The organism is Streptomyces sp. NPDC048258 (assembly GCF_043201995.1).
GTDB lineage: Bacteria > Actinomycetota > Actinomycetes > Streptomycetales > Streptomycetaceae > Streptomyces.
In genome coordinates this window covers 55,589-109,854 of sequence record NZ_JBICZH010000016.1, presented here as the reverse complement: position 1 = coordinate 109,854, position 54,266 = coordinate 55,589, and the positions used below count along the sequence as shown (strand labels likewise).

The window sequence follows — 54,266 nt, the reverse complement described above, 5'->3', positions numbered from 1 at the left end:
CGGCGGTGAGCGGCGGGCCGTCGGCGTACGCCCACAGCGCGAGCGCGCCCGACGCTGCCCCGGCCAGGCCGGCGGCGGTCCGCAGCACCGAACGGTGGGCGAACCGGGCGACGGCCCCGGCCACGACGGGCGCCAGCGCCACGGCGGGCACCGTGCAGACCGCCATGAACACCCCGGAGGCCAGGCCGGGGGCGTCGCGCACGGCGTAGGCGACGATCCACCAGGACACGCCGACCTGGAACATGCGTACGGCGGCCTGGGTGAGGACCTGGCCGAGCCACACGGCGCCGAAGGCGCGGTTGCGCAGGATCAGCGGAGAGCGCCGGCCGTCGGTTCCGGCGTCGGCGCAGGCCTCGGTCTCACTGACGGCCACGGGTGAGGCGGTCATGCGGTCGGCCTCTCGTCGAGGACGCGGACGAGCTTGCCCGAGCGCGGGTTGACGGCGAGGTCGCGGTGGCGTGCCCACTCCACGGACAGCGGGTGCACGAACCCGGCCCGCACGCTGTCCGGATACAGCGGCCGTACGGTCTCCAGCTCCGTGACGACGGCCTCGGCCAGCGCCTCACGGCCACCCGTGAGGTCGCCGGAGGCGTCGTCACCGGGGGCCGTCGCCAGCCGCAGGACGAGCCCGTCGCGGCCGTCCCAGCGGCGGACGACGAGCTGCATGCCGACCACCTGCCCTGCGGTGTCCGCCGCGGCCACGGCGTCCTGGGCGTCCTGGGTGTAGAGGGAGACGGGGCCCACCCGTACGCCTTCCTCGGCGCGGCCGAGGATGCGGAAGTGTCCGGGCCCGGTGCCGGTCCACTCGGCCCGGTCACCGGCGGGGTAGCGGATGATCGGCATGAGGCGGCGGAAGAGGCTGGTCACGACGACCCGGCCGGGCCGGCCCGGTTCGGTGATGGGCTCATCGGTGGAGTCGTCGAGGATCTCGACGACCGAGTACGGGGTGAAGGCCCGGTGCACCCGGGCGTCGGAGCCGGGTACGGGGCGGCCGAGCAGGCCGGCGTCGACGCTGGCGTATCCGACGGAACGGACCTCGGCGCGGGGGAACGCGGTGGCCAGCAGGCGCCGCTGGTCGTCGAAGAGAGCCTCGCCGCCGAAGAGGAGCAGCTCCACCGAGTCGAGCCGGACTCCGGAGGAGACGGCCTGGTCGGCGAGCCGGCACAGGGTGGTGGGCGTGCCGGCCAGTACCTGGGCGGCGAGATCGCGCAGCGTGGGGATCGTCGACTCCAGCGGCGCGCCGCCGCCGATGGGCAGGCGGACGTTGTCCACGGGCGCGTGGGCGAGCGAGTCGAGGACGAAGAGGAAGCTGGCGTAGAGCTCCCCGGCATAGAAGAGGTCGGCGACGCGGTGTCCCGGGCGCAGACCCGTGTCCACGAGTCCCTGGCCGAAGGAGGTGACGAAGGTGCGCCACTCGTCGCGGGTGTAGACGGAGAACTTGGGGGACCCGGTGGTGCCGCCGGTCTTGTAGACCGTGGCCTCGCTGAGCGGGCCGGTCAGCACGCGGCTGTCGTGAAGGGTGTTGGCCGCCCAGAACTCCAGCTGGTCGACCACCGGCAGGTCGGTGAGGCGGTCGGCGTGCGGCGGCAGGGACGCGTAAAGGTCCCGGTAGAAGGGTGAGTTGTGACGGGCGAAACGTATGAGGTCCGAGAGTTGCTGGGCGGACATGGGCCTTTGCCTAGGTGACGGAATGGGACGGGAGCCACGGCGGGGCGCGGCGAGAGCAAGAACTCGCCTGCGGGAATCGACCGGTGTGAACGGGGGACCCCCCGGCGCCCCCGCCTCCTCGACGCGCGTTGAAAGGTGACGCGCAGTCACAATGATGAAACATCAGTGCGCCTGTCACCAAATTGGCCCAGGACTTTCGGCCAACAGGGCCGTATTCAACAATATTTATGCTCCTTGCACTCAAGCTCCGCTCCGCCTTGCTCGGGGCGGCATCGCTCGGTCCCTCTGGGATGCTGATGCGCGATCAGGAGGCGGTGAAGGGGTCGCCACGGGAGGGGAGAGGGATATGCCGGTGGTCGGAAGCACAGGCGTGGCCGGTCGGGGGACCAACAGGGTGGTCGAGCTGTGCGACGTCCTCGGCCCCGAGGCCGGAGTGCTGGTGGAGCAACTGGCGGCCACCAGCGACTGGGGAACCCGGTTCGACCTGCTGGACCTCGGGTTGTCGGCCCGGCTCGAGCGCGGCCCGCATCCCGCGCCCGAGGTGAGCCACACCTGGCGACTGCTGTCCCGCGCCGGCGGGGCGATCCCGGTCGGCCGGATCGCGGCCGAAGTGGGCTGGAGCCAGGGCCATCTGGTCCGCAGGTTCACCGAACAGATCGGCCTGACGCCCAAGATGCCCGCCCGGGTGCTGCGCTTCCATCGGGCCGTGAGACAGCTCACTCGCGAGGGTGCGCATCTCACGGAAGTGACCGCTGCCCGTGGCTTTTACGACCAGGCTCACCTCAACCGCGAGTTCCGTGCCCTGGCCGGAACCACCCCCGGCCAGATGGCGGCCGCCCGCATGGCGGAGGGAGCCCTCGCCCTGCCGACGCAGCCGCAGGCGTCGAGAGGGCCGCGACACGAACGGCCGCTGACGTTCCGCTCACGACCGGGCGGTCGGGCCGTCCGTGAGCGCCGCGGAGTACCAGCGGCGGTGCACGAGCGGCTCGACGCACAACACCGCGACGCCCGCGACCGTACCCACGAGGAGCGCGGGCACACCACCCCCACGGGCGAAGGCGCCGACGCAGGCGGCGGCCACGACGAGCGGCCGCAGCAGGGTCAGGGGGCCGAGCCCTGCCACCATGGCCAGGGTGGCCGCACGGAACGGCAGCACGAAGTACGCGGCGAGCGAGAGCAGTACCGCCAGGGCGTAGCAGGCGAGGGGGCCCAGGTAGCCGATGCCGCCCTCGGTGAGGGCCGCGTACGTGCGGGCGCGGTCGGCTGCGGCCAGCAGGACGCCGCCGGCCGTGAGCACGGGGGCGAGCAGCAGGGCGCCGCCCACGGCCAGGCCGCGCAGGGCCGCCCGGACGACGGCACGGTGCTTGCGGATCCGGGCGTCCCGTCCGGCGTAGGCGCGGAAGCCGCTGAAGGCCGAGTCCACCAGGCCCAGCGCGGTGAGCGTCAAGGACAGGGCGGGAGCCGCGTCCGGCGGGGTCATCGCGGCGTCCCGCCGAGCTGCTCGGGGCCCACGAGCCGGCGGGAGGCGCGGCCCAGCGCCCGGCGCAGCGGCGCCTCCAGCTGAGGACGGACGCCGATGACCGGTCGCAGGGTGGTGCAGAACGGGTTCGCCAGCCCCCGGGGCTCGTACAGCAGGGGCCGGATGCCCGGAGCGGCCGCCGCGTGCAGCAGCGTTTCGTCGGTGTGGGCGCGGCGGGCCGAGGCGACTCCGTCGTGGCGGCCGAGCGGATGGCGCATCCGCGCCCGGTGGAAGACCCAGGCCCCGACGGGCGCGAGCCGGGTGGCAGCGATGTCGAAGTGGCAGAAGGCGAGCGCGGGCGAGGCGGCCTGCGCCCGGAAGAACTCCGCGAGGTCGGGCCCCCGGAAATGGTGCAGCACTCCGGTGGACACGTACACGGTGGCGGCTTCCGGCAGGTCGAAAGCGTTCCCGTGGACGAAGCGGCAGTCCAGGCCCTCTGCGCGGGCCAGCCGGTCGGCCTCGCCGACGAGCGCGGCGTCCAGGTCCACCCCGACGAGCTCGACGTCCGGGCCGAGTGCGCCGTGGGCGGCGAGCCAGCGGACGACGTATCCGAGCCCCGACCCGATATCCACGAGCCGAAGCGGCCCCGCACCACCCGCGGGTCCCGCCGTCGTGCGGATGGCGTCGAACAGCGGGCCGAGCACGTGGACGAGTCGCTCGCCCATGCGCAGCTCCTCGCTGAGCCGCTGCAGCTCGGTGTGTACGCCGATCATCAGGCGATCCACGGCCAGCGGGTCGAGCACGTCCTGCCGGCGACGGGCAGCGCCGCGACGATGCGGGCAGCGCGCCGGTCACCGGCCTCGTGGAGCCGGCGGATCACGTCGGCCCGGCGCACGGGCAGGCGCGCGCCGCCGTGCGGGTCCGTGACGGTGATCAGGTCGGATATCTCGAGGTGGGGCACGGTGGAGAACCCTAGCCGCTCCCCGGACGGCCCCTGGCCCGGTCAGACCGGCCGGTGGCCCGCAGCCGCGCCGCCGGGGGCGCGAGCGGTGTCGGGGGTACGGCGCGGCACGCGGTGGCCGTGCCGGACCAGGCCGATCCCGTCGGCCGTCGCGCGCAGCGCGCGTACGGATTGGACGGTCGGCACGGCGCCGACCAGCGTCGGCATGGCGGTGTCGGTCTCGTGCCGGTCGCCGGCCCGGGCCTGAGCCCGTGCCGGTCTCGCGGCGGACAGCACACGGGCCGAGGCGGTCACCGGCGCGGTCACCGGCACCCTCGCCCGGGCGCAGTTCCTCTCCTCGGCCGCCACGACTACCGAGGCCGGCTGCGTGCCATCGGCCGGACGGTCCCGCCGCGCCCGGATACGGAGCGACAGGTCGGCGAGCACCTGGCCGCGGCCGAACCCGCGCACTCGTGGACGGGATGCGGTTCGCCTGGGCCTAAGGGCTGTCCCGTAATCCCCGGCGGGCGCACGACGCCAGCTACGGCACCTCGCTGCGTTGTCGGAACGCCCGAATACACCCAGTATGGGGGCGCCCCTCCGCCTTGCGATGCACCGCATCTGACGCCGTGCGCTGATCCACCGGGGATTACAGGACAGCCCTTAGGCCCGGGCCTTGGCCTGGTCGCGGCCGCACCGCCCGACGGGCCGGACTGACCCTGGGGGACCGTCAGCCGGTGCAGCCCGGGACCGCGCCGACCGGGCTGCAGTTGTTCGGTCGGTTGTCGCGGATGACGTCGCCGTTCAGGGTGAGGACGCCGGAGGCCTTGAAGATGCCGCCGCCGTCGCCCGCCCGGTTGCGGCTGATGGTGTTGCCCTCCAGCGTGGTGGTGCCCAGCCCCGTGGTTCCCCCGCCGTGGTAGAGGCCGCCGCCCTGCGCGGTGCCGTCCTTCGCGATGACCGTGTTCCGGAGGACCTGGTTGCGCCTGGCTGTCAGGGTGCCGCCGTCGGGGTTGTCGAGGCCGCCGCCCTGAGCCGTACCGTTCGGTGCGTCGACGACGTTGCCGGTGATGTGGCTGTCGGTCAGGTCGAGCGTGCCGAAGGGGCCCACGCGGACACCGCCACCGCGCGCCGTGCCGTCCTTGGCGACAGCCCGGTTGCCGCTGATCTTCACCTTGCTCACGGTCATCAGGGCGTTGTTCGCGATGGCGCCGCCCTGGGCGAAACCGTGAGGAGCGTCCGATGTGTTGTCCGTGATGGCGCCGCCGGTCACGGTCATCCTGCCGGGCTCCGGAATGCCGTTGGAGACGGCGCCACGCGCGAATCCCCCGGGGGCGAAGGAACGGTTCTTGCTGACGACCGTGTCCTCGACGGTCGTCGGGGCAAAGCTGATGATGCCGGCCCCGAAGGCAAAGCTCTGGGTGTTCTCGGTGACCGTCGCGGTGTTCCAGGTCAGCCTGGAACGGGTGACCGTCAGCGGACCGTCGTTCACGATGGCAGCGCCGGCGGCGCCACCACCGATGGCGCTCCCGTTGTAGATGACGTGGTTCCCGGCCATCTCGGTCTCGCTCACGCTTCCGGTGCCGGGACTGTCGATACCGCCGCCCTGGGCGAACACGCCGGACTCGGACGTGTTGCCGATGAACTTGCTGCGGGTCACCCTCATCGTTCCGGTGTTGGAGATGCCGCCGCCGCAGACGATGCCCGGGAGGTCGTCCTCGAAGAAGGGGCAGTCGACGGCGAAGCCGCCTTTGATCGTGGTGTGGCGGAGCGTCAGATTGCCCGTCCCGGTGACAAAGAGGATGCGGAACTTCGGAGCCGTCTTGTCGCGCGCGATCGTCGAGCCACGGCCGTCGATGGTGATCTCGCTGCGGATCTCCGGCAGCCCGTTGCCGGGACTGACCGGGTCGGGTGCTGCCAGCCGGTACGTGCACTTGCGCGCCAGCTGGAGCGTGTCCGGTCCCGGTGAGCTGTTCGCGGCGTTGATCGCCGCGACGAGATCCGGGACCGAACAGGGAACCGTCACCGTGGCGGCGTGCGCGGCCGGGGCCGGCACCGCCACCAGTGCGCCCGTCACGAGGCCGAGGACGGCCGGAATATGACGACGAGACATGAGGACTCCTCCTTCTGTGGTGTACGGCCGGCCGTCAGGGGACCGCAACCAGCCGAGCCCAGCCGATCACGCGCAACCGCCGTCGGCTTCCCGGCGTGATCCGTACGGGGCGGGCGCGCGGCGCGTACGGGCGAGCGATGACCCGGACGGCGCACATACGGGCGAGGGGGCCGGCTCGTCGACGGCCCGGCCGGGCGGCCGTACCGCCCTCCAGGCGCCCCCTTCTCCGTGACGCGGCCCGCCGTACGGCCGCCTCCGTCGCTACGCCCCGTCGACCTCGCTCCACGCCTCCGGTGAGAGCGGATGAGCGCGAGCGCGATCGGTGCGGCGCGGGCGAACAATGCGCCGCGAACAATGCGCCCAGACCCGACGCCGGACGACTGTGGCATCAGGTGGTCCCCATCAGGTGGAATGGTCCCAGTCCGCAGCACCGTTCGACCGAAGTACGCAGTCCTGGGGGAACCCGTGTACCAGCCACTCCGTCCAGCGCACTCCTTACGCGCCGAGACCGCGTTCCGCGCCCATCTCCTCGCCGTCGGCGCGCAGTTCCTCGAACCGGCCTGGCTCGGAAACGGCACCCCGCACCGGGTCCGCTGCGCAGCCGGCCACCTGTGCAGTCCGCGCCCCTCGAACGTCCAGCAGGGACAAGGAGTGTGCCGCACGTGCGCGCGTAAGGACCCGGCCGCTGCCTCAGCCGCCTTCCGGGAACGCCTCACCGCCGAGGGTGCCGTCCTCCTCGAACCTGTCTGGCTCGGCGTTCACACCCCGCACCGCATCCGGTGTGCGCACGGTCATGAGAGCCACCGCCGGCCGTCCGCGGTCCGGCGGAGCGGGCGCGTGTGCCGACGCTGCCGGCGTTTGCCCACTCGCGCCCGAGTCGAACAACACGTCGCGGCCGGCTGAGCGGGCCACCCCGTTCGGGCGCCCGTCTGGCAGCGCCGGCGACCAGCCGGGTGACAGATCAGATGTCCGCCGGCACCTTCTCCTCCGTCGTTTCGGGAGTCGGGACGGCCTCGACCGCCGGCTCGGCCGTCGCGGGCTGGGGGGCGGTGTACATCACCGAGCCCTGCTTGTGCTGTTTCTCGACGGACCCCTTCTTGGCCAGGGCTTCGAGGGTGTTGCGCACCACCTGAGTGGAGGCCGGCCGCGCGGGGTGGGCCTGGGCCAGTTCTGTGGCGACTTCGCTGACCATGCGGGGCTCACGGGCGCTGACCAGGAGGGCCAGGACGAGTTCACGCAGCGGCGGTTCCGAGGCCTTGCTCGCCTTGTGCTCGGTGGTCTTGCGGGTCGCTGCCGTGGCGGGCTTGCGCGCGGTGCTTTTGGCCTTCACATGAGCCGAGGCGTCGTCGGAAGGCTTCTCCGCCTGCGTCGCCTTCCTGCCACGCGCCGCCCCGTCGGTCGCCTTCCTCGCCCGGCGCGGCTTGGGAACGGTCCCGGCCACGGCGGCCTCCGCGGACGCGGGTGGCACGGCGGCGGTGTCCTCGGCGGGGGACTGGGCCGCGGTGGCGTCCGCGACCACCGGAGGCAGCGCGCCCTGGACCCCGCAAAGCCAGCTCTCGTCCTCCTTCAGCTGCTTCAGGCGTACCTCGAGTTCCGCGATCTGCGAGGAGACGTCTTCCTGCTCCTTGCGGTTGGTCTCGAGATCGGCGGCGAACCGCTGCGCGTACAGGTTTTGGATGGGCGTGGTGTCGGGCTCGTCGGCCATCGCGGCTCACTCTCCTCGTACCTCACGGTGTTGCTGTTGGATGCTACTCACCAGCAGACGGCTGTGGTTCCGCTTCCGGCAGGTTCCCCGCCATTGGGTTCTCCCGCTGCCCGAGATCCCATGCCCGGGAAACCGGCCCTGACGGCGAGGGCCAGTTGCTCGATAGCTTTGGCCGCGCGTCGGTGCCATCGCTCGCCTTGTCCTTCTTCTGCGTCATGAAGTGCCCGTACCGCGGCCAGGAGGGCCCGGCACCTGCAACCACCTGTAGGTACGAATGCGGCGAGGGCGCCCGCGGCTGGTTGGTACCGCGTGGACCGGGCGGGGTGTTCCGTCATCCGGAATCGGCTGTTGCCGGGGCTCCTCCCTACGGGCAGCAACACCATCCCCGTCACGACCGCTCGGCGTGTCTGCGGCGTTCCGTTCCGGTCGGGCGGTACGGGTGGCAGGCCGGGTCGGCGGGGCTCGTGCCGGAGAGACGAGTGTGGGAGTCGTTGTGACGATGGTCGGGCTGTTCTGGGTCACTCCGGACGCGGTGTACGTGGGGTCGCCGCCGACCGCCATCGGGGGCTGCGTCCGGTTGACCGCCGACGGGCTGGAAGCCGTGGACCCCGACGGTTCCCGGACGTGGACGTGGGAGGGGCTGCGTTCCGCGGTCGTCGAGGACGTGCCCGCCGAGAGTCCGTCGGGCCGTGCGCCGAAGTTCCTCGGGTCGATGATCTCGGCCGCGTTCGGCGCCTTCCTCGGTGAGGGACCACCCGAGATGACGCTCCGGCTGGAGACGGAGTACGGGCCGGAGGCGGTGACGGTGTACTCGGCGGCGGCCGGAGGATACGGCGCCGAGGAGGCAGCGCTCTCTCAGGAGCTGCTCGCCCGCTTCGTGGCGGGAACCGCGGACCCGCGGGTCCTCGCGGCGTGGGGTCGTGAGCACGCCCTGGAGGGCACACCGAAGCCGCGCGTGCGGGAGGCCGTGCTGCGAACGTGGGCGGAGGCGTGAGCCGGCCCGGCAGCGGGACGAACGCGAGCGCCGGCCGCCGGTGGTGCGGACGCCCCGCCTGCTTCGAACGCGCATCCCGGCCAGGCGACTCGCACATCCGTATACCGGGCATTTCGCATTGCTCTTCGTCACCCTGGGCGTGGCTGATGCCACCGGAAGCTCGCTGCCCACCGCACCTCAGTGGATGGCTTCCAGACGGGTCTGGCCGAGCGTTCCGTTCGGTTCGGCTGACCATCCCCCCCTCTTGCCCGGTCTTTCACTCGCCCCGACAGAAAGCGCCACGATGTCCACGACGCAATTCTCCGCTCTTCCCCGCACCGCGACCGTCAGTACCACCCCCTATGACGTCGGCCTGCCCGTGCTGCGCCTGGTGCTCGGCTTGATCATGGCCGTCCATGGAACCCAGAAGCTGTTCCAGTGGTTCGACGGCCCGGGCATCAAGGGCACGGGCATGTTCTTCGGCAAGGCCGGCTACCCGGCGGGCGAGGCGATGGCGACGATCGCGGGCCTGTCCGAAACACTGGGCGGTCTGGGCCTGATCCTCGGCCTGTTCACCCCGCTGGCCGCCGCCGCCGTCGTCGGCGTCATGATCAACGCCATCTCCGTCAAGTGGGCCGGCGCCGTGCTCGGCCGGGAGGGCGTCGAGTTCGAGTCCCTGATCATTGCCGCGGCCGTCACCATCGCCCTCACCGGCCCGGGCCGCTTCGCCCTGGACCGCTTCGTGCCGGTGCTCCGCAACCACCGGCTGGCATACGGCTTTCTCGCCCTCACCTCGGCGGTCGTGCTGGCGGGCCTGGTGCTGCTGTTGCGGGACTGATCCGGAAGCCCGGTGCAAGGTGCTCATCAAGGCCTGGGCGTCCTGACCGACGCTGCCGGCCCGGGCGCGCAGGATCCGAGCACCTCCGTTGTCCGTCCCGCGCGCCGGGGCCCGGGCCTGGGCCGTCGGCGGTCACGGCACCGGCCCCGTCACGTCCTGCATACGCTCGGCGAACGCCCGTGCGGCGGCCAGGTCCCCGATGTTCGGCCGCTGCTTGTTGATGCCGCCGACGAGCTTGAAGGGCGCCCAGGTGTCGAACGCCCGGCACGAGAAACTGCCGTCCACCTCGAAGCCCTTGCTTTCGAGGAGCTGGACCAGGGGGCGGGTGAAAGGCGCCGGCGGAATCTCGGGGAGCCCGCTGGTGGCGAATACGAACGCCCGGCCCCGCCCGGCGGGAAGTGCCTTGACGAAGTCGGTCAGGCGGGGGTGGAGCCTGCTGTAGAAGACGCCCGAGCCGAATCCCGCGAGGTCGGCGCCGGCCAGCTCCGCCAGATCGGCCTCTTCGGGGGCGACGACCTTCGCGCCCAGTACCTGGGCCATGGTGTCGGCGACGCGACGTGTATTGCCGTGCGACACGGAGGCGCACACGATGACGGCCTTCATCCTGACGATCCCTTCTCTCGCTTCCGTAGTGAGGACAACGCAGCCGCACCGGATGTGACACCACCCGGATGTGACGGAGGCCACACCCGCACCGGAACAGCGACAGCCCCCGGCGCCCACACGCTGCGGCCGACTGTGGCCGGGGCTTCGGCAATGCGTTGGACGTGGCATGACCCTGCTCAAGAGAATCGGCCCATGAGTCTTCTCGTGCACACGTTTGTCTACGACGCCGACGGCGGTCACGACTTCCTGGAGGACCCCGAGTACGGCGATGCCTTGGCCGGTTTCGAGAGCACCCGGACCCGACTGTGGGGCTCCGAGGCGATCCGGGCCTTGGGTTCCCGGTTCTTCCCGCGACTCGACGGCGACAACCTCTACGTGGAGCGGGAGGAGATCGACGACTTCCTCGCCGAGTGTGAGGCAATCCGTCCGCACCTCGGCCACCTTGCCGGGCGCGGCGGTTACGACGCCGACTACGTCACCGAGCGCTTCGACAACATCGTTGCCGCCGCGCTGAGAGCCAGGGCCGAGGGCGGTGGGATCGTCGTCTGGTAACAGCGATCAATCTTCGATGGCACGTGGTCGACGAACACCGCCCACAGGACAGTGACTCAGTGACTCGGCGGTTCAGCTGACGGCAGTGCCGAACCACTGGGGCAGTCGGCCGAGCAGATCCTGCTGGTCGTCACCGACCCACGCCACGTGGCCGTCCGGCCGCAGCAGCACCGCGGGCACGTCCAGTTCCTCGCTGACGTCGACGACGTGGTCGACCCGGTCCGCCCAGCCCTCCACCGAGAGCCGGCCGGTCTGGTCGAGCAGCAGGCCGCGGCCGCCGTGCATCAGCTCGTAGAGGCGACCCTGCTTCAGCTGCACGTCCCGCATCCGCCGGCCGAGCAGTTCGTGGCCCTCGCCGAAGTCGTAGCGGACCCCGACCGCGGTGATCATCTCGGTCACGTACCGGTTCACCTCCTCGAAGTCCATCAGCTTCGAGAGCAGTTCCCGCAGCGCGGTGGCACCCGGATCGGTCCCCAGCAGAGTGATCTGCGCCCGGGTGTTGTCCAGCACGCGGGTGCCCACCGGGTGCCGTTCGGCGTGGTAGCTGTCCAGCAGCCCTTCCGGAGCCCAGCCGTTGACCTCGGCGGCCAGTTTCCAGCCGAGGTTGAAGGCGTCCTGCACGCCGAGGTTGAGGCCCTGCCCGCCGGTCGGCGGGTGGATGTGCGCCGCGTCGCCGGCCAGCAGCACCCGGCCGACCCGGTAGCGGTCGGCCTGTCGGGTCGCATCGCCGAACCGGGACAGCCAGCGCGGCGAGTGCACGCCGAAGTCGGTACCCGCGAAGGCCCGCAGCTGCTGCTTGAACTCCTCGAGGGTCGGCGCGGTCGCACGGTCCTCGGCCACCCCGTCGGCGGGCACGACGACGCGGTACGTCCCGTCCCCGTTGGGGATGGTGCCGAAGCGCAATTGGGTCTTGCGGACTTCCGCGACGACGGCGGCAACCGTCGCCGGATCCGCCGTCATCTCCATGTCGCCCAGCAACGTCTCGACCTTGGCGGGCTCACCGGGGAATCCGACGCCGAGCCGCTTGCGCACCACGCTGCGGGCGCCGTCGCACCCGACGAGGTAGCGCGAGCGCAGGTGCGTGCCGTCCGCCAGCTCGAAACTCACGCCGTCCTCGTCCTGGGTCAGCCCGACCACTTCGCAGCCGCGCCGGATCTCGGCACCGAGTTCGAGGGCACGCTCGTTGAGCAGCCGCTCGGTGACCGGCTGCAGAGTGGAAAGGCCGTACGGGTGAGCCGTGTCCAGCCGGTCCGGCCACGGCTTGTGGATACCGCCGAAGAAACCGCCGACCTGGAACTTCTCACTGACCGCGAGGAACCGGTCCAGCAGGCCGCGTTGGTCCATCATCTCGACGCTGCGCGTGTGCAGGCCGCGTCCGCGGGACTGCTGGGTCGGCTCGGTCAACTTCTCCAGCACGACCACGTGCACGCCGTGCAGCCGCAATTCGCCGGCCAGCATCAAGCCGGTCGGTCCGCCGCCGACCACGATCACGTCAATCATCAGCACACCCATTCAACGAGATTGGATTTCGGCCAGCGGCCAGCGGCCCGCGCAGTTCGCGGATCAGTTATTTCCGCAGGTCCTGGCCTTGGCCGGCCATTCTGTGGCACGCCCCGGGCCTTGCCGCAAGCCCCCCAGTGCGCTATACGTTGAGAGTGGCAAGGAGTGGGAACTCCTTGCCTTTTGTCGTCCGTGGGGACGGACGCGCTCCTCCCGAAGCGGTGACGACGAACCACCGATTCGTTTCGGCGTCCTCGGTGCGTGATCGCCGCCATGCCGGGCCAACCTGTCGCTCAGCGGGGCGTCGAGCCCCATGCTCTCCTCCGGGAGAATCCGGACGCACTCCGACTGCTGAGTCGACGGGATGCAGCCATGTCTGACGATCTCTTGCTGGTTCGCATCCGGGAGCTGCGGGTGGCGCGGCGGGTGCGCCTTTGCCGGGGAGGGATCGCTCGTGGACGGTTGTGGTAACGGGGTGTATCGGCTGGGTGGCGGGGTGTCACAGTCCCAGGGAGATGGCGATTCGGGTCATCTCGGCGGTGGTGTGGACGTTGAGCTTGGCGCGGATGCGGCGGAGGTAGACGTCGACGGTGTGCTTGGAGAGTCCCATGTGGTGGGCGGTCTGCAGGTAGGTGCGGCCTGCGGCGATGTGGCGCAGTGCTTCCTGCTCGCGCGGGGCCAGTGTGGCTGCGGGGGCCTGGGTGTGCGGCTTGGTGAGGGTGAGGCTCATGGGATTTCCTCCGCCTGATCGGCTAGGTCATCACTGCTCACGTCCGCGGAAGCAGCGGGCTAAATGCCCGTTTTGTCTCTTGTTAAGAGACTGGCCGAGCACCTTCGCGAGAGTGTCCGCCGACTGTCACAGGCGTGTGACAAGGCACGCCTGCACGCGCGAGACGGCGCGGTCGCCGAGCGGCTCGGGTACGCCGTGGGGCAGGGCACCAACCGGCACGTCGCGCAGGCCGCGCGGCCGTGCCGGTTCAGGGGCGAAAGCGCAGCGGGTGGTCCGCCGGTACCTCCACGACGGCGATGCGCACCCCGTCGGGGTCGGCGATCCACATCTCGATCAGGCCCCAGGGCTCGCGCTGCGGAGGCCGCAGCACCTCGGCGCCCCGGCCGCGCAGCTCCTCGTACGCCGCCCGCACGTCCGCGACCTGGAGCCACAGCCGCAGGCCAGGACCGGGCGGCTCGTCGGCGCGCCCCGACACCTCCAGGAACCCGCCGCCGAGGAAGTAGACCGTGCCGCGCTCGGGACCGGTACCGAACTCGCGGTGGACCGCGAGGCCGAGCGTGTCGCCGTAGAAGGCGCGGGAGCGCTCGGGGTCCGTAGGACGCAGCAGGATCCTGCTGCCCAGTACATGCACCATGCCCCCACCCTCGCTCAGACGGCGACCTGCCGGGTGCTCACACGGCCGATTCGTCACGCGGGAACCGCTGCGTGGTCTGACCAGGCCCCGGAGGGCCGGGTCAGGCGGGCCAGGTGCCGGTGAGTCGCTTGGTGGCCACTGCGCCGCTGCGGTCGATCAGGGCCTTGACAGCGGCGAAGACGGCACCCTGCAAGGCCGCGGCGATGAGAATCTCCCGCCACGACCGGTCCTCGTCGGTGGCGTCCGGCGCGTCGTCCTCGTGACCGAGCCGCTTCCAGATCTGCTTGAACGCGGCGCCGGCCAGCATGCCCCCAATGGCGCCGAGGGCCAGTCCCACGGGCTTGTAAGCAATCTTTGCGGCTTTCATCGGTGCCTCCGTGCGGCGACCTGCCGCGCCACCAGCCATACCAGGCATGCCGCGCCCGCGGTCAGCAGCCACCGGTCGCGGCGTACCGTCCGGGACGCCGTCCGGCCCACGTGGTGGGTGGCGGCCACGGCCTTCTCGCGCGCTTGGTGGGTGGCCGCCGCGGCCTTCTCGCGCGCCTGGCCCTTGATGTCCGCCTTGGCGGCCAGTGCCTGCACGGTCCTGCCCAACTCGGCCCGGTCGTCCTCCACTTGCTCACGCAGGCGCTCGTTGGCCGGCTGGGATCCGGATTCCCGGGACGTCCTGCTCATCGGTGCACCCTTTCCTTGATCTCGGCGATATCAGCCCGCACGCTCTCGATGGCCTGCGCGGGTACTGGCGGACCGGCCTGGCGCACCTTCCTCCTGCCGACGCTGCCCAGCGCGGCAGCGAGCAACAGCAGCGCTCCAGCCGCGATCAGCGCGGCGCCCCAGACCGGCACGACCAGAGCCAGGGCCGCGATCGCCGCGGCCACCAGCGATTGCGCCGCCAGCAGGGCCACGACTCCCGCGCCACCCAGCAGGCCCCCGCCGAGGCCGAAGCGTCTGCCCTTCTGTGTCATCTCCGCCTGCGCGAGGCGCAACTCGTCACGGACCAGCTGCGAAAGCTGCTGGGACGCCTTCGAGACGAGCTCGGCCACTGATTCCTCTCCGCCTCCGGAGCGGCCGGAGTGGGTAAGGGGGTCCATCACCTTCACTTGCCTTCACCTGCTTCGCCTGTCCTTGTCGGTGCCGCAGATAGGCAGCGCGCGCCGACACCGAGGGCCTTCGTCCTCTCGGCCGCTGGGGCAGTGGCCATCAACTGTGCCTGTGCCTCCCTTGTGGCTCCCGCGTTCGCTTCGTCCCCCGGCGCCTGCCCGGTCGCGTGCGCGGCTAACGCATGGACCCCACCCAGTACGAGCCCCTGTCCCGGCCGGGGCCACATGTACTCGTGTGTCCATGGTGAGGAGGACGAAGAACTGCTGTTCGGCGCGGACTGCTCGCCGGCGGGCGGGCCCCTCGTTCGGCGCGGGCGAGATGCGGGGTGGTCGTGGTCGCCTCACCATGACCGTGACATCACAGCATCGATGAAGGGACGCGACATGCCGCGAGGTTCCAGCCCGAAGCGTGAGCGCCAATACGAGCACATCAAGGAGTCCGGCGAGAAGCGCGGCATGTCGGAGGGCCGTGCGAAGGAGATGGCATCCCGCACGGTGAACAAGGAACTTGCCCGTTCGGGGGAGAGCAAGACGGCCAGTCGCAGCTCCACTCAGGGAAAGTCCGCCTCGCAGCGTGGTGGTGAGAAGTCCGGGGGAGGTGGCAGCTCGTCCGAGCGGACCAAGGACGACCTGTACCGGGAGGCGAAGAAGCGGGGCATCGAGGGCCGCTCGACCATGACCAAGCAGCAGCTCAAGAACGCCCTCGGTCACTGATCGCACGCAGCCCGTGTTGTCCCGCCCGCCGAGGGACGGCCGGGCGGGACGTACGGGGTGTGGGGCCAAACCTGCCTTGGCCTGCAATGCCGATCCGGCCCCCGAGCCGCAGGGTTACCGGGATCGATCCGCAGGACCCGCAGGACCCGCCCGGCAGGCGAAGCGGCGGCTGACGCGCGGCCCAGGTGTCGTCGGCGCTCGGTCGGTCCCATGTCGTGGGCAGGGCGTCGGCAGGCGGATGAATCCGGACCGTCGAGCCCGTCGACTCTGTCTTTGTCGGTCTCGCAGGCTGGTCAGAAGAGGCCGGGCCCGGCCGGGCCGACGATGCCGAACAGTGCGCCTTCGGGGTCCCGCAGGGTGATCTCGTGGGGGAGGGGACCGAAGTCCGTCACGGAGAGAGTGCTGCCGCCCAGTCCGATAGCCGCCTTCACAGCGGTTTCGAGGTCGGGGACTCGGAAGTGGACGTGCCAGCGTGGCCGGAGGTGCGGGTCCGGGGACTCGGTGAGAGTCCCGCCGTGCAGGCGGGCCACCGTCCGGCCCGCGTGGCGGAGCAGGATGCGATTGTTGTCCTCCACGTAGGCGACTTCGCAGCACCCGGCGTCACAAGCCCACTCCAGGACTTCGCCGTAGAAGATGGCAGCGTCGAAGGCGTCCCTGGTGCGCAGTTCGAGCCAGGCCGGAGCGGCGTCGCCGCCCATACCCCAGTCGGGGATGGCATCCCCCTGCCAGATCCCGAACAGCGCCCCGTCGCGATCGGCGGCGAGCGCCGCCCGTCCGGTGCCGAAGGACAACGGGCCGACGGCGACGGTTCCGCTGCGTTCGAGGATGCGTGCGGCCGTGACGTCGGCGTCGTCCACGGAGAAGTACGGGGTCCAGGCGACGGGGACCGTGACACTGGGGGGCAGAGCCCCGAGACCGGCCACCGGGACCCCGTCGCTGAAGCCGACGGAGAACCCCTCTCCGAGACGGACGGGCCCGAATTCCCAGCCGAGAACCGCACCGTAGAACTCCTGCGCCGAGTCGAGGTCGCGGGCCATCAGACTGACCCAGCAGGGTGCGCCGAATGTTTCGTGGCTCGATGTCGACACGACTCTCAACCCCGTCCGCTGGTGCACCCCAGGGAGCCCCTACCACGGTACTCGTGGGGCGCTCCCGGAGACGGCTTGTAGGTCAGTGGACGCAGTCCGTCACGTACGCAGGAGACTGTTGGAGCCGTCGAGTGCGTCGGCGCCCTCGTCGTTGAACCAGTAGTCGCCCGCCGCCAGGTAGCGGAAGGCGTGCGTGCTTTCCCCGGGCAGGGCGACAGTGACCGCTCGCGTGCCGTCCTTGCGTGGCCGCAGCTCGTGCGTGCCCGGCTGCCAGTCGTTGAAGTCGCCCACGACGCTGACAGGTCCGGGCGGGGTGTCCGCGGGCAGGACGAAGGTGATCTCCGTGTGGTCCTTGCTGCCTTTGCGGCGCTTGCGTTCGAGCACGGGAAGCTCCTGCCGAGTCGGGAAACGTCGGCCACATCCTCGTCCCGAGGCCGGGCCGGTTCCAGGACGACACGTCGGACGGGCACCCGGCTGGCGGAGCGTGGACGGGGCCCGAGGCACGTGGAACGACGGAGATTCGGCCGGACGGAAGCGGTTCAGGCCCACCGGCCGCGCCCCGGGTCCGGTGCGATCGCCCAGGCACACGGCGTGTTCATTCGGCGAGTGGGCCACCGCGGCGAACGGCCTCTGCCCGCCCGGTGGCCCTTCCGCGAGGCCTACTGGCACGCCGACGTTCAGCCGCCCTCGGGACCCTTCCATTCGACCCGGTGCTTGCGTGGGTCATCCGGATCCTGCGGCTGGACATGCGGCCGGTCGAGACGGCTTGCCTCGTCCGTGTCCGCGGCCCGGGTACCTTCGGGCTTCGGGTGGGACTCGGTCCGCTCCGCGTGCGGCTTACGGCGCCGGGTCTCTTCGTTGCCCTCGTCGTTCAACGGCACGCCTCCCGCGCCACCTTGGTCGTCCATGACAACCTCCTCCGCGCTCTGAGCCGGACTGCCTCCCTCGCCCAGCCCGTGCCCCGAGGACCCGCACGCAAACCGCCCCGGACGTGGGCGCCTGCGGTGCCCGCCGCGGCCTCGTCTGCCCCGGCTGGTGGGGAGCCTCAGGAGCTGCCGGGGCGGGGAGTCAGCTGTGGTCGTGGCCCGCAGTACGGCGTGTGGCGTCTCAGGTGTGCAGGAGGCTGTTGCGGCCGTCGTGGCCGTCGGCTTCCTCCTCGTCGAGCCAGTGGCCGCCGTCGGCGAGGTACCGGAAGCCGTGCCGCTCGTTCGCCGGGAAGGCGACGGTGACCGCTCGGGTCCCGTCCGGGCGCTCGGCCAGGGGATGGGCGCCGGGCTGCCAGTCGTTGAAGTCGCCGACCACGCTGACCTCACCCGCGGGATGGCCGGCGGGCAGGACGAACGTGATCTCGGTGCGCTTCTTGCGCCGGGTGCGCTCGAGCACGGGACATCAGCTCCTCACCTGCAGGGGGAATGGCCTCGCTATTCCTGCCCGCTTCAGCAGCTTGTGCAGCGCGGGAGTACGCCCCCGCCACACAGTTGTCACCCCAACGGCCCCACGGCTGCTACGCGCGGCGCGGTACGCGCCGCTTGGGCAGGCAACAAGATCGGATGATCCAAGGAAAGCCCCAGCTGTCGCGGAGACGGAGCAGTTTCGCGACCGGCTCACTGCCGTCACCCTGAGTTGTCACGAGCGAGGCGGAGGGCCAGGTCCTGGAGAATCACCTCGGTATCCGGCTCCAAGCCCGTCTCGTCGTACGCGTCGGCGACCGCTTCGAAGGCCGCGATGAAGCCGCTGACCAGGGCGCTCAGCGGCGCGGCCAGCTGGTCCAGCATGGCACCGCCGACCTCTTCCGGAGGGGCCCCGGCCGGCACAAAGAACTGCTCGGGGATCACCTCCCCGAGCAGGTCGGAGACGAGGCCCTCGTCGACACCTCCGCGCAGAGCGGTCAGCGCCGCAATCGCCTTGAGCTTGATCTCGTTCTCGGTCACAGATCGAGCCTACGAGCGGGAGCGGCCTCAGTACGTGTGGTCCCGCGCCGCTGGGCTTCGGGCAACGTCATCCTCGTCGGCAGGTCCGGGGGAGTGAGCGGGGTGGCATGGACCCGCCGCATCCTGGGAGCCGTCACCCGCGTGCCCGGAAGGCTCGGCCAAGTGCCCTTCCCGCGGCGCCGCCGTCCGGATGCGGCAGCCGGGGGAGCAGGGGCATCCTGGCTGTGTGACCGGGAGAGAGGCGTGACCCGAGGGACCGAGCGGTCCGGGGGCGTGGCCGCCCGTGCGTGCTCGGCCTCACGGAAGGTCACGGATGACGCCGCCGGCCCGCCCGACGGCGTCCACGCGCCGCGTATGGCGGGTGGCCTGCGCAGTGGGGGGAGGCGTCATGGACGGGGTCCCGGACCTCGGTGAACCGCATGGCCCTCTTGATGTGTCCAGGGCAGCCATGGCGGTCCTCGACGGCGAGGACCGGGTGGTGGGATGGAGCCCGGCAGCCGCGAACCTGCTGGGGTACGCGGCGTCCGAAGTGCTCGGCCGGGCATTCGCCGACCTCGTGACCGGCCCCGGAGGGAACGAACTCCTGTCGGACCTGCGGCGCCCGCTGCGACTGCGCCACCGGAACGGGCAGCGCGTGCGGACCGTGATCGCCGTGCTCCCCCTGTCGCCCGGCGGCGAGGAACCCGGTGACGACGGCAGTGACCTGGGCGGCGGCGCCGGGACGCGGCCCGCGCGCCTCCTCGCCATGGCCGACGCCGACGAGACCGAGCAGTGGAGCGCCCTGCAGTCGATGCTGCGCGGGCTGGCCACCCAGTCGCCCGTCGGCCTGGCCATTTACGACACCCTGCTGCGCGTCGTATGGACGAACGCCGCGCTCTACAAGGAGATGGGTCCGGCGGATTACGCCGGCGTCGGCCCGGACGACATGGTCTCGCACGGCGTGATCCTCTCTCCCGGCCCCGACACGCTGGAAGAGGTCATGAGCGGGGTGCTCGCCACCGGCGATCCCGTCGTGGAACTGCACTACCGGGGCCGCCCGCCCTCCGTCCCCGATCGTGACCACGTCTGGTCATGCTCGTACTACCGGCTGGAGGACCCCGCCGGATCACCGCTGGGCGTGTGCGAGGAGACGGTGGACATCACCGAGCGCTACCTCGCCCAGCAGCGCCTGGACCTCCTGGTGCAAGCCGCCAGGAGCGTGGGCACGACGCTCGACATGAGCCGCACCGCCCGCGAGTTCGCAGCCGTTGCGACCGCGTGGTTCGCCGATGCGGTCACGGTGGACCTGCTGGAGACGGCGCTCAACGGTGACCGCTCGCACCCCGGCGCCGGGCCCGACACCCGGATGGCCCGGGTATGGCCACCACCGCCCGAGGAAAGCCCCGCCGCACCCTTCGCCGTCTCAGCCGAGGACGGCGCACCGGCCGTCATACGGCCCGTTCGCGAGCCGGGCCGGCTGGCCATCCCGCTCCGAGCCGAGGGGACCGACCTGGGCATCGTGTCCTTCACGTGGGAACACCGCACCGTCCCCTTCGACGACGGTGAACTGGCCGTGGCCGACGAACTCGTGGCGCGGCTCGCCGTGTGCGTCGACAACGCCCGTCGCTACGCGCGCGAGCACGCCGCGGCCCTCCTCCTGCAGCGCAGCCTGCTGCCCCGGCTGCTGCCGCAACTGTCCGCCGTGGAGCTCGCGTACCGCTACCTTCCTGCCGACAGCCGGGCCGGCGTGGGCGGCGACTGGTTCGACGTCATCGCCCTGTCCGGAACCCGGGTGGGACTGGTCGTGGGGGACGTGGTCGGGCACGGCCTGGGGGCCGCCGCCACCATGGGCCGCCTGCGCACCAGCGTGCGCGTGCTCGCCCGGATGGACCTCGCCCCTGAAGAACTCCTCGCCCGTCTCGACGACCTCGTCACGCAAGGCGCCGACGAAAGAGCCGCGGCACGCATCGCGGGCGAGGAACTGCCTGAGGACGAGGCCATGGGCGTCACCTGCCTCTACGCCGTCTATGACCCGGTGTCCGGAACGTGCACGATGGCGCGGGCCGGGCATCCGCCGCCCGCCGTCGTCGACCCGGACGACGGTACGGTGACCTTCCCCGAGCTGCCTTCGGGCCCGCCGCTGGGGGTGGGCGCCCTGCCTTTCGAATCCGCGGAAATGACCCTTCCCCCAGGCAGCTTGCTCGCCTTGTTCACCGACGGCCTCGTGCAAGGCCGTGACCGCGACTCCGAGGAGCAGCTGGACGTGCTGACCGGGATCCTCAGTCGCTCCACCCGGCCCCTGGACGACCTGTGCGACGAGGCGGTCGGAGCTCTGCTGCCGGGCCCGGCCGACGACGACGCGGCGCTGTTGCTGGTTCGCACCCGGGTCCTCGGCGAGCACAAGGTGGCCGTGTGGGACCTGACCGCCGACCCTCAGGACGTCGCCCGGGCGCGGGCTGCGGCGTCTGCCCAGGTCCGCGCCTGGGGGCTCGATGACGACCTGATCTTCACCACCGAACTCGTGGTGAGCGAACTGGTCACCAACGCGATCCGGTATGCCGGAGCCGGCCCCATCCAGCTGCGCCTGATCCGAGACCAGACGCTCATCTGCGAGGTGTCCGACAGCGGCTACACGTCGCCGCACTTGCGGCAGGCCGCCGGCGACGACGAGGGTGGCCGGGGCCTGTTCATCGTGGCGCAGACAACCCAGCACTGGGGTGCCCGCTACACGGCCACGGGCAAGATCATCTGGGCTGAGCAGGCAATACCTCCGGTGAAGCACCCGCACGGGCGACCCGGCGGGGTCGCCGAGGCGCAGTCGCCCTGACCGCCGGGGTGCTGTTCCCCGCCGGAACCGGGCCGCGGCGCCGCGCCGTCGGGGCATGGGTGGTGCCTGGGCCGACGGGGAACCACCCCATGACGCCCGGCGGGTCAGGCGTCCAGCGGCCGCCAAGCCGGGCCGTCTCCCTCCTGCCGGACGTGTCCGAACACCACGTCGGCGAAGTGCACGCCGAAGCCGATCGTGCCGGGCTCTGCCAGCTCGGCGACGAGGCGGCGGCGGTGCTCGGCGGTCCGCGCGAGGTCGTGGTCGAAGCCCGAGGACCAGTCGGGGTGGTCGATCTGGATCGGCGAGTGCACGGCGTCGCCGAAGGCGATCAGGCGCCTACCGCCCCCGGTGATGACGTACTCGGCGTGCCCGACGGTGTGGCCGGGGGTGATCCGCGCGCGTACGCCGGGGAAGATCTCCTGCCCGTCCGTGATCGTGCGGACGTGCGGTGCGAGGGCCGCGACCTGCTCGGTCATGCCCTGGGCCTCCAGGAGGTCGCGCCGGTCCCACTCCGGCTCGGAGACCAGGTACTCGGCATGGGCGAACACGGGCCGGTCACCGCCGGGGGCGGACTGACAGGCCCAGCCGAGGTGGTCGGCGTGGAGGTGGGTGAAGGCCACCGCTTCGATGTCCTCGGGGCTGCGACCGAGTTCGGCCAGGCTGCGGAGGAGCGCGCCTCCCTGGATCGTGGCGAGGGGGCCGTCCGGCGCCTCGTGCGTCTGCGGGCCGAAGCCCGCGTCGATCAGCAGCGCGCGGCCGCCGTGCTCCACCAGCAGACTGCCGACGCTCCCCACGAGGTGGCCCGTTTCGTCCAGGTACTGCGGGTGTGCGGCCCACACCTCGTCGGTGGTGTCCTGGAGCAGTTGCAGCGGCCGGAGCCGCACATCGCCGTCCGGTACGTACGACACCTTCGTGTCGCCCAGCCGTATGGAGCGGATTCCCGCCGGCCGGCGCAGGCGTTCGTACTGATCCACCGTCAAGTCAGCCATGGGTTCTCCCCTGTGAGTCGTCATCAGGTCGACGCGGGGTTTCCCGCGGCGACGACGCCAACCATAAGCATCAAGTTCGAATCATTCAAGCTAGAAATGTTTCGCCTTGACGGACTTGCTAGGGTGATGGCATGACGACGTCCCCCGAGCAGCAGGCCATCGCCGAGCGACAGCTGTGCGGCCTGGTGAACGGACTGGCCCAGCGGATCGCCGAGCATGTACGGGAGCGCGCCGCCACTCTGGGCCTCACCGCGTCCCAGGCGACCGCGCTGCGGGAGATGAGCGGGCCGATGACCATGCGGGAGCTCGCCGAGCGCATGAGCTGCGAGCCCTCCAACACCACCTTCGTCGTCGACAAGCTGGAGAAGCAGAGCCTGGTCGAGCGCCATCCGCACCCCACCGACCGCCGCGCCAAGCACCTCGTCCTCACTGCCGAGGGCACCGCACTGCGGACACGTCTCCTCGCACTCCTCGCCGTGGACTCCCCGCTGTCCGGCCTCACCCCGCAGCAGCAGCGCGTCCTTCACGGCCTGCTGGAACAGGCCATCACCTCTCCGTGAGTCGGCGTCGGCGCGGCAACCGGAGGTGATCATCACCGGCCGTGCGAGCGGGACCATCCCATCGCTCTGCCCCAGGCCCCTGACATTCGTCACTTCTCGTTCCGCCGGACCCGCGCGAGCCTGGGAGTAGCAACGGCGGAACGAGGGGGTAGGGGGTGTCGGTGACAGCGACGGAGCGGCCGATGGGGGGCGTGACGGCCAGGCCGGCCAAAGCCGGGATCGCGCGGGTGTGGGCCGGTTCGCTGGCGGCCGTACTGGTGCGGCGCCGGCCGGTGCCGGGGCTGCGGCACTCGGTTGAGCTGCGGCAGGTGGTGCTGGTCCTGGTGGCGATGGAAGTCGTGGTGGCCTTCCTGCTCTCCTCGATGCTGCCGCCCGCGGTCCGGCCGGTGCACGCGGCGCTGGAACTGCTCTTGGTGCTGGCCGGGCTGGGCCTGGTGGCCGCGGTCGTCCGGCATCCGCACGAGGTGGACGCGGAGCGGGTGGTCCTGCGGACCGGGTTCCTCGGGGATGTGACGCTGCCGCGCTCGGCGGTCCGTTCCGTGGCGCCGGTGGTCCGCACCGTCCCGGGCCGGGGCCCGCGGCCGGTGCCGGGGGAACCGGAGGCGGTGGCCTGTTCGGCGAACAGCTCACTGAACGTGGCCGTGCGTCTGGACCCGCGGGTCCGCCTCGACCTGGGCCCGGCCGGGACGGTGGACGCGGCGACGGTGTACACCTCGACGGACTCCCTGCCCGCCCTCTCGGCAGCCCTCCGTGCGACCCCGCACCCAGCGCTCGACCGATGACGGGACGGCCGACGTCCCGCGTGACGCGAACGTCTCCGTGGTCGGGCCGCCCACCCGGTGAGTGGGCGGTCGTCGCCGGGGGACACCCCGGCCGTGCCGTCAGCTGAGGCCCACCACCACCGGGCCGCCTGCCCGGTCGACCCGGGCCGTCCACCCCGGCGGCAGCCGCAGCGACCGCGACGGTGACACCGGGCCCGGGAACCACCGGCGCCACAGCAGCCGCCCGTCCTGGCCGACTGTCACCACCGGACCGTTCAGCGGCTCCCCGGACCGCAGCAGCAACGGCCGCACCGCGACGCCCGTGACCCGGTCCGGCGTCACCCACACCAGCGGAGCCCGCACGACCAGTGGCGGGCCGGGATCCGGCCACGGGGCGCCCGACAGGTGGGCCAGCACCGCGGCTGCGGCGGCGGCGCCCTCCGCGGCCGCGGTGGCGGCGCGTTCGACGCCGTGGAGGGCGTTGCCGACCGCGAAGACACCCGGCACCGACGTACGGAAGGACGCGTCCACGGAGGGTCCGCGGGTGGCCTCGGCCAGGGTGACGCCGCCGCGCCGGGCCAGTTCGTGGTCGGGGATCCAGTCACCGGTGAAGACCACCGTGTCGCAGGCGAGAACGCCCGACCGGCCGTCCTCGTGGCGCACGGCCACGCCCGACAGGCGGCCCCGGCCCCGCAGTTCGTCCACGGTCGTGGCCGTGAGCAGCGGGACCCCCGGCACGGCGGTGCCGCGCGAGCGCTCGGTGACCATCGCCACCACGTCCGCACCCGCCCGGCGCAGCGTACGTACCGCGTGACGGGCCACCGGCTCGGCGCCCACCACCACGGCCCGCCGTCCGACGGGCTGCCCGTACAGATGGACCGACTGCTGCAGCTCCCCGGTGGTCAGCACACCCGCCGGACGGGAGCCCGGCACCAGACGGGCGCTGCGGGGGCGCTCCCGGGCACCCGTGGCGAGGACGACGGCCCGGGCCGTGATCCGCTCCAGGCCCGCCGGGCTCGTGGTCTCCAGGGACAGGGGGCCGGCCCAGCCGGTGGCGGTGACTCCGGTACGGACCGCGGCCCCCGCCCCGACCGCCGCCTCTACCGACCGCCGTGCGTAAGCCGGGCCCCGGAGCCAGGGGAGCGGCGGCCACCCGAACCCGCCGTGGTGGCAGTGGCGTGGCACGCCTCCCGCGTCCTGCTCGCGTTCCAGGACCTCGACCCGCCCCGCGCCCCCGCCCGCGAGGCGGGCGGCGAGGGCCAGACCGGCGGGGCCGGCGCCGACGACCAGTACGTCGACCAGTACGTCCGTACGGTTCACCGGCGGGCCTCCTCGAACAGTGCGCGGACGGCGGCGCCGCAGTGGAAGCCCTGGCAGCGGCCACCCCGCGCGCGCGTGCGCCGCCGCAGGCCGTCCAGCGAGCCGGGCGGGACGGTCCCCGCGAGCGCGTCGCGGATCTCGCCGCGGGTCACCCGCTCGCAGTGGCAGACGATCCTGCCGTACTCCGGGTCCGCAGCGATCAGCTCCGCGTCGCGGTACGGCCGGGGGAACGCCTCGCCCAGGTTCGGCATCCGCACCGGCTCCAGCTCCCGTGCGCCCGTCACCGGCAGACCGCCGTCGGCGAGCAGCTCCACCACATGGGCGGCGATCGCCATCGAGGCGGTCAGGCCCGTCGAGCGGATCCCGCCCACGGTGACGTACCGCTGCGCGGGGTGGGCCCGGATCGCGTAATCCTCGGACCCGGTGGCGGCCCGCAGTCCGGCGTACACGGCGGTGACCTCCTCGTCCAGGAGCGCCGGCAGGATCCGCCGGCCCTTCTCCCGCAGCATTGCGAGCCCTTCGGCGGTCGATCCGGTGGCCATCTTGTCCTCCAGGTCCTCGGCGGTCGGTCCGAGCATCACGTTCCCGTACACCGTCGGCGACACCAGCACCCCCTTCCCGAGCGCGCCCGGTACCGGCAGCAGGATGTGCCGCACCAGCCCCCGGGCGAGTTCGTCGAAGACGATCAGCTGGCCCCGCCGGGGCGTCACGGTGAAGTCCGCATGGCCGAGGAGCCGGTCGATCTCGTCGGCGTACAGGCCCGCCGCGTTCACCAGGTGGCGGGTGCGCAGCGGTCCCCGACTGGTCGCCAGGACGTGCGGGTCGCCAGAAATAGCCGACTCCACACGGCAGTTGAGGTGGAGGTCGGTGCCGGCGCGGACGGCCTGCGTCGCATAGGCGAGCGTGGTCGTCCAGGGGCAGATCACGGACTCGCCCGGTACATCGAGTGCCCCCAGCACCCCGGGGCCGAGTTCCGGTTCGCGGGCCCGCACCTCCTCGGCCGGAACGATCCGGGCCGAGCGGTAGCCGTTGCGTACGGCCTTGTCGGCGAGGCCCGGCAGCGCGGCACGCTGTTCCTCGTCCCAGGCCACCAGGAGTGCCCCGAGCGGTTCCACCGGGATGCCGCTGTCGGCGGCGTACGCGGCGAGCCGGCGCTGTCCCTCCCGGACGAGCCTGGACTCCAGGGAGCCGGGCACGGCGTCGAAACCGGTGTGCAGGATGGCGGTGTTGGCCTTGGAGGTGCCGTCGCCGACATCGTCGGATGCGTCGACCAGGGCGATCCGCAGGGGGAGCCGGGCCAGTTCGCGGGCGATCGCCGAGCCCACCACCCCGGCGCCGACGACCGTCACGTCGTACGCTCCGCAGGGCAGGGCGCCGCCGGTGGTGACGGTCATGCCGGGCCGTCGAGCAGCGCCGACACCGCCGTCCGGAACCGCGCGCGGCGCTCCGCGGCCTGCCCGGCGCCGGCCCTCGGCTCGTAGACGGCGGACGGCTTCCACCGCGGGACGGCTTCCTGGAGGGTGAGCGCGGGATCGAGCCCGAGCCGGGCGACCGCGCCGACGCCGAGCGCGGTGGCGTCCGGCAGCGCCGACACCTCGACGGGGATCTGGAGCAGATCGGCCTGGGCCTGCATGAGCAGCGCGGACCGGGTCAGGCCGCCGTCGACGCGCAGGGCGGTGAGCGGGGTGCCCAGATCGGCGGCGACCGCGTCCGCGAGCTCCGCCACCTGGGCGGCGATGCCGTCGCACAGTGCGCGCACCAGGTGCCCGGCCGTGGTGGCGAGGCCGAGACCGGTGACCGAGCCCCGCAGATCGCCCCGCCACCACGGGGCGGCGAGCCCGGCGAGCGCGGGGACGAAGGTGACGCCGCCGGCATCCGGGACGCTCCCGCCCACGGAGTCGATGTCCTCGGCGCCGGAGATCACGCCGAGATCGGTCAGCCAGCGCACGGCGGAGGCGGCTGTGTAGACCTGCCCGTCCAGGCAGTAGCTGGTGCGTCCGGCGAGCCGCCAGGCCACACAGCCGACCAGCCCGGAGGCGCTGCGGCGGGGGAGCGGACCGGTCTGCGCGAGCAGGAACGCGCCCGTGCCGTAGGTGCACTTGGCGGTGCCGGGCTCGGTGACGCGCTGGGCGAGCAGCGCCGCCTGCTGGTCGACGAGCAGCCCGGTCAGCGGCAGTTCGGGTCCGAACGCGGAGGTGGTGCCGACGCGGGTGTCGGCGTCGACGATCTCCGGCAGCCGCTCGTCCGTGAGGCCGAAGGCGTCGAGTGCGGCCTGGGACCAGCCGACGGTGTCGAGATCCAGCAACTGGGTGCGGCCCGCCGTCGCCGCGTCGGTCACGAACGCACCGGTGAGGCGGTGCACCAGCCACACGTCGCTGGTCGTGACGACGCCGTGCCGCGTCAGGTGGCGTCGTATCCAGGCCATCTTGGGCGCGGCGAAATAGGGGTCGAGCGGCAGGCCGGTCGCCTCCCGCAACATCGGTTCGTGCGGGGCCAGTTCGGTGCAGAGCGGCTCGGCGCGCCGGTCCTGCCAGACGATCGCGTCGGTCAACGGCTCACCGCTCGTCGGGTCCCAGGCGAGAACGGTCTCGCCCTGGTTGGCCAGCCCCACGGCGACGACCGGCTCACCGGCCGCCGCGAGTGCGGCCCGCCCGGCGTCGACGACCGAACTCAGCAGCTCGCCGGGGTCGACCTCCACCCGGCCGCTCGACAGGTAGCGGGGCCGTACGCGCGCAGAACCGGAGCCGATGACCCCGCGTACCGGACAGACGACGAGGGCCTTGGTTCCCGATGTGCCTTGGTCGACAGCGAGCACCGGGCCCGTCATCACCACTCCGTCCCTGGTGTCGACATGCTTGATCGTCGGTCGGAAGCCTCCACCAGCGGACGACGCGCGTCAAGATCCTCTGCTGTCGCCCGCAAGGTACTGACGCAAAGTCACATCACACGCGTGGCTTGTTAGTTGCGTTCGAACAGGAATCTGGATGCGCATGCCCACACTCGCTCTATAGTGATCGCCGATCAAGGGGAAGAACGCCGGCCGCAGATCAACGGCGGGGATCCGTAGCTCAGTTCACGCGCGGCTCGCGCATCCCCGGCACGGCACGGCTGCGGTGCGGCAGCCGAAGCGGCAGTCGAACGCCGGATGGACCCACCCTCCACGCGATCCGAGGACTCATGACCACGACCATCGCACGACGCACCCGTCCCGGGTGCCCATCGACCGGGACGAGGTGATGGCGGGCAGCGACTTCCGGCCCGTCTACCACCCCGCCGGCCACGACAACGAGCTCCGTGTCGCCGTCCAGGACCTGCGGACCGGCCGCTGGGTGTCGATGGCGCACTTGCTCGAACGGACGGACACCTGGGGGCTGTGGACCCAGCGCACCCAGGTCCTCGCCGCCGTCGCCGCCGGATCCGACGTGGTCCAGGCGTGGCGTACCGAGGAACCGCACAGCGTCGCCGCGACCGTGATGCACACCCGTGTCATCGTCGAACGGGCCGTCCGCGCCCACCGCGCCGGACACCCCCGTACCCGCGAGCTGTGGCGGGAGGCCTGGGAGGCCTGCCGGGACACCGCCGGCATCAGCCCCGCCGATCCCGTGCCCTGGGTCTGCCTGCTCGCCCTCGCCCCCCTCGACGAACACCGTCAGATGGACGAGCACCGGCTTCCGCCGCCCGGCCCGGTGCTGCCCCCAGGGCCCTGGGGCATCCTCGCCGAGGCGGACAAGCGGGACCCGCACAACCGCGAGGCGTACCACCGGATGCTCCAGTTCGTGTACGCGGGCACGACCGGACCGCTCTCCGAGGCCGCCAACTTCGCGCACTGGGCTGCCGACTCCGCCCCGCCAGGGTCCGCCGCCCACGTCCTTCCGCTCTACGTACGGGTCGAACGCTACCGCCGGGAACGCGGCCAGGAGAGGGCCCTCGATCTGCACTGGGTCGCCGAGAACGCCATCCGCGACGCCGCCCACGCCCTGGACGCCTGGTTCGGCTGCGCCGACCCGCGACACGCCTCTCCGCTCGACCTGAACCATCTCGCCCATGCCCTGTGGGGAGCCCTGCGGTTCGACGAGGCGGCCCGGGTCTTCGACGCGATCGACCGGTACTGGACCACCCTGCCGTGGGCCTACCGGACCCGTGCCCCGACCGACCAGGCACTGGCCGAGGAGGTGTTCCTGCAGGCCAGGTCCCGCAGCCTGGCAGCCCGGGACTGACGTTCCTTCCCCACGGCAGCCGCTCTGCCGCCCCCCGCTCCCGCCCCCCGCTCCCTCACCCCCCGCTCCACCGTCCCCCCGCTCCACCGTCCCCGTGCTCCACCACCCACCCGGAGGTACCGTCGTGTCCCGAACCGCATGGGCAGCTGACCGAGGCCGCAAGGCCCCACGCCCACAGGACGAGGAGGAACGGCTCAGAGAGCTCGGTTACCAGCCCGTCCTCGCCCGCCGGATGGGCGGCTTCGGCAACTTCGCCATCAGCTTCTCGGTCATATCCGTCCTCTCCGGCTGTATGACCCTGTACGGCTTCGGCCTGGGCACCGGTGGCCCCGCCGTGATGCTGTGGGGTTGGGTCGGCGTAGGCCTCTTCGTGCTCTGTGTGGGTCTCGCCCTGGCCGAGGTGACCAGTGCCTATCCCACCTCGGGAGCGCTCTACTACATGGCCGACCGGCTGGGCGGACGCCGCTGGGGCTGGTACACGGGCTGGCTGAACCTGCTCGGCCTGCTCGGGGCCATCGCCGGAATCGACTACGGCGCCGCCCTGTTCACCGGCGCCTTCCTCAACCTCCAGTTCGGCTTCGTGCCCACCTCCGGATCGACTTTCCTGATCTTCCTGTGCATCCTGCTGCTGCACGCCGGGCTCAACCTCTTCGGCGTCCGCCTCGTCAGCGTGCTCAACTCCGTCAGCGTCTGGTGGCACCTGGGCGGTGTCGCCCTGATCGTCGGCGCCCTGGCCTTCGTTCCCGACCACCACCAGTCGCCCTCGTTCGTCTTCACCGAGTTCGTCAACGACACCGGCTGGGCCAACCCGTTCTACGTGGCGGCGGTCGGCCTGCTGCTCGCCCAGTACACCTTCTCCGGGTACGACGCCTCCGCGCACCTCTCGGAGGAGACCTCGAACGCCTCCGTCTCCGCCGCCCGGGGAATCGTCCGGGCCATCTGGGTCTCCTGGATCGCCGGATTCGCCCTGCTCGCGGGGCTCACCTTCGCCATCCAGGACTACGCGGCCGTCCAGGGCAGCGCCACCGGTGTCCCGCCCGCCCAGATCTTCCTCGACGCCCTGGGCTCCGGAGGTGCCACCGCCCTGCTCCTCGTCGTCATCGTCGCGCAGCTCTTCTGCGGCAACGCCGAGGTGGCCGCCGCGAGCCGGATGGTCTTCGCGTTCAGCCGTGACAACGCGCTCCCCGGCTCCGCCCTGTGGCGCAAGGTCAGCGGCCGTACCCAGACGCCGGTCCCGGCGGTCTGGCTCTCGGTCGTCGTCGCGGGCGTGCTCGCACTGCCGTCGCTCTACTCCGCCACCGCGTACGGGGCCGTGACCGCCATCAACGTCATCGGCATCACCCCGGCCTACGCCATCCCGATCTACCTGCGGCTCCGCGCCGGCAACCGGTTCGAGCCCGGTCCGTGGAGCCTGGGCCGCTGGAGCAAGCCGATCGGCTGGACCGCCGTCGTGTGGGTGGCGGTCGTCACCGTCGTGTTCTGCCTGCCGCAGAAGTCCCCGGTCACCATCGACTCGATGAACTACTCGGTGATCGCCCTGGCGGTGGTGCTGGTCCTCGCCACCGTGTGGTGGTCCGTCGCCCGGCGCTCCTACGGGACCCCGTCGGCCTACGGAAACGCCCGCGAGCAGGCGGAGATCGCCGAGGGCATCGTCTGAGCACTCCGGCGCCCGCCCGCCCGCCCGCGCGCCCGCCCGGCCTGTGGGGCGGGCGCACGGCGGATCATGCCGCCCTGTTCCCGAGTCAGGGGCGAGCTCGATCTGTGGTGATGTCGGTGAGACGCCCGCTGGTGGCGGATGCGGCCGGCGGCGGCACGGTTGCATTGCCCCGCGCAGTGACGGCGACTGATGCGAAGGTGCCTTTCGCCATCACGAACAGGCCTCCGTCGCCGGCGTCGATCATCTCGTCGATCCGGCGGCCCAGAGAACACCGTGAGACGGCCTGGCCATCAGATCCCAGCCGGTAGATGCCGCCGTTGTCGGCGCCCACCAGGAATCCGTCGGCGTGCGGTACCGCGCCCGCCACCCGCTGCTGGCCGACGCCCGTACCCGTGGACCAAAGGCGCGTCCCGTCTGCGGGATCGACCGTGAGGAAACCGGTACGCGGCCGGTGCATCCAGACGGCGCCCCCGACGCTCTCGAACCTGGCAAACGGTTCGTACGCGCCGCGCCAGTCAGGCTCGTCCGAGCCGAGACCCAAGGCCACGAGCGACGCCTGGCCGCAGCCCGCCACGAAACGGTCGGTGCCCAGCGGGGTGAACACCGCGCCATCCCGCTGGAACAGCGGCTCCGGCAGTCGCCACCGCGCGAGGCCGCTGCCGTCGTGTGCGTCGACCAGCACCACCTCGGCCCCACTGCCGGTCAGCACCCCACCGCCCCAAGCGAGCGGCTGTACCGAGTGCACCGGCGATGTGGTGGTCCACCGCACGCGCCCGTCGGCCAGGTCCAGCCCGGTCATCGGCGTGTAGCCGCGCCAGCCGCCGACCACGACGGTGTCCTCGGTCGCCACGACGCCCCCGGTGAACCGCGGTGTCCTGGCGCTCCACAGCAGCTCCCCGGTCCGCAGATCCACACAGGACAGCAGGTCCGGTTCCTGAGGCAGCACCAGAACACGGTCCCCCGAGAGCGCGATCCCGCGCGGCCACGTACCCAGAGGGATGTCCCAGCGCACCGTCCCGTCGGCCCGCTCCACGCAGACCAGCCGGGTGCGCCGCTCGTGCAGGACGACGCAGTCCTCTCCCACCGCGTAGGCGGACAGGGCTCCCCGTTGGTGCAGTGCCCGCTCCCAGGCAATGGTGACGATCATCCGGCCATCTGATCACACGCCGCTGGCCCCTGGCCGCCGTGCCCCAGCCGGCGGCCGGGCATCTGCGCTGACCTGCGATTTTACTCAGGCGTGGCGCTGGGCGATGCTGCTCGGTATGCCGCATGTGCTCACTCACCGGGACAGCCCGTTCATCAACTTCAAAGAGTTCGATTTCCCCGATGGGCGGGGCCACGGATACCGATGGGTTCACATCAAGCGCTTCCACCTGCCGGACGACCCACCGGCCGACCAGGACCTGCTGGCCGCCTTGATCGCCCACCCGGAGTTCAGAGACACGTACGACGGAGCCGGCGTCTGGCACGAGCCGCGCCACGGTCAGTGGTGGTCGGACCGGATCTCTCCCGGTACGTACACGGCCATGGACGAGTCGAGCGCGACCGGCACCATTCACTCATGGGCGACCGGCGGCGTACCTCTTCCCCCAGATCTGGAAGCGAGGCTGCACGAGGCGGTCTACACCCCGATCCACCGGGCAACGAGCCGATACGCACTGAGATCCCTCCCCGAGGACGCACACCACGACTACGGCCCTATCCACATCGAATTTCACGAGCTCGTGATCATCGACCGCCGCGCCGGCACCCTTGCCCTCCTGGTCGCCGCAGACGATTGAAGTAGCTACTGCTCCACGTCCGGGCTGTGGAAGTCACCTCATCTTGAGCGCCTGTCCGGGGGCGAGGGCGGCGGAGATGCGCTCGGCGATCGTTTGGGCCGAGTTGCCTTCGGAACTCTTGGGGCCCTTCGTCACGCTGACCGAGATCGACAGCTGTTGCGTCGGCAGGTAGGCCGCTATGGCCGCGTAGCCCGGGAACGACGGGTTCGTCAGGATCCAGCCGTTGACGAAGGACTTGGCAGACACCAGCTCCCCGGCCGATGGCACGAGCCGACCGGTCCAGATCGCAGATGTTCTGCACGAGAACCGCGCCGGGAGCGGTGGTCCACGAGGGGTTCCAGAAGGTGGACTCCTCGTAGGTGCCGCGCTCGGAGGTGAAGGCGTGCAGGACGGGGTCCGGGATCTGCGGCGTGTACTGGTTGCTGGTCCGGCTCAGCCCGAGCGGCTCTCTCACCCGCTCCGTGAGCAGAGCCGTGGTGAGCACTTCCCGGTTGCCGGAGGAGACCCGCAGGACCACCGAGTTCAGGCCGAACTCCCGCTGGGACTGCTGGGCGATGGTGAGGTCCGTCTTCCCTTGATGGTGTGGGGTGGCGGACCGGTGCGGGCTGGTCCCGCGTCACGGTTGTCCGAACCTAGAAGGCCGAGTGGGCGAACCAGTGGGCGAGCAGGTCCGGGTCGCCGAGCAGGTGGAAGGCGTCGCTCCGGCGGTCCAGGCGGCCGTAGAGGAGCAGCAGGAGATCGGCGGCCGTTCCCCGGACCGTGGCGTCCGCCGCGCGGGGCTCGGCGCGGTCGGCCACCAGGGCGAAGCCGTCGGGGCGCAAGCCGACCAGCCAGTCGCCGTCGCCGTCCGTGCAGCTGAAGCGAATGGTCCGGTCAGGGGCGCGCAGTTGGGCGGTCAGCGGCGCGAAGGAGGAGGCGAACGGCAGGTTGGTGAGGAACTCGTCGATGCCGTCGACCGCCAGTACGCGGTCGACGTGCGGTGACAGCCCGAGGGCGAGTTGGGCGTCGGCCCGGTGGACGAGTGTCTCGAAGAGCATGCGCCGGACCCAGAACCGGGCGTGCTGGTCGACTCCCCAGGCCCACATCGGTGCGTCCAGGTCGGTGGCGGCGAACACCTCGGCAGCCTCCGCTGCGCTCGCGGCCAGCCAGTCCGGGAAGCGGTCGGGGTGCTCCGGCAGGCGCAGGTCCACCTCGCGGCTGGCCGGCGGTTGCTGGATGCGCCGGCGAAGCAGCTCGGTGAACCACCGGTGCACGCTGCCGACGTGCTGCGTGAGGTCCGCGAGAGTCCAGCCGGGGCAGGTCGGCACCGGGGTGGAGAGGTCGGCTGCCGTGACCGTGGCGATGAATCCGGCGGTCTCGGCTGCGACGGCGGCTCCGTGCTGGGCGGGGTTCATGTCCGTGCCCTTCCTCTGATGGTGCTGCCCCCGGTGGCGAGGATGCTTAAGGGAGTAGATGGTTCATGTTCTCAAGTAATGGCGAAGGTAATTCGCAAGCGCTGAGGATGTCAACTTTCCCTACCCGCGCCGACCTGGGCGGTGTGCCGTCTGCTCCGGGATGCAAGGAGCGCGCCCATCGACCGTACGGGCCCGCTTCCGGACGCAATTCGGTGATCGTTGCTCTCTGGTGATGGGCGGTTCCGGCGTGTAGCTTCTGCTGTAGCTGTCGTGGTTCGCAGTTCCTGCCCGCGCCCAGGCGTGGGCGTTTTGCTGTGCAGTGCCGGACCAGGGCGATCACCTCCGGGTCCGCGCGGTGCGGATCCGACATCGACTGAGAGGTACGAGCATGGCCAGCGGAACCGTGAAGTGGTTCAACTCCGAAAAGGGCTTCGGCTTCATCGCGCAGGACGGCGGCGGTCCGGATGTCTTCGCCCACTACTCCAACATCAACTCCACCGGCTACCGCGAGCTGCAGGAAGGCCAGGCCGTGACCTTCGACATCACGCAGGGCCAGAAGGGCCCGCAGGCGGAGAACATCACCGCCGCCTGACCTGCGCAGCCGGCATCCGCCCGCCCCGGAGCCATGGGCTCCGGGGCGGGCTGTGTCACCCGGTCCGTGTTCTCGAACAGCACGGCCTGGTACTCGGTGAACCTGCCCGCGTCCAACGCCGCGCGAAGGGCGTTGACCGCCCGCTTCGATCCGTCGCCGCCCACGCGGTCGTCCCTGAAGGACGCGAGGGTGTACTCGGTCTCGGTCTCGGTCTCGCGGCGCAGCGGCATCTCGCGCACTGCAGGAGCGCGATCAGCCGTAGGCGAGGAGGGCCGAGGCGGAGATCTGCATCGGATGAGGTCCCTCGTTGTTGACCACTACGTACGTGGCGGGGGGAAGGTCCCTCAGAAGGTCGCTCATCATCGCTGGGGACAACCGAGCCCCTCCGTCGAAGCTCAGCACGTCCGTCGAGGCGTACTCGCGCGAGCTGTAGACGAAGACGGCGGAACGGCCGTCGTACATCTGCGTGATGCTGGGATGACGACGGTCGCCGCCGGCGGTGATGTACCAGACGCGGCTTCTGCGGAGTGCGGCCGCGAGCTGGTTGAAGACCGGCTCACCGTCGGCATACCGGGCGCACAGCCCGGCGACTTCGTCCTCCGCGGCGACGGGCTGGGCGGCGGCGCCGGGAGGAGTCGACGTCGGGGGCTGAGGGGGGGTCTGCGGGGGCGCGGGGATCACCGTGTGGGGCGGGCCGGGCGTGTTCCCGCGGGGCTGGTCCGGTTCCCGGGCGTCTTCCGTGACCTGGCCGGCCCGATCGAGCCGATAGACGACCGGTGAGGCCGGGTTGATGGAGATCGCGGCCCCCACCGGGAGGGATGCCAGCAGTTCCTCGCCGGAGATCTGGATGACCGCGATGCCGTCGGGAACGTGGCCCGGCGAGGTGAAGACCGCCGTATCCGGGGCCGACGTGGTGGAGGGGACCGCCTCGGCCACCGCGACCGTGGCCGACCTGAGCGCACGTTCCAACGCCGCATCGGACCCGTAGCCGGTCAGGGCCAGCTGAGCGGCCTCGTCCACGGGATCCGTCGGTGCAGGGAAGTTCAGCGCGACGGGCGAGGGACGATAGCGCTCGTTGGCTTCGAATCCGGTGATCTCGCCATCGGCCCCGACGCGGAACGCGCCGCGGATTCCGTGCCCAGGCACTCCGCCCTGCGGATCGAAGGCGGGGTCGATGGCGTACAGATGGCCCCCGGGCATCCGCAGCGCCGCAGCCTTCAGCTCCTCGGTCACAGGTGGGATTTCGGCCCTGATCTCCGCCGCTGTCCGTACGGCGGGCGGCCCTTCCTCCTTCGGACCGACGTACCGGGCGCGCACCGACCGCGCCCTCGCGTCGTCTCCCGTCCGGTGCAGTGCCAGCGAAAGGTTGTGTGCCGTGGCCTTGAGGTCGTCGACCGCCCCGCCACGGCGCGCACCCGAGGTCTCCTTGAGGGCCAACGCCTCTTCGAGGAGGCTCACCGCCCGTGCCCCATCGCCGTACTCCCCGTACAGGGTCCCCAGGTTGGCCAGCGCGCTCGCCAGTTCCTCCGTCACACGAGGCTCGCCGCGCATACCTCGCAGCGTGCTGACCGCCTCCTCCAAGTGGTGGCGCCCCGCCTCCTCGGAGCCGATCTCGGCGAGGGCCGCCCCCAGCTGGTTGAGCGTGGCCGCGAGGTCCAAAGTGGCGCCGGTGTCGTGTGTGGCCAGGGCGCGCTGCAGCTCCACCGCTTCCTCGACATGAGGTATCGCCTGTCCGTTACGGCCGAGGTCATGCAGGACCGCTCCGTACGCGCGTAGGACCAGTGCCAGGCCGTGGCGGGTGTCCGGCCGGTCGTCGGCCGCGAGGTGCTGCCGGTAGGCGGCGAGAGCATCGGCGAGATGGGGCTCCGCCTGCTGTGGACGTCGCGCCGCCCGCAGCTTCATGCCGTAGTCGGCCTGTGCGCCGGTCAGCTCCAGTTCGTAGCGGCCGGGGCTCTGTTGCGCCGCCTCGCGGTACAGCGAGAGCGATTCCGCGGAACATCCGGCGGCGGCGTCCACCTGCCGAAGGGCGTACAACCGCTGGGAGTGCCCGTTCAGGATCGCTGCCCGCTCGGCGATGTCCAGGGGCTCAGGAGAGGACAGCGAGGACCACGCGCTCTCCACCGCGGCCGTACTGAGTTCGAGTGCCGCGACGTCCAACCCGGCCGCGGCGAGTTCGCCGCTCGCGCGTGACAGTCTCTGTGCGATGCGTCCGTTGGCCGTCGTGCCACCGGACTCCCGCATCCCGCGCACCAGCGTCACCGCTTCACTCGCCACGCTGTCGGCGCGCTGCAGGTCGTCGGTCCGCCGGAGAGCGCCGGCGTACCGAACGAGTTTCATGAGCCGGCCGCTCTCCTGCCAGGGGCCGGTGCCCTGCCATGCCTCCACCGGCGCGTGGACGAGTCTGTCGGATATCGCGACGGCGATCCTGGCCCGGCTGTCGCTGCTCGCCGTGGAGCCGAGGAGGAGGTCGAGTGCCTCGAGTTCCCCGACTCCCAGCCGGGACGCGGGAGCGGCTCCGCCGCGTCCGGCGACCGCTGCGCGGATCTGCTGCTCGAACCGGTCCACGTCCGCTTCCAGCGCGGCGCGCGCGTAACCCCGGGGGTGGTCGAGGATCAACCCGCTCACTGCCCCGCCGAGACGCTGGGTGACGGTTGCCGAAGCCGTCGGCTCTTCGCCCGCCGTTCCCAGCGCTCTGATCAGGACGCGGGCGCAATCCCTGCCCTCGAACCAGTCGTCCGTGCCGCACAGGGTGCGGAACAGACGCTCGGCTTCGACATCCGATCGACTCCCGTCCGCCAGGGCGTGCAGGACCGAGTCGGCCAGGCGGTCCGGTCCGGGGGCCCGCCACAGCGTTCGACCATCACCCGGGTAGAGGGCTTGCAAGTGCCTCGCCTTCCTCGCGAGATCGCCGTCCGCCGCCGTCGTTTCGACGCGCCGCAGCGTCCGCAGCGCGGCTTGCTCATCCGGCGGGGTGTGCAGGCAGACCAGTGCGAGGAGCAGGCGTGCGCCGTCATGGCTGACGGGTACACCGGCGGCGGTCAACGAGCCGACCACGTAGCGCTGTTCGTGTTCGACCAGCCCGGTGATCGGGTGGTCCTGGTATTCCAGCGAGGCGGCCCGGCCTTCCGCGGCGTCGAGGACGCGCAGCAGCGCCGCGGCATACAGGTCGAGAGTGGTCCGGACGACGGTGGGGCGACCCTCGGCGATCGAGTGTGCTGTGCGGGGGGCGAGCTTCATGCCGGCCTGCTCGGCGGCTCGCGCGAACCCCGCGGTCGCTTCCTGCCAGATCTCGCCCAGCCCGGCTGCGTTCATCCCCTGCGTGACGGGTGCCAACCGCGTCACCCGCCGCTCGATCCAGCGATGACGCTGGCTGCCGACGGAGAGTTCCTCCCACCATTCTCCGGTGTCTCGGGCGAGCAGGAGGAGTTTCACGGGGGGAACGCCTTGCACGGTAGGGAGTTCGGTGACCGTGCGGAGCAGTTCCTCGATCCGCGATCGGTGTACTTCGGCGGAGTCGACCACGAGCAGGGCTCGGCCGGACAGCCGCGGGAGAGCCGCGGCCGCGGCGAGTTGACGGTCCCAACGCCGGGCGGATCGGGCGAGTGACCCGGCCATGGCTTGCGTGCCGGCAGCGTACGCGGTGGGAGCCCGTTCGAGGTCGACGACACCGGCCGTCCAGCCCAGACCCCGGAGCCGGGAGCAGAGCTGCAAGGCCAGGGTGGTCTTGCCCTGGCCCGAGGGGGCGCAGACAAGCCGCAACGCGGTTCCACGGCCCTCGCGTGCCCATTCGACCAGGTCCGCCTCCTCAGGGCGGCTCACCAGTGGGTGCAGTCCGGCTTCCGGGGTGAGCCAGGTCCACGGTCGGTCCGTCGGGGTCGTCGGCTCCGGTCCGAACAGCATGAGCTCCGCGTCGGCACGCGAGACGGGAGCGGCGGGCTCGACGTGGCCGCCGTCGGCGTAGTAGATGACGATGTTGCCGTCACCGGTGACCACGACGGAGTCGACGATGTGCTCCGCGGCCACCCCGCGGTCGCCCGGACGTGAAGCGTCGGAGGTCACCCGTTGATCCGGTTGTGATCGCCGGTGACGACAGTGCCACCGGTCATGTGTCCGACGTTCACGGCACGTTCACCCAGCGCTGTGACGCGAGCGCCCGACTGGGCGAGCAGCACGCCGAGTTCGGCGGTGAACTCCGGATCCCCTTCGAGAATACGACGCAGCTGTCCCCGCAACGCTGCCTGGAAGTCGGGGTCTTGAGGCGCCTCCGCTACGTCTGCGACGGCGGATTCGAGCTCCTGCCGATGCCGGTTCCGCCGAGTGAAGCGCTGCAGGATCTCCCGCCCGAGCGAAACGGTGGCGTCCGCTGCCTGGTCCCTCGCGCGAGTGAGCACCGCGGTCCCGTAGGCACCGATCGCGCTCACCACGTAAGGAGTGATCTCCGCTGCGGTCAGACTGGCATCCATGTGCCGCTCCCGGTTCACTCGTCGGCGTCACTCCCCGAGCGACCGCCGGTTCCCCTCTATCGACGGTAACGCGAACCGCGACTCGATGAGGGGCGAAGTTCCGGGTTCCGCGGGATGCCGGCACTTCGCACTGGGTGTCGGCACGTCGCCCATCGTGTTCGCCACCAGGATCCGGACGGGTGCTCCGCGAATTCAGCTCCCGCAGCCGCAGCCGCAGCCGACTGCGGCCTTGGCTTCACCGACGGTGGTGTCCGGGTCCGCTGATACCTCTGCAGGGGTGCAGCAGGCGGTGACCCCGCAGCAGGTCTTCGCCGCAGGGACGGCTTCGGCCGCGGTGGCGGCGGGCTTGGCTGCCCGGACGATGGCGGAGTGCATGCCGTCGGCGACGGCGTGGGTCGGGGTGATCTCGATGTCGGTGAAGCCCGCGGCCCGGAGGTCGTCGCGGTATTCGGTGAACGACAGGGCTCCGGCGATGCAGCCGACGTACTCCCCGCGCTCGGCCCGCTGCCCGGGGGTGAGGGTGTCGTCGGCGAGGACGTCGGAGATGCCGATGCGGCCGCCGGGCTTCAGGACACGGAAGGTCTCGGCGAAGACGGCGGGCTTGTCGGTGGACAGGTTGACGACGCAGTTGGAGATGACGACGTCGATCGTGTTCGCCGGGAGGGGGATGGCTTCGATGACGCCCTTGAGGAACTCGACGTTGGTGGCGCCGGCCTTCTTCTGGTTGGCGAGGGCCAGGGCGAGCATCTCCTCGGTCATGTCCAGTCCGTACGCCGTCCCGGTGGGGCCGACTCGGCGGGCGGAGAGGAGGACGTCGATGCCGCCTCCGGAGCCGAGGTCCAGGACGCGTTCGCCTTCACGGAGGTCGGCGACTGCGGTGGGGTTGCCGCAGCCCAGCGAGGCGGCGACGGCCTCGGCGGGCAGAGCCTCGCGGTCGTCGGCGTAGAGGGTGGAGCCGAAGGTGTCGTCGACCTCGATGGCCTGCGGCCCGCAACAGGCGCTTCCGCCCTCGGTGACCTGGACGGCGGCTGCGGCATAGTGCTGCCGGACGGTCTCGCGGAGGTCGTTGCTCTGCTCGCTCATGACGTGCACTCCAAGCTGTCGGGGCCTGACGGGGCCCGGATCTGCTTGCATCGACATCTTTCGATTCAAGCTTGCGCCTTGAATGGCAAAACGTCAACATAGAAGCATGTCGAAACAAGAGCTCGGGGTGCTCGGTCAGGACGCCGAGGACGCGTGTTGCGGGGGGCTGGCGGCCGCGCCGCTGAACGAGGACCAGGCCGCCGACCTGGCAAAAGTGTTCAAGGCCCTGGGCGACCCCGTCCGGTTGCGGCTGCTGTCGATGATCGCCTCGCGGGACGGGGGCGAGGTCTGTGTGTGCGAGCTGACGCCGGCCTTCGAGCTGTCCCAGCCGACGATCTCCCACCACCTCAAGCTGTTGCGGCAGGCCGGTCTCGTCGACTGCGAACGCCGCGGGACGTGGGTCTATTACTGGGTGCTGCCCGCCGCGCTGGAGAGGCTGGCGGCTGCCCTGCTGGGCTCGCAGGCCGCCGGGGTGAGCGCGTGAACGCCCTCGTTCCGCTGGGCCGGCGTGCGGCCGCGGAAGCGGTAGGGACCGCCGGTCTGGTGGCGGTCGTGGTGGGCTCCGGCATCCAGGCGACCGAGCTGTCGAGGGACGTCGGCACGCAGTTGCTGGCCAACTGCCTGGCGACCGTATTCGGGCTGGGGGTGCTGATCGCGGTGTTCGGGCCGGTCTCGGGCGCCCACTTCAACCCCGTGGTCACCTTGGCCGCCTGGATCACGGGCCGCCGCTCGGGTGAGGGGATGTCCCTGCGGGACGTCGCGGTGTATGTGCCCGCCCAGATCGCAGGCGCGATAGCCGGCTCGGTGCTGGCGAACGCGATGTTCGGGCTGCCCGCGGTCACCTTCTCCGGCCATGACCGCTCCGCCTCCCACCTGTGGCTGGGCGAGGTGGTGGCGACGGCCGGACTCCTGCTGGTGGTCCTCGGCCTGGCTCGGGCCGGCCGGGCGAGCCTGGCCCCGGCCGTGGTGGCCGCGTTCATCGGGGCGGCCTACTGGTTCACCTCGTCCACCTCGTTCGCGAACCCGGCGGTCACCATCGGCCGGGCCTTCACCGATTCCTTCGCCGGGATCACCCCTGCCTCCGTGCCGGGGTTCGTCGCTGCCCAGCTCGTCGGCGCAGCCGTCGGTCTGGGGCTGACCGCCGTGGTCTTCGGCCCGCCCGCCCGTGCCGCTGCCGGGACCGCCGTCCCGCTCGCCGCTGCTGTTCCCGCCCGCTGAACCTTCTGGAGATCCCCGCCGTGAACCCGTCCTCCTCGCGCCCGTCCGTGCTGTTCGTCTGCGTCCACAATGCCGGCCGGTCGCAGATGGCCGCTGCCTTCCTCACCCACCTCGGCGAAGGCCGCATCGAGGTCCGCTCGGCCGGCTCGGCCCCGGCCGACGCCGTGAACCCGGCCGTCGTCGAAGCGATGGCCGAGGTGGGCATCGACATCTCCGCCCAGATCCCGAAGATCCTGACCGTCGACGCGGTCCAGGCATCCGATGTCGTGATCACCATGGGCTGCGGGGACGCCTGCCCCGTCTTCCCCGGCAAGAAGTACCTCGACTGGAAACTCGACGACCCCGCCGGTCAGGGCCTGGAGTCCGTCCGCCGGATCCGGGACCAGATCGAGGCGCGCGTTCGCGAACTGCTCGGGCCCTGAGGAGGATCGGAACCCGACGCGGCCGGACTTCCTCGAAACCGCTCAGCGGCCAGGACCAACGCCCGGCGGCCCTACCCCCGTTCGGGCGCATCCAGAGGTCGGGCCACCGGGACGGTCCGGCCGGTCGTCAGGCGCGGCAGCGCAGCATCTCCAGTGGGGGATTGGCGAGAAAGTCCGCCCAGAAGTCCGCACCGAACGCGCGCACTCCGGCATCGGACACCTCCAGCGGAACCCAGGTCACCTCGCTGAATCCGGCAGTCCGCAGACACTCCTCGTAGACCTCGCGGCGCGGGCAGGTGGTGACGAACTCGATCGGCTGGTGGTCGAGCAGCGCCGTGATCCTGACTTGCGGTCCGGTCTCGGCCTCCTCGCCGGTCGGCTCGGAGCGAAAGCCGTACTTGTCCAGGGACGGCCCGTCGAAGCGGTAGTCGGGTGTCTCTGGTCGAGTACGAAGAACCCGGCGCCGGGCGCCAGGCTCCGGTGCGCCTTGCGGCACATCCGCTCCATGGCGGCGACTTCCTCCGCGTAGTTGAGCAGCTGGACCGCCACGGCGATGTCGAACCGCTGCCCGAGGGGCCGCAGTTCGGCCACGTCGCCCCTGCTGCACCGCGCTGCCCGGGCACCTCGGTCTGTGGCCCGTCGGGCTGTTCTTCGTCATGCCCGGGAACGCCGGCGTGATCCTGGTCATCGCCGTCGAACTGGTCCTGATGGCCTGGAAAGTGACCGGCACCGGCGCGATCGCCGTGCTGACCGCCCTGTGGGGCGTCCTGGCCGCTGTCACCGACGCACGCATCGCGATCGGCATCGCCGGCGTGCTGCTCCTGGCCACCCCGTTCCTCCTGCCGCGCAGGGACGAGCACCAGCCTCCGGCCACCGAGCCGGAGGAACCCGTCCTGACCACCGCGGTCTCACCCGCCGGTCACCCGGGTGCCGTGGCGGACCTGTCGGCGCGGCTCAGCTCCGTACGCAGCGCGGAAGACCGGCCGGGACACCAGAACGGGTGCGTCGCGATCGCCGTCGACAGGATGATCAGGCGGCGCCGCTGCCGGGTGCAACCGGCCCCGGCATGCCCGGGTGCTGGCCGGCCCCTGCCGGGGGTGTGGTGCGGGGGTCAGCGGCGGCGGTGGACGTGCAGGGGACTGGCGGCGTCGACGTCGGCACCGACCGGATGGGCCGTGTCGACCGGCTGAAAGGCGTGGTCGACCGCTTCGCGCACGGGGATCGTGTGGGCCGCGCCGACCAGCCGACGGGCCGGCGGCGGCAGCCGGTCCCAAGCGTGTTGAGAGCGATGCGGCCACTGGCCGACGGGGGCGCCGCGTTCGAATCCGGAGGGAGCAGGGGTGGAGCGAAGCGGACATCCCCAACGGGCCGAAGGCCCCGGCCCCGTGAAACGAGACAGCAGAGTAATGAGGCTGTGACCTGCGGCTATTCAGTTGACCCGCGCTGATCACTAGGGTTCGTGCGTGCCGAACAACAACGAGATACCCACGGGCCGGAGCGGCCAGGGTGACGATGAGTGGAATGACTTCGTCAGGCGGTTCGAAGCGGAAGACTCCGGTCTGCAGTCCGCGCCCCGGCCCCGGCGGGCGTGGCCGCTGAACCTGGCGTTGGCGCTGGTGGCGGCGGGCGCCGCCTTCGCCGTGCTGAAGTACACCGGAGTGTCACCCGACGCCGGCGACGGCGCCGCCGCGCCCGCTCCGGCGGCGTCCACACCTGCCAGGGCGACCTCCGCCGCGCCGTCGACCGCGCCGTCACGGGGCACGGCGGCCGTGGCCGCCGACACGCGGCCGATGGTGCCGCTCGCCGAACTGTTCCCGGCCCAGGTCAAGGGTGCCTCCGGCGCCACCTTCACCCGGCTGGGCTCGACCGTGATGGAGTCCTGCACGGAGCGGGACGGGGTCGGACCCCGGCTGGCCGCCATGATCGACGACAGCGCGGGCTGCGTCGGCGAGCAGATCGCCCTCTACAAGGACGACCGGAACAACCAGTTCAACATGGCCGTCTTCAGCTCGTGGACCGTATGAAACCGCTCCAGGACGCGGTCTCCCAGAAGGTCGGCGCCCACGAGGGCACGGGCTGAAGTCCCCTCAGGGGAAGGTCTGCTGTCGCTCGTTCAGACGCACCCCGGGCGTTCGCCGTTCAGTTCCGTGTCGTGCGGTCCGGGGCCACCGGGGCATGGTCGGCCGGGGGACCGTCCGGTGCGGGCCGGGCCCGTGAGGGCAGCATGATGGCAGCGCGAGTACCGGGTCGATCCGGGCGCGGATCTCCCCGTCTTGCAGGCAGATCGCCGTACGCCCGCTCCGCGGCCTCCGGCCCGGCGGCGGCGTCCGCCCGGCGATCCGCCACAACACCTTCGGCACGTCGGTGGCCGGGGCGCTCCGGCCGTACGCGCCTCCAGCCCGCGCCAGTCCACCGAGTCCAGCCCCTCCAACTTTGTCTCCCGCCTTGCCCCGCGCGTCCGTCCCGCATCCGGGGCATCCCGCCACTGCGGCAGAGGGGCAGCTCCACACGCTTCGGCTTCGACATGACCGTGGCTCGTGCGGGCCAGAGGGAGGTGCGGAGGTGCCGACAGGTGGAGTCCGGAGAGGTGGCTCGCGGAGGCCATTTTGTGATCTCCCTACAAGGCGCAGGCGTGATTTGCGGTGTAGGTGCCGCTTTTGGGCGGCTGCTCGTCCTGGCGAAGATGATCACGACCGGTGATCAGGCCGGTCAGGACATCACGTACGGGGGAAGTTCATGCACAGCGGATACTCGGTCTTCGCAGGGACGATGGCCGACCTCACATACCCGCAGGTGGAGGCGGCGGCCGCCGCCGGCGCATGCGTCTTGCTGCCCACAGGTGTCATCGAGCAGCACGGCCCCCATCTGCCGCTGGGCACCGACGCCTACGGCGCCTACCAGCTGTGCCGGATGGTGAAGGACGAGCTCGACCGGCACCAGATACCGGCGCTGATCGCCCCACCTGTGTTCTGGGGCGTCAATCAGGTTTCCGGTGCCTTCGCCGGGACGTTCCGCACACGTCCCGAGACCGCGGCCGCACTGCACTTCGACATCATGGAATCCCTCGCCACAGACGGGTTCCGGCACATCTTCGTGATCAACCATCAGGGCGACATCGCTCACAACCGGATGCTCCTCGACGTCGTGACGCGCCGACACGAGGAAGGCAGCACGGGGGTCGTCCTCATCGAGCCCGACTTCATCGCCGACCGCCTGGGCGAGGCGGCGAAGACACCCGCTCTGGCCACGTTCGCCATGCAGCCGCTGTTCGAGGGCCTGGAGCTGACCGGTGAACTCGGCGTCCATGCCGAGGAGATCGAGAGTGCGCTGATGATGCGCTGGTTTCCTGAGCTCGTCGATTACGACGCCATGACCCGGCTTCAGCCGACGGGCCTCGGGCCGGCGGACCTGGCCGAATGGCGAAAAGGCGGCGAACACGCCCGCAGGGTGACGCCGCAGGGCTACTTCGGCGCCCCCAGCCCCCGCGACCCGTTCCTCTGGCGCTTCTACGAGCGCATGGCCCATGCCATGGCCCATGCCGTGGCCGGCTCGCTCACCGCTCAAGTAGGGGACGGGCAGGGCGCTGCTTCGGGATCACCTTGCTGACCAGATGAAAACGGCGGCGACGTGGAGCCCAGCCAGGAGACGGTCGCGGTCTTGCCGGCGGATCGCGCGGGACGAGTACACGGGGCGTCTCCCCGGCGTCCAGATCGTCGGCGGCGCCGGGGCCGGGGCCGCGCAGCGGGTGGACGTCGCGGGTGGTTCGCCCCCACGGCCGGCATGACGGTGGACCAGCTTGTCCCTGGACTCGGGCTGCGCCCCGCCGTCCCGTGAGGTGACTGCGGACAACCGCACAGCGATACAGCAGCCCAGGCAGTGGTCGCTCGCCTTCGACGGCCCCACCCGGACGAATACGGAGGTCGCACTGTTCAACCGGCGAGAGGCGCCGGGCGGCCGGGCATCTCGGCACCCACGAATGCGACTACGGAGACCTCAACGGCTGCCCGGTCACCGCCCTGGCCGCCGAACGCTCCCGGCACATCGACGTCCCCTTCCCCAACGGCCAGAGCTACCGCCAGGTCATCGCCGCCACCGCGGACTTCCTCCACGAGCTGGCCACCGACCGGCACGGACAGCGCGTCCTGGTCATCGCCCACTCGGCCAACAAATGGGCCCTCGACTGCCTCCTGACCGGCGCCTCGATCGAAGACCTGGTCGACGCGCCGTTCGGATGGCGGGAAGGCTGGCACTACACCCTTCCCGCAGCCTGGCCAGCCATCACCCACAGCTGACCCGGCGAACGTTCCCGGCGTCCTCGGCCTGGGGTGGTAGCGGATACAGATCGAACGCCCATAGCCCGTCCGTGACGCAGACCGGGTCGAAGGGGGTGGTGGACACTGTCCCTGCCGGAGCCGACACGGCGGAGACAGGACACCCCATGCCGGGGCAGACCCGGCCTTATGGTCTGAGCATGGTACGCAAGCGCGTGATCGTGTCGGGGACCGTGCAAGGGGTGTTCTTCCGGGACACCTGCCGCCGTGAGGCGCTCGCGCAGGGAGTGTCGGGCTGGGTACGGAATCTGCCCGACGGCGATGTCGAGGCGCTGTTCGAAGGGGACGGGGATGCCGTTGCGGCGATGGTGCGATGGGCGCGTACGGGACCGGCGGCGGCCGAGGTACACGCTGTAGAGGTCCGCGAGGAGACACCCGCGCCGGAGGAACTGCTCGGCTTCGAGGTACGGCCCACTCCGCGGGACGCGGGCTGAGCCCGGTCCGTGTGAGGCGCGGCGCGGCTTGGCGGCGGACCCCTTACCGTGATGTGGTGCGCGTTGCTTCCACTGCCGTCGCGGCGGTCGCCGTGCTGTGCACCGTCACCCTCGCCTGCACGGCCGTCCCTTCGCCCCCGCTCGCAGCCCGTGTCCAGGCCCACCCTGAGCTGGCCGCCGAGGTGGCGACGGTGCCTGCCGCGGCGCTGGGCGCGACGTACGCGCCGGGCTGCCCGGTCGGCCCCGACCGTCTGCGGCTGATCCGGATGAACCACTGGGGCTTCGACGGCAAGGTCCACCGGGGTGAACTCGTCGTCCACGAGCGGGCGGTCCACCCCCTCCTGCGCGTCTTCGGCAAGGCGTTCGACGCGAGGTTCCCCATCCGTCGCATGCGGTCGGCCGCGACCTACGGCGGTGACGACGCCCGTTCGATGGCAGACGACAACACGTCCGCCTTCAACTGCCGGCAGGTCACCGGCGACCCCAGCCGCCTTTCCCGGCACGCCCAAGGGGAGGCAGTGGACGTCAACCCGGTGGAGAACCCGTACGTGGACCGCCACGGCACCCCCCGCCCGCCCGCCGGCCGCCGGCATCTGCGGCGCGACCGCCACGCCCCGGGCATGATCCGCCGCGGCGACGCCCTCACCCGGGCCTTCGAGGAGGTGGGCTGGCACTGGGGTGGGCGCTGGTCCAACCCCGACTACCAGCACTTCTCGGCGACCGGCGGCTGACCGCCTTGTGCCAGGCGTTCGGTGGGCGGAATCGGCACTGGTGAAAGGTGCTGCTCATCGATCTTGAGCGGTCGCGCGGCCACCCGGTTCGACAGGGCTTCTCCGCACCGGCACAAACCCGTGGGCAGTCTGGAAGGTGACGCCATAGTCTCCCCGGATGACCACCGTCTCTGTTGAAGATCTCGCACGCGCGTGCGAAGCCGTCGGCGACCTGATCGCCGAGGTCCGCCCCGAGCAGTGGAAGGCGCCGACGCCGTGCGCGGAATGGACCGTGCGCGAGGTGGTCGATCATCTGGTCGGCATGGACCTGGTGTTCGCAGCCATGATCGAGGGTGGCCCGATGCCCGAGCGCGGAGCAGACCGGCTCGGCGACGACCCGGCCGGAGCCCACCGGTCCTCCAGCGCTTCGCTGCGGGCCGCTTTCTCCCGTCCCGGAGTACTCGAGCGGAGTTATCGCGGAGCCTTGGGGAGCGCCACGGGTGCCGAGCGTTTGCAGATCCGCCTGTACGACCTGCTCGCTCACGGATGGGACATCGCCCAGGCCGCCGGAATTCCTGCCCGGCTGCCTGAAGACCTTGCCGAGCAGGCCCTGGCGTTCGTTCGGGTCCAACTCTCCACTCAGTCCCGAGCGGGACGATTCGCCGAGCCGCAGCCCGTCGAGGAGACCGCTCCGGCCATCGATCGGCTTGCGGCGTTTCTCGGCCGGTCGGTCCCACCGCAGTTGTGAGACCGACCCCGCAGTGGCGGCGACGTTTCGTGCTGCCCGGTACCCCGGACATGCCCGGCGCCGCCCTCGATCTGGAGGTCTTCGCACGAGCGCGGGCAGCGCCGCGCAATCCATTGACCGTCAACTGACCGGGGTGGTAGGCCGTGCCGAGCTGCTCGACCTGCTCGTACAGATGCCCGGACCACCCATGGGAGGGGTAGCTGCGGCTCCCGTCCCCGCCCGCGGAACGTGGACGGTGCACCTGTCACGAACCCTGGCATTGTTCGATGTTCAACCTGTATGTTGAGCGCCGCCAGCTCCCGGCGTCAGTGTGAGAACCCCACTTCACCGCACCAAGTTGGGGCTCCCCTCTCTCCTGCCAGAGGAGCAATCCATGACCGTGCCCACCCCTGCGCCCGGCTACCCCCAGCAGCCCGACGGCGCTCCAGCTCCCGTAGAAGCGGGGGCTGGGTACCCCCTGCCCCCGCGGCCGGAAGGTGGCCCCGGCAAGCCCGGCGGTCAGCTCAACGCCAAGCAGAAGGCGGTCCTTGGGTGCGGCGGCATGGTCGCCCTCTTCCTCATCGTCACCTTGGTCGCCGCGGCCATGTCGCCCTCCGAGGCCAAGTCCGCCGAGGCGAAGCCCGCCCCCACTGTCACGGTGACCGTCACAGTCACCGCAACCGTCACGGTCACCGCGACCCCGCCCGTGGCGGCCAAGGCGCCCGAGCCGTCGCCGACGCAGGAAGCCGCGCCGCGGACTGCGCTGGTACCGGACATGACCGGCAAGTCCGGTGACCTGCTCGTGGAAGCGCTCAAGACAGCAGGCTTCGCCGACGGCTACAAAGCCACCTCGTTCCACGACGTCAGCGGCCAGGGACGCACGGTGCTGCTCCTGTCGAACTGGGAGATCTGCGACCAGGACCCCAAGAACAAAGCCATCCCCGTCACCGACAAGATCTCAGTCGGCGTCGTCAAGTTCGGCGAGAGCTGTCCCTGACACCGGTAATGCTCGACCCCGGCGGTAACCGGTCCGACGCAGCCCGTTCGGATCAGCAGGACCGGTAGCGGGGGTCGCCCGCCCGCATCACATGGGGCGGTCAGTCCCAGATAGGCGGCTGCCGTGATGTCGGCCGCCCCGCCTCATCATTCCGCAGTGCGGTCCGGGGGCTCGCTGCAGGCCTGGGGGCCGCTGCCGTGTCTGTGAACCGGCCGGACAGCGCCATCGCAGTGATAGCCGTTCTCAGAAGAGGAGTACCTGCACCGTGTGGATTTCCCGCTACCTCACACCTGTTGCCATCCTCGGCGTCCTCGCCCTTACGGGCTGTGAAGGCGGTGCGACGGCTGACGGGAAAGGCAAGGCCGGTCCGGCCGTCAGTTCCTCCGTCAGTTCCTCCGTCAGTCCGTCCGCCGACGCCTCGGCGCCCACGGCCGCCCCGGATCCGGTCATGCCCGCCTTGATCGGGCGAACCTCTCAGCAGGCGCAGGAGGAGCTGGCGCGCCTGAACATATCCGCCGCGCGCATCACGCCGGCCGCCCTGCACAACGACGTAGCCCTTCCTCAGGACCACAACGGCTGGTTCGTCTGCGTTACCAGCCCCCTGCACGGCGCGCCGATCGCGCCTTCCGTCGGCATCACCCTCAAGCTCGCCGAGAAGTCCGGCGACTGCTCCGTCAGCTTCCACGGCTTCCTCGACCAGAAGAACGACCCCGCGTACACCCCGCCCGCGACCGCTGCCCCCACCCCCGCCGCCCCGCAGCCGAAGTCCACCTACACTCCGGAGCCGGAACGGACCCACGCCCCCACCAAGCCCGCGCCGGGCGGTGACGGCAGCTCCATGATCACCTGCCCCGACGGCAAGAAGGGCTACGCCTGTACCTCCAACGGCCACCCCGTCGTCGACGGTCAGTTCTGCCCCAACGCCGACCGCGGCCGCACAGCCAGGGCCACCAACGGCACCACGGTCACCTGTTCCTACGACCCGAGCATCAAGCCGTACCGCTGGCAGTGATTCCGGCCCGGCGCGCGCGGCCGGGGCCGTCCGCACATCGAGTGCATGCCGCTCCCTGCCCGGCAGGTGGCGGGGCGGGCGGTCCGCCACCTTCTTCGGCGTCGTGTTCGTGGTGAGCCGGATGAGGGTGATCGACATGCAGCGGCGCGACTGCTGCGGCACCGGTGGGACGACAGCCCGCGCCCCGCCTCGACCTCGGTGAGACGGTGACTCCTGCCGTCCCGCACGGTCCGTCCCTGAGTCAGGGGCGTCCGGCGTCGACCGATCGCCGTCGGCCGGGGAAGCGTTCGGCCGGGAGCGGTCGGCCCGGTCGCACATCTTGATCGTCGCTGGGACCGGTGGAAGAGCCCGGCCGCCGCCCCGTCAGGTCTTCGGCTATCTCGAGCTCGGGCGGCTTGAGGCCGGTGATGCAGCCGGTCTTCGGGGCGGTCGGGGCGTCGAGTAAGGAGAGGGTGATCTCCTGAGCGTACGGGGACGCCACCAAGGCCACGTGGGCGACGTAGGGATGGTGACGACGGTGGTCCGGCTCAGCGTGTGGGCGACGTACGGCCCGTTGCGCGCCCCGGTCCGGGCAAACGAACCCGGCGGACATGACGAGGGTCGGATGTCGCTCCGCGTGACGTCGCGGATCGAGCGCGGCGCGGCGGGAACGCTCCAGGCGCAGCAGTCCCCGGACTCACTCCCACAGTGCGCGAACACTCCGTATAGGCCAACCGCGTGGTGATCCCCGACTTCGCGCCCTCCTGTGCGAGCAAGCGTCTCTCCTTGCGTCCTCGCCACGAGAAGCTCGGAGTCGACATCACGGGCTCTACGGGGAGCGGGAGGGCGAGATCCACCAGCGGAGTCGCACCACCCCTCACCCCCCAAGCGAGTCCCACAGGCTGATCCCGATCCCCGTCCGGCCCGCGGCGGGATTGCCGCCGGAGGTCAGCCGCGTTCCGTCATACGCGCAGCCCGCAGACCGGGCAGTGCCTCCGATGAAAGTGGTCACCATGACGTCCCGACGCGAGACCCACAACGTGAGCGATGCCGTCTTCCGTGCCGTATACGACTCCCCGGCCTCGCTGCCCGGCCGCCACCGATGGGTGACCCGGGAGGAAGACGTGCGCAAGGTCGAGGAGCTGCTGGGGATGGAGGCCGGCACGATCGGCGCGCCGCTCTGGCTGAGCGGGGACACCCGGGAGTGTTCGGCATGCGGCAGGGAGCCCAGCTGGCTGGACATCGTCTCGTCGGCACTCGGTGGTGTGCACGAACGCAAGATGATCGCCGAAGTGATCCTGGGTGAGCGCAAGTACGTCAACGCCGAGGCCCCGGAAGCCATCGCCGGGCTGCGCTGTCATGGCTGCAGCACCCCGATCGAGGACATGCGCAGCTTCAAGTGCCACAACTGGGCCTACGCCTTCGGTGACCTGCAGCGGGTTCTCGACAGCATCGCGTGATCCTGCGCCGGTGAGGTGGTACCCCTGCCGATGAGCTGTTCGCGACGGCGTACCGCCCTCGCGGCATCGCGTGCAGCCGGCGCAGTGCTGTGAGGCATGGCTCCCGCGGCCTCACAGCACGCAGGCAGCGAGGTGCCGAATGCCCCCGGGCCGAACGGAGAGAGCGAACCGTACGCGACCTGGGGCACCGGACCGCAGCGTGGAGGCACCGTAGCCGTGCACGACACCGGCGCGAGCCCGCGCCGGTGTCGTGCAGTGGCTCCCCATGGGGCCCGTGCTACTGGAGCTGGGACAGGTCCACCGAGTCGGCGGGCGCGGGGGGCCTGACCGTGACGGGCTCGTCGAATGCGGAGAAGGAGGCTTCCACCCGCTCGCCGGACGCATCGGTGCCTTGAATCTGCAGTAGGTACGGCTTGTCTTCGGTGGAGACCTGGTACATGCCCGTTTCTCCGTCGCGCCGGCTCGTGACGGTGATGGCCGGACGGTCGTCGACGCTGGTCCGCTTGCCCTTGGTCAGCTGTTCGTTCACCGGTTTCGAAGAGAACTCCTTCTTGAAGAAGTCCAGGTCGCAGAATTCGGCGAAGTCGCGCAACAGGAAGTTGCCCGTAGTGCCGTGCAGGTAGCGGCCGTTGATGAGCGCGATCGCGTCCTCGGCCGCATCACCTGGTACTTGGGCTCGCAGAAGGGCATCGTCGAGCTTCATCCACACGTCGTCGCCGCGTTTGATGACGTCGGCCATGCCCGAGTTGCCGGGAGGTGTGACCGTGCCGACGCAGTTGCCCGTCTCGTCGAATCGGAGATCCAGAGCGGTGGTGCCCGACTCGTCGGTCACCTTGGCCACCATGCGCATGGACGTGACCCCGGACATGGCCTCGCGCGTGGCGTCCGCGATGGCCTGGGCGCTCTTGTCGGCGATGCCGTTGTCATCGGCCCTGGCAGCGCCCGCGCCAGGGAAGATCAACAAGCAGGCAGTTCCGACGGCCGCGCAGCGGGCCGCGGCTGCCCGGGGTGCAGACATCGGGCATCACCTCCTTCTGGCCGGCTCCGGATGGCATCGGCAATCGCCATGGCCTCCGGCGCAGCAGGTCACCTGATCAGCGTAGGTCCGCGCCGCGGGAGGTGCAGTCCGGGCGGCCGTCGGACTCGTGGCCGTCGGGGTCACGGGCGACGTGAACGGACATGTACGGGTCGGCGCTCACCGGCGTGGTCCCTTCCCTTACGGGCCGCGTTGCGGTTCCTGATGCGGTTGTAGCGGTGCCGGCGAGAACTCCGACATTCCGCGACCACGTGCCGCCGCCTGGGCTCAGTGCCCCCGACCGAACATGCCCAGGCCGGGTGGGCGTCTGCGCGGAGGACTCCACCGCCACCACTGCGGAATCGCCGACGGCGGGTGGCTGCGCACTGAGGCCGATGGTGCCGCCGGTAGCAGCGGTCCGGGCACAGGAGGTGACGTGCAGGGTGTGCCGGGGAGCTCTGAAGGACGTCGCGGCGGGCGCCGATGTCAGCCGGTTGCGCCACGCGGCTCTTCGCCCGCTTGGTGCGGTGCCCGTGCCGGAGGCACGCGTCGCGGTTGCGGCCGAGCTTGCCGGCCGGCTTGGGGGTTCGGCGGGGGAGGAGCCGGTGGTGGTGTGGAAGGCGCTGGCCGATCTTCTGTACGTGATCGCAGACGTCATCGCGGACGTGGGTGCGGACGCGCCGAGTGAGGCGCTGACCAGGGGAGTGCCGATCGGGACGGTGGCGACCGCACTCGGCACCAGCGAGGCAGCGGCTCGCCGTTACGTGAGCAGCCTCCACTCCTGAAGGAGTCCCACCCCGGGGGCGGCGGGCGGGGCCTCTCTCCGCCGGGGCCGGCGCAGTCGGTGGCCGGGCAGGAGCTGCGCGCTGCAGGGTCTGGCGGCTGAAGGCCGTGGTAACGGCCGGCTCCTCCACGAACAACGTCCCACCAGAGCCTCATCGTCACGGTGCTGGACAGGATGGGCCGGGACTCCGGGTCCGCGCGGCAAGACCAGCCCTCGCAGGCCGCAACCGATATCGGCACCACGGCCGGGACCTGGCATGGTCAAGGGGACGGCGGCCGTGGCGGCCGGCGGAACGGCGGCATGAGGACGACGGCCGGACGCTCGGCGGGCTGTGCGACGGCCTGGCGACGCCCGCCAGGCGGCCACCTGGCACCTGGCACCTGGGCCTGCTGGACGCGGACTGGGCGCCCAGCCCCGGCCGTCCTCCGTACGAGCGCTACCGGGGCGCTGCGGACTCGGCACGGTCGCCTGCGACTCGGCGCCGGACCTGGTCCTCCTGGGCGAGACGCCGCAGCAGCTCGAACACCGGTGCGCAGATCGCGAAGACGATGACCGCCCGCTCGGCCAGGGCCACCGGGTCGTCGAGGCCGGCCGCGCGCTCCAGGTCCAGCCGGGCCACCGACTCGGCCAGCCTCGCGTAGGCGGCGAGCTCGCCCGGGGCGTACTGCGCGTCCAGCCGTCGCAGTTCCTTCAGGGCCGCCGCCAGCCCCTTCACGTGCGGTGACGTGCCGGGCGCCTGCCAGTCCAGGGCCGCGAGCAGCTCCGCCACCTCGGCCCCGGCGGTCGCGTCGGCCTCGGCTTCCTCCCCCTCGCCTGCGGCTCGCTGGGCCGCCACCGGCACCGGGAGGGCGTAGCTGACCGCTCCGAGGGCGCCCTCGGAGCTGTGGGCCTGGTCGACCGCCCCGAGCACGTCACGAGTGGCGGCGATGGACAGGCCGCCGAGTGTGGTCAGCGCCTTGATCAGCCGCAGCCGCTGCGCGTGCTCCTCCCCGTACTCGGCCAG

The 54,266-nt window shown here is 71.3% G+C and carries 58 protein-coding genes and 1 pseudogene (2 of these 59 running past the window's edge); 26 read left to right on the top strand and 33 right to left on the bottom strand.

The genetic code is table 11. The features are described from left to right. Positions 1 to 388, bottom strand: partial view of an MFS transporter gene (locus ACGFYQ_RS30370; protein ID WP_393749368.1) — the 5' portion only. 986 nt of this gene lie to the left of the window's left edge; only the first 388 of its 1,374 coding nucleotides appear in the window; the start codon lies at positions 386 to 388; its stop codon lies beyond the left edge, outside the window. Next, a complete protein-coding gene (locus ACGFYQ_RS30365) occupies positions 385 to 1,668 on the bottom strand; it encodes a phenylacetate--CoA ligase family protein (protein ID WP_393749367.1) in 1,284 nt (427 codons plus the stop codon). The genes ACGFYQ_RS30370 and ACGFYQ_RS30365 overlap by 4 nt, the downstream gene beginning before the upstream one ends. A 151-nt stretch (positions 1,669 to 1,819) precedes the next feature. On the opposite strand from ACGFYQ_RS30365, the pseudogene ACGFYQ_RS30360 reads away from it, so the two are divergent. Further along, positions 1,820 to 2,485: pseudogene (locus ACGFYQ_RS30360) on the top strand (helix-turn-helix domain-containing protein); the annotation flags it as partial. A 105-nt stretch (positions 2,486 to 2,590) separates the two neighbouring features. Here the strand turns inward: ACGFYQ_RS30360 and ACGFYQ_RS30355 are convergent. The 6 genes from ACGFYQ_RS30355 to ACGFYQ_RS30330 all read right to left on the bottom strand — a co-directional run bounded on the left by ACGFYQ_RS30355 (position 2,591) and on the right by ACGFYQ_RS30330 (position 7,885). Then, complete coding sequence (locus ACGFYQ_RS30355; RefSeq protein ID WP_393749366.1) at positions 2,591 to 3,148, bottom strand: hypothetical protein; 558 nt, start codon at positions 3,146 to 3,148, stop codon at positions 2,591 to 2,593. Then, complete coding sequence (locus tag ACGFYQ_RS30350; RefSeq protein ID WP_393749365.1) at positions 3,145 to 3,900, bottom strand: class I SAM-dependent methyltransferase; 756 nt, start codon at positions 3,898 to 3,900, stop codon at positions 3,145 to 3,147. The genes ACGFYQ_RS30355 and ACGFYQ_RS30350 overlap by 4 nt, the downstream gene beginning before the upstream one ends. Beyond that, positions 3,900 to 4,088, bottom strand: coding sequence for a hypothetical protein (locus ACGFYQ_RS30345; RefSeq protein WP_393749364.1), 189 nt, complete (start codon positions 4,086 to 4,088; stop codon positions 3,900 to 3,902). The genes ACGFYQ_RS30350 and ACGFYQ_RS30345 overlap by 1 nt, the downstream gene beginning before the upstream one ends. Before the next feature lie 42 nt (positions 4,089 to 4,130). Next, positions 4,131 to 4,538, bottom strand: coding sequence for a hypothetical protein (locus tag ACGFYQ_RS30340; RefSeq protein ID WP_393749363.1), 408 nt, complete (start codon positions 4,536 to 4,538; stop codon positions 4,131 to 4,133). 259 nt (positions 4,539 to 4,797) lie between these two features. Then, on the bottom strand, positions 4,798 to 6,180 hold the full coding sequence (locus ACGFYQ_RS30335) for a hypothetical protein (protein ID WP_393749362.1): 1,383 nt from the start codon (positions 6,178 to 6,180) through the stop codon (positions 4,798 to 4,800). Between the two features lie 961 nt (positions 6,181 to 7,141). Then, the gene (locus tag ACGFYQ_RS30330; RefSeq protein WP_393749361.1) at positions 7,142 to 7,885 is read right to left on the bottom strand and encodes a hypothetical protein; all 744 of its coding nucleotides are present in this window, start codon (positions 7,883 to 7,885) and stop codon (positions 7,142 to 7,144) included. A gap of 493 nt (positions 7,886 to 8,378) precedes the next feature. Here ACGFYQ_RS30330 and ACGFYQ_RS30325 point away from each other — a divergent pair, with 493 nt between their 5' ends. Then, complete coding sequence (locus tag ACGFYQ_RS30325; protein ID WP_393749360.1) at positions 8,379 to 8,879, top strand: hypothetical protein; 501 nt, start codon at positions 8,379 to 8,381, stop codon at positions 8,877 to 8,879. Positions 8,880 to 9,162: 283 nt separating this feature from the next. Next, positions 9,163 to 9,696: a DoxX family protein gene (locus tag ACGFYQ_RS30320; RefSeq protein ID WP_393749359.1), complete on the top strand. Its 534-nt coding sequence runs from the start codon at positions 9,163 to 9,165 to the stop codon at positions 9,694 to 9,696. A 132-nt stretch (positions 9,697 to 9,828) separates the two neighbouring features. Here the strand turns inward: ACGFYQ_RS30320 and ACGFYQ_RS30315 are convergent, their stop codons facing one another. Further along, positions 9,829 to 10,299: a flavodoxin family protein gene (locus tag ACGFYQ_RS30315; RefSeq protein ID WP_393749358.1), complete on the bottom strand. Its 471-nt coding sequence runs from the start codon at positions 10,297 to 10,299 to the stop codon at positions 9,829 to 9,831. 195 nt (positions 10,300 to 10,494) lie between these two features. Between ACGFYQ_RS30315 and ACGFYQ_RS30310 the strand changes: the two genes are divergently transcribed. Continuing rightward, the gene (locus ACGFYQ_RS30310) at positions 10,495 to 10,854 is read left to right on the top strand and encodes a hypothetical protein (protein WP_393749357.1); all 360 of its coding nucleotides are present in this window, start codon (positions 10,495 to 10,497) and stop codon (positions 10,852 to 10,854) included. Between the two features lie 72 nt (positions 10,855 to 10,926). Here the strand turns inward: ACGFYQ_RS30310 and rox are convergent, their stop codons facing one another. The 6 genes from rox to ACGFYQ_RS30280 all read right to left on the bottom strand — a co-directional run bounded on the left by rox (position 10,927) and on the right by ACGFYQ_RS30280 (position 14,809). After that, on the bottom strand, positions 10,927 to 12,354 hold the full coding sequence (rox, locus tag ACGFYQ_RS30305) for a rifampin monooxygenase (RefSeq protein ID WP_393749356.1): 1,428 nt from the start codon (positions 12,352 to 12,354) through the stop codon (positions 10,927 to 10,929). A gap of 499 nt (positions 12,355 to 12,853) precedes the next feature. Then, a complete protein-coding gene (locus ACGFYQ_RS30300) occupies positions 12,854 to 13,084 on the bottom strand; it encodes a response regulator transcription factor (protein ID WP_393749355.1) in 231 nt (76 codons plus the stop codon). Positions 13,085 to 13,331: 247 nt separating this feature from the next. Further along, positions 13,332 to 13,718: a VOC family protein gene (locus tag ACGFYQ_RS30295; RefSeq protein WP_393749354.1), complete on the bottom strand. Its 387-nt coding sequence runs from the start codon at positions 13,716 to 13,718 to the stop codon at positions 13,332 to 13,334. Positions 13,719 to 13,818: 100 nt separating this feature from the next. After that, positions 13,819 to 14,085 carry a DUF4235 domain-containing protein gene (locus tag ACGFYQ_RS30290; protein WP_393749353.1) on the bottom strand — a complete coding sequence of 89 codons (267 nt, stop codon included), beginning with the start codon at positions 14,083 to 14,085 and terminating at the stop codon, positions 13,819 to 13,821. Next, the gene (locus ACGFYQ_RS30285; protein ID WP_393749352.1) at positions 14,082 to 14,393 is read right to left on the bottom strand and encodes a DUF3618 domain-containing protein; all 312 of its coding nucleotides are present in this window, start codon (positions 14,391 to 14,393) and stop codon (positions 14,082 to 14,084) included. Before ACGFYQ_RS30285 ends, ACGFYQ_RS30290 begins: the two co-directional genes overlap by 4 nt. After that, the gene (locus ACGFYQ_RS30280; protein WP_393749426.1) at positions 14,390 to 14,809 is read right to left on the bottom strand and encodes a phage holin family protein; all 420 of its coding nucleotides are present in this window, start codon (positions 14,807 to 14,809) and stop codon (positions 14,390 to 14,392) included. The genes ACGFYQ_RS30285 and ACGFYQ_RS30280 overlap by 4 nt, the downstream gene beginning before the upstream one ends. Positions 14,810 to 15,202: 393 nt before the next feature. Between ACGFYQ_RS30280 and ACGFYQ_RS30275 the strand changes: the two genes are divergently transcribed. Further along, entirely contained in the window at positions 15,203 to 15,532 is a 330-nt protein-coding gene (locus ACGFYQ_RS30275) for a plasmid stabilization protein (RefSeq protein ID WP_393749351.1), read from the top strand. Positions 15,533 to 15,825: 293 nt separating this feature from the next. Here the strand turns inward: ACGFYQ_RS30275 and ACGFYQ_RS30270 are convergent, their stop codons facing one another. The 5 genes from ACGFYQ_RS30270 to ACGFYQ_RS30250 all read right to left on the bottom strand — a co-directional run bounded on the left by ACGFYQ_RS30270 (position 15,826) and on the right by ACGFYQ_RS30250 (position 18,551). Next, entirely contained in the window at positions 15,826 to 16,569 is a 744-nt protein-coding gene (locus ACGFYQ_RS30270; RefSeq protein WP_393749350.1) for a VOC family protein, read from the bottom strand. Positions 16,570 to 16,719: 150 nt separating this feature from the next. Further along, on the bottom strand, positions 16,720 to 17,004 hold the full coding sequence (locus ACGFYQ_RS30265; RefSeq protein WP_393749349.1) for an isoamylase early set domain-containing protein: 285 nt from the start codon (positions 17,002 to 17,004) through the stop codon (positions 16,720 to 16,722). A 293-nt stretch (positions 17,005 to 17,297) separates the two neighbouring features. Next, positions 17,298 to 17,528 (bottom strand): hypothetical protein, encoded by a 231-nt coding sequence (locus ACGFYQ_RS30260; RefSeq protein WP_393749348.1) that lies wholly within the window; start codon positions 17,526 to 17,528, stop codon positions 17,298 to 17,300. A 199-nt stretch (positions 17,529 to 17,727) separates the two neighbouring features. After that, entirely contained in the window at positions 17,728 to 18,003 is a 276-nt protein-coding gene (locus ACGFYQ_RS30255; protein WP_393749347.1) for an isoamylase early set domain-containing protein, read from the bottom strand. Positions 18,004 to 18,233: 230 nt separating this feature from the next. Then, a complete protein-coding gene (locus ACGFYQ_RS30250; protein WP_393749346.1) occupies positions 18,234 to 18,551 on the bottom strand; it encodes a hypothetical protein in 318 nt (105 codons plus the stop codon). Between the two features lie 388 nt (positions 18,552 to 18,939). On the opposite strand from ACGFYQ_RS30250, the gene ACGFYQ_RS30245 reads away from it, so the two are divergent. Next, on the top strand, positions 18,940 to 21,357 hold the full coding sequence (locus ACGFYQ_RS30245) for a SpoIIE family protein phosphatase (RefSeq protein WP_393749345.1): 2,418 nt from the start codon (positions 18,940 to 18,942) through the stop codon (positions 21,355 to 21,357). A 104-nt stretch (positions 21,358 to 21,461) separates the two neighbouring features. Here ACGFYQ_RS30245 and ACGFYQ_RS30240 read toward each other — a convergent pair whose 3' ends face one another. Next, a complete protein-coding gene (locus ACGFYQ_RS30240; RefSeq protein WP_393749344.1) occupies positions 21,462 to 22,346 on the bottom strand; it encodes an MBL fold metallo-hydrolase in 885 nt (294 codons plus the stop codon). 131 nt (positions 22,347 to 22,477) lie between these two features. Between ACGFYQ_RS30240 and ACGFYQ_RS30235 the strand changes: the two genes are divergently transcribed. Together ACGFYQ_RS30235 and ACGFYQ_RS30230 are read left to right on the top strand one after the other, a co-directional pair. Continuing rightward, entirely contained in the window at positions 22,478 to 22,906 is a 429-nt protein-coding gene (locus ACGFYQ_RS30235) for a MarR family winged helix-turn-helix transcriptional regulator (protein ID WP_393749343.1), read from the top strand. A gap of 191 nt (positions 22,907 to 23,097) precedes the next feature. Continuing rightward, a complete protein-coding gene (locus tag ACGFYQ_RS30230; RefSeq protein WP_393749342.1) occupies positions 23,098 to 23,688 on the top strand; it encodes a hypothetical protein in 591 nt (196 codons plus the stop codon). A 99-nt stretch (positions 23,689 to 23,787) separates the two neighbouring features. Here ACGFYQ_RS30230 and ACGFYQ_RS30225 read toward each other — a convergent pair whose 3' ends face one another. Genes ACGFYQ_RS30225 through ACGFYQ_RS30215 form a run of 3 tightly spaced genes read right to left on the bottom strand, consistent with a single transcriptional unit; the run spans position 23,788 to position 27,814 of the window. Further along, entirely contained in the window at positions 23,788 to 24,987 is a 1,200-nt protein-coding gene (locus ACGFYQ_RS30225; protein ID WP_393749341.1) for an NAD(P)/FAD-dependent oxidoreductase, read from the bottom strand. Continuing rightward, a complete protein-coding gene (locus tag ACGFYQ_RS30220) occupies positions 24,984 to 26,381 on the bottom strand; it encodes an FAD-dependent oxidoreductase (protein ID WP_393749340.1) in 1,398 nt (465 codons plus the stop codon). Before ACGFYQ_RS30220 ends, ACGFYQ_RS30225 begins: the two co-directional genes overlap by 4 nt. Further along, the gene (locus tag ACGFYQ_RS30215; protein WP_393749339.1) at positions 26,378 to 27,814 is read right to left on the bottom strand and encodes an FGGY family carbohydrate kinase; all 1,437 of its coding nucleotides are present in this window, start codon (positions 27,812 to 27,814) and stop codon (positions 26,378 to 26,380) included. The genes ACGFYQ_RS30220 and ACGFYQ_RS30215 overlap by 4 nt, the downstream gene beginning before the upstream one ends. 409 nt (positions 27,815 to 28,223) lie before the next feature. Between ACGFYQ_RS30215 and ACGFYQ_RS30210 the strand changes: the two genes are divergently transcribed. Both ACGFYQ_RS30210 and ACGFYQ_RS30205 read left to right on the top strand, forming a co-directional pair. After that, a complete protein-coding gene (locus tag ACGFYQ_RS30210) occupies positions 28,224 to 29,204 on the top strand; it encodes a hypothetical protein (RefSeq protein WP_393749425.1) in 981 nt (326 codons plus the stop codon). Between the two features lie 232 nt (positions 29,205 to 29,436). Beyond that, complete coding sequence (locus ACGFYQ_RS30205) at positions 29,437 to 30,861, top strand: amino acid permease (protein WP_393749424.1); 1,425 nt, start codon at positions 29,437 to 29,439, stop codon at positions 30,859 to 30,861. An 85-nt stretch (positions 30,862 to 30,946) separates the two neighbouring features. Here the strand turns inward: ACGFYQ_RS30205 and ACGFYQ_RS30200 are convergent, their stop codons facing one another. After that, positions 30,947 to 32,008, bottom strand: a complete 1,062-nt coding sequence (locus ACGFYQ_RS30200) for a PQQ-binding-like beta-propeller repeat protein (protein ID WP_393749338.1) — start codon at positions 32,006 to 32,008, stop codon at positions 30,947 to 30,949. Here ACGFYQ_RS30200 and ACGFYQ_RS30195 point away from each other — a divergent pair. Beyond that, positions 31,995 to 32,642: a hypothetical protein gene (locus ACGFYQ_RS30195; RefSeq protein ID WP_393749337.1), complete on the top strand. Its 648-nt coding sequence runs from the start codon at positions 31,995 to 31,997 to the stop codon at positions 32,640 to 32,642. The two genes, ACGFYQ_RS30200 and ACGFYQ_RS30195, sit on opposite strands and share 14 nt — an antisense overlap. Before the next feature lie 33 nt (positions 32,643 to 32,675). Here ACGFYQ_RS30195 and ACGFYQ_RS30190 read toward each other — a convergent pair whose 3' ends face one another. Both ACGFYQ_RS30190 and ACGFYQ_RS30185 read right to left on the bottom strand, forming a co-directional pair. Further along, positions 32,676 to 32,888 carry a hypothetical protein gene (locus tag ACGFYQ_RS30190; RefSeq protein ID WP_393749336.1) on the bottom strand — a complete coding sequence of 71 codons (213 nt, stop codon included), beginning with the start codon at positions 32,886 to 32,888 and terminating at the stop codon, positions 32,676 to 32,678. Positions 32,889 to 33,274: 386 nt separating this feature from the next. Beyond that, a complete protein-coding gene (locus ACGFYQ_RS30185) occupies positions 33,275 to 34,036 on the bottom strand; it encodes a maleylpyruvate isomerase family mycothiol-dependent enzyme (RefSeq protein WP_393749335.1) in 762 nt (253 codons plus the stop codon). A gap of 388 nt (positions 34,037 to 34,424) precedes the next feature. On the opposite strand from ACGFYQ_RS30185, the gene ACGFYQ_RS30180 reads away from it, so the two are divergent. Next, positions 34,425 to 34,628, top strand: a complete 204-nt coding sequence (locus ACGFYQ_RS30180; protein ID WP_328929665.1) for a cold-shock protein — start codon at positions 34,425 to 34,427, stop codon at positions 34,626 to 34,628. A gap of 252 nt (positions 34,629 to 34,880) precedes the next feature. On the opposite strand, the gene ACGFYQ_RS30175 is transcribed toward ACGFYQ_RS30180, so the two are convergent. The 3 genes from ACGFYQ_RS30175 to arsM form a co-directional block, all read right to left on the bottom strand. Beyond that, positions 34,881 to 38,687, bottom strand: coding sequence for a type VII secretion system-associated protein (locus ACGFYQ_RS30175; RefSeq protein WP_393749334.1), 3,807 nt, complete (start codon positions 38,685 to 38,687; stop codon positions 34,881 to 34,883). After that, positions 38,684 to 39,091 carry a hypothetical protein gene (locus tag ACGFYQ_RS30170; RefSeq protein ID WP_393749333.1) on the bottom strand — a complete coding sequence of 136 codons (408 nt, stop codon included), beginning with the start codon at positions 39,089 to 39,091 and terminating at the stop codon, positions 38,684 to 38,686. The genes ACGFYQ_RS30175 and ACGFYQ_RS30170 overlap by 4 nt, the downstream gene beginning before the upstream one ends. A gap of 192 nt (positions 39,092 to 39,283) precedes the next feature. Beyond that, complete coding sequence (gene arsM, locus ACGFYQ_RS30165) at positions 39,284 to 40,174, bottom strand: arsenite methyltransferase (protein WP_393749332.1); 891 nt, start codon at positions 40,172 to 40,174, stop codon at positions 39,284 to 39,286. A 106-nt stretch (positions 40,175 to 40,280) separates the two neighbouring features. On the opposite strand from arsM, the gene ACGFYQ_RS30160 reads away from it, so the two are divergent. Genes ACGFYQ_RS30160 through ACGFYQ_RS30150 form a run of 3 tightly spaced genes read left to right on the top strand, consistent with a single transcriptional unit; the run spans position 40,281 to position 41,814 of the window. Next, positions 40,281 to 40,658 (top strand): ArsR/SmtB family transcription factor, encoded by a 378-nt coding sequence (locus ACGFYQ_RS30160; protein WP_393749331.1) that lies wholly within the window; start codon positions 40,281 to 40,283, stop codon positions 40,656 to 40,658. After that, positions 40,655 to 41,392 (top strand): aquaporin, encoded by a 738-nt coding sequence (locus ACGFYQ_RS30155; RefSeq protein WP_393749330.1) that lies wholly within the window; start codon positions 40,655 to 40,657, stop codon positions 41,390 to 41,392. Before ACGFYQ_RS30160 ends, ACGFYQ_RS30155 begins: the two co-directional genes overlap by 4 nt. A gap of 20 nt (positions 41,393 to 41,412) precedes the next feature. Beyond that, positions 41,413 to 41,814 carry an arsenate reductase ArsC gene (locus ACGFYQ_RS30150; protein WP_393749329.1) on the top strand — a complete coding sequence of 134 codons (402 nt, stop codon included), beginning with the start codon at positions 41,413 to 41,415 and terminating at the stop codon, positions 41,812 to 41,814. Between the two features lie 127 nt (positions 41,815 to 41,941). On the opposite strand, the gene ACGFYQ_RS30145 is transcribed toward ACGFYQ_RS30150, so the two are convergent. Beyond that, the gene (locus ACGFYQ_RS30145) at positions 41,942 to 42,310 is read right to left on the bottom strand and encodes a hypothetical protein (protein ID WP_393749328.1); all 369 of its coding nucleotides are present in this window, start codon (positions 42,308 to 42,310) and stop codon (positions 41,942 to 41,944) included. Between the two features lie 160 nt (positions 42,311 to 42,470). Between ACGFYQ_RS30145 and ACGFYQ_RS30140 the strand changes: the two genes are divergently transcribed. From ACGFYQ_RS30140 to ACGFYQ_RS30095, 10 genes are all read left to right on the top strand, one after another. Then, a complete protein-coding gene (locus ACGFYQ_RS30140) occupies positions 42,471 to 43,004 on the top strand; it encodes a hypothetical protein (RefSeq protein ID WP_393749327.1) in 534 nt (177 codons plus the stop codon). Positions 43,005 to 43,277: 273 nt separating this feature from the next. Continuing rightward, complete coding sequence (locus tag ACGFYQ_RS30135) at positions 43,278 to 43,838, top strand: hypothetical protein (RefSeq protein ID WP_393749326.1); 561 nt, start codon at positions 43,278 to 43,280, stop codon at positions 43,836 to 43,838. 712 nt (positions 43,839 to 44,550) lie between these two features. Next, positions 44,551 to 45,420, top strand: a complete 870-nt coding sequence (locus ACGFYQ_RS30130; RefSeq protein ID WP_393749325.1) for a creatininase family protein — start codon at positions 44,551 to 44,553, stop codon at positions 45,418 to 45,420. 233 nt (positions 45,421 to 45,653) lie between these two features. Next, the gene (locus ACGFYQ_RS30125) at positions 45,654 to 46,106 is read left to right on the top strand and encodes a histidine phosphatase family protein (RefSeq protein ID WP_393749423.1); all 453 of its coding nucleotides are present in this window, start codon (positions 45,654 to 45,656) and stop codon (positions 46,104 to 46,106) included. A gap of 179 nt (positions 46,107 to 46,285) precedes the next feature. After that, positions 46,286 to 46,579 carry an acylphosphatase gene (locus ACGFYQ_RS30120; RefSeq protein WP_393749324.1) on the top strand — a complete coding sequence of 98 codons (294 nt, stop codon included), beginning with the start codon at positions 46,286 to 46,288 and terminating at the stop codon, positions 46,577 to 46,579. 56 nt (positions 46,580 to 46,635) lie between these two features. Next, positions 46,636 to 47,310, top strand: coding sequence for a M15 family metallopeptidase (locus tag ACGFYQ_RS30115; protein WP_393749323.1), 675 nt, complete (start codon positions 46,636 to 46,638; stop codon positions 47,308 to 47,310). A gap of 157 nt (positions 47,311 to 47,467) precedes the next feature. Further along, positions 47,468 to 48,037 carry a TIGR03086 family metal-binding protein gene (locus tag ACGFYQ_RS30110; protein WP_393749322.1) on the top strand — a complete coding sequence of 190 codons (570 nt, stop codon included), beginning with the start codon at positions 47,468 to 47,470 and terminating at the stop codon, positions 48,035 to 48,037. Between the two features lie 373 nt (positions 48,038 to 48,410). Next, entirely contained in the window at positions 48,411 to 49,013 is a 603-nt protein-coding gene (locus ACGFYQ_RS30105) for a hypothetical protein (protein WP_393749321.1), read from the top strand. A gap of 448 nt (positions 49,014 to 49,461) precedes the next feature. Continuing rightward, complete coding sequence (locus ACGFYQ_RS30100) at positions 49,462 to 50,025, top strand: hypothetical protein (RefSeq protein ID WP_393749320.1); 564 nt, start codon at positions 49,462 to 49,464, stop codon at positions 50,023 to 50,025. A gap of 992 nt (positions 50,026 to 51,017) precedes the next feature. After that, the gene (locus ACGFYQ_RS30095; RefSeq protein WP_393749319.1) at positions 51,018 to 51,464 is read left to right on the top strand and encodes a hypothetical protein; all 447 of its coding nucleotides are present in this window, start codon (positions 51,018 to 51,020) and stop codon (positions 51,462 to 51,464) included. Positions 51,465 to 51,741: 277 nt separating this feature from the next. Here ACGFYQ_RS30095 and ACGFYQ_RS30090 read toward each other — a convergent pair whose 3' ends face one another. Next, positions 51,742 to 52,482, bottom strand: coding sequence for a hypothetical protein (locus ACGFYQ_RS30090; protein ID WP_393749318.1), 741 nt, complete (start codon positions 52,480 to 52,482; stop codon positions 51,742 to 51,744). 530 nt (positions 52,483 to 53,012) lie between these two features. Here ACGFYQ_RS30090 and ACGFYQ_RS30085 point away from each other — a divergent pair. Continuing rightward, positions 53,013 to 53,264: a hypothetical protein gene (locus tag ACGFYQ_RS30085; protein ID WP_393749317.1), complete on the top strand. Its 252-nt coding sequence runs from the start codon at positions 53,013 to 53,015 to the stop codon at positions 53,262 to 53,264. Between the two features lie 435 nt (positions 53,265 to 53,699). Here the strand turns inward: ACGFYQ_RS30085 and ACGFYQ_RS30080 are convergent, their stop codons facing one another. Further along, positions 53,700 to 54,266, bottom strand: partial view of a MerR family transcriptional regulator gene (locus ACGFYQ_RS30080; RefSeq protein WP_393749316.1) — the 3' portion only. Its footprint extends 105 nt past the window's final position; the window shows 567 of its 672 coding nt (coding positions 106-672); its start codon lies beyond the right edge, outside the window; its stop codon occupies positions 53,700 to 53,702.

Coding starts and splice junctions, on each gene's coding strand:
- ACGFYQ_RS30365 (WP_393749367.1), bottom strand. CDS start 1,668: ATGTCCGCCCAGCAACTCTCGGACCTCATACGTTTCGCCCGTCACAAC.
- ACGFYQ_RS30355 (WP_393749366.1), bottom strand. CDS start 3,148: ATGACCCCGCCGGACGCGGCTCCCGCCCTGTCCTTGACGCTCACCGCG.
- ACGFYQ_RS30350 (WP_393749365.1), bottom strand. CDS start 3,900: ATGATCGGCGTACACACCGAGCTGCAGCGGCTCAGCGAGGAGCTGCGC.
- ACGFYQ_RS30335 (WP_393749362.1), bottom strand. CDS start 6,180: ATGTCTCGTCGTCATATTCCGGCCGTCCTCGGCCTCGTGACGGGCGCA.
- ACGFYQ_RS30330 (WP_393749361.1), bottom strand. CDS start 7,885: ATGGCCGACGAGCCCGACACCACGCCCATCCAAAACCTGTACGCGCAG.
- ACGFYQ_RS30320 (WP_393749359.1), top strand. CDS start 9,163: ATGTCCACGACGCAATTCTCCGCTCTTCCCCGCACCGCGACCGTCAGT.
- ACGFYQ_RS30315 (WP_393749358.1), bottom strand. CDS start 10,299: ATGAAGGCCGTCATCGTGTGCGCCTCCGTGTCGCACGGCAATACACGT.
- ACGFYQ_RS30310 (WP_393749357.1), top strand. CDS start 10,495: ATGAGTCTTCTCGTGCACACGTTTGTCTACGACGCCGACGGCGGTCAC.
- rox (WP_393749356.1), bottom strand. CDS start 12,354: ATGATTGACGTGATCGTGGTCGGCGGCGGACCGACCGGCTTGATGCTG.
- ACGFYQ_RS30300 (WP_393749355.1), bottom strand. CDS start 13,084: ATGAGCCTCACCCTCACCAAGCCGCACACCCAGGCCCCCGCAGCCACA.
- ACGFYQ_RS30295 (WP_393749354.1), bottom strand. CDS start 13,718: ATGGTGCATGTACTGGGCAGCAGGATCCTGCTGCGTCCTACGGACCCC.
- ACGFYQ_RS30290 (WP_393749353.1), bottom strand. CDS start 14,085: ATGAAAGCCGCAAAGATTGCTTACAAGCCCGTGGGACTGGCCCTCGGC.
- ACGFYQ_RS30285 (WP_393749352.1), bottom strand. CDS start 14,393: ATGAGCAGGACGTCCCGGGAATCCGGATCCCAGCCGGCCAACGAGCGC.
- ACGFYQ_RS30280 (WP_393749426.1), bottom strand. CDS start 14,809: ATGGACCCCCTTACCCACTCCGGCCGCTCCGGAGGCGGAGAGGAATCA.
- ACGFYQ_RS30275 (WP_393749351.1), top strand. CDS start 15,203: ATGCCGCGAGGTTCCAGCCCGAAGCGTGAGCGCCAATACGAGCACATC.
- ACGFYQ_RS30270 (WP_393749350.1), bottom strand. CDS start 16,569: ATGGCCCGCGACCTCGACTCGGCGCAGGAGTTCTACGGTGCGGTTCTC.
- ACGFYQ_RS30260 (WP_393749348.1), bottom strand. CDS start 17,528: ATGGACGACCAAGGTGGCGCGGGAGGCGTGCCGTTGAACGACGAGGGC.
- ACGFYQ_RS30245 (WP_393749345.1), top strand. CDS start 18,940: ATGGACGGGGTCCCGGACCTCGGTGAACCGCATGGCCCTCTTGATGTG.
- ACGFYQ_RS30240 (WP_393749344.1), bottom strand. CDS start 22,346: ATGGCTGACTTGACGGTGGATCAGTACGAACGCCTGCGCCGGCCGGCG.
- ACGFYQ_RS30235 (WP_393749343.1), top strand. CDS start 22,478: ATGACGACGTCCCCCGAGCAGCAGGCCATCGCCGAGCGACAGCTGTGC.
- ACGFYQ_RS30220 (WP_393749340.1), bottom strand. CDS start 26,381: ATGACCGTCACCACCGGCGGCGCCCTGCCCTGCGGAGCGTACGACGTG.
- ACGFYQ_RS30215 (WP_393749339.1), bottom strand. CDS start 27,814: ATGACGGGCCCGGTGCTCGCTGTCGACCAAGGCACATCGGGAACCAAG.
- ACGFYQ_RS30210 (WP_393749425.1), top strand. CDS start 28,224: ATGGCGGGCAGCGACTTCCGGCCCGTCTACCACCCCGCCGGCCACGAC.
- ACGFYQ_RS30205 (WP_393749424.1), top strand. CDS start 29,437: ATGGGCGGCTTCGGCAACTTCGCCATCAGCTTCTCGGTCATATCCGTC.
- ACGFYQ_RS30195 (WP_393749337.1), top strand. CDS start 31,995: ATGGTGACGATCATCCGGCCATCTGATCACACGCCGCTGGCCCCTGGC.
- ACGFYQ_RS30200 (WP_393749338.1), bottom strand. CDS start 32,008: ATGATCGTCACCATTGCCTGGGAGCGGGCACTGCACCAACGGGGAGCC.
- ACGFYQ_RS30185 (WP_393749335.1), bottom strand. CDS start 34,036: ATGAACCCCGCCCAGCACGGAGCCGCCGTCGCAGCCGAGACCGCCGGA.
- ACGFYQ_RS30180 (WP_328929665.1), top strand. CDS start 34,425: ATGGCCAGCGGAACCGTGAAGTGGTTCAACTCCGAAAAGGGCTTCGGC.
- ACGFYQ_RS30170 (WP_393749333.1), bottom strand. CDS start 39,091: ATGGATGCCAGTCTGACCGCAGCGGAGATCACTCCTTACGTGGTGAGC.
- arsM (WP_393749332.1), bottom strand. CDS start 40,174: ATGAGCGAGCAGAGCAACGACCTCCGCGAGACCGTCCGGCAGCACTAT.
- ACGFYQ_RS30160 (WP_393749331.1), top strand. CDS start 40,281: ATGTCGAAACAAGAGCTCGGGGTGCTCGGTCAGGACGCCGAGGACGCG.
- ACGFYQ_RS30140 (WP_393749327.1), top strand. CDS start 42,471: ATGCCCGGGAACGCCGGCGTGATCCTGGTCATCGCCGTCGAACTGGTC.
- ACGFYQ_RS30130 (WP_393749325.1), top strand. CDS start 44,551: ATGCACAGCGGATACTCGGTCTTCGCAGGGACGATGGCCGACCTCACA.
- ACGFYQ_RS30120 (WP_393749324.1), top strand. CDS start 46,286: ATGGTACGCAAGCGCGTGATCGTGTCGGGGACCGTGCAAGGGGTGTTC.
- ACGFYQ_RS30110 (WP_393749322.1), top strand. CDS start 47,468: ATGACCACCGTCTCTGTTGAAGATCTCGCACGCGCGTGCGAAGCCGTC.
- ACGFYQ_RS30105 (WP_393749321.1), top strand. CDS start 48,411: ATGACCGTGCCCACCCCTGCGCCCGGCTACCCCCAGCAGCCCGACGGC.
- ACGFYQ_RS30100 (WP_393749320.1), top strand. CDS start 49,462: ATGCCCGCCTTGATCGGGCGAACCTCTCAGCAGGCGCAGGAGGAGCTG.
- ACGFYQ_RS30095 (WP_393749319.1), top strand. CDS start 51,018: ATGACGTCCCGACGCGAGACCCACAACGTGAGCGATGCCGTCTTCCGT.
- ACGFYQ_RS30090 (WP_393749318.1), bottom strand. CDS start 52,482: ATGTCTGCACCCCGGGCAGCCGCGGCCCGCTGCGCGGCCGTCGGAACT.